The sequence below is a fragment of the Lottiidibacillus patelloidae genome (assembly GCF_002262935.1).
In the GTDB taxonomy this organism is placed as follows: domain Bacteria; phylum Bacillota; class Bacilli; order Bacillales; family SA5d-4; genus Lottiidibacillus; species Lottiidibacillus patelloidae.
The window spans coordinates 519,044-576,714 of sequence record NZ_NPIA01000001.1; the positions used below are offsets into that span (position 1 = coordinate 519,044).

The window sequence follows — 57,671 nt, forward strand, 5'->3', positions numbered from 1 at the left end:
AGTGTCATAAATGCAGCTCATGCGTTGAAACAACTAGGCGCAGAAGTTTTAGGTGTTGTTTCTATTTTTACATATGAACTAGAAATAGGTAAAAAGCGCCTAGCAGAAGAGCAACTTTCTTGGTATGCTTTAACTGATTTTGAAACTTTGCTTGCTGAAGCGAAATCTCAAAATGAAATTGACCAAGATGCATATGATTCTATGCTTTCATGGAAAAGAAACCCTGAAAGATGGGGTGTTTAAATATAGGGGGAAAATAAATTGCGCAAAATGGAAGGTAGCGAATTTGATGAGCTCGTTACATTTTTCGATAACATGGCACAAACAAATTGGCTAAGTAAGCTACATAATCGTTTAATTGAACTATCAGGAGACTGGACGAATAAAAATGTTCTAGATGTCGGTTCTGGTACAGGTAGATTATTGTTACGAGGAGTAGATAAAACAAAAACAGTAACAGGAATTGACTTATCAGAGGGTATGGTTCAAAAAAGTAAAAAGCTCTATTCAGAACGAAAATTAACTCATAAATCTAATTTCAAGGTTGGCGATGCTTGCCATTTACCATATGCAAATGAATTATTTGATATTTCATTATCAACATGTGTCATGTTTTTACTACCGAAGCCTGAAGAAGGATTAACGGAAATTTTAAGGGTTACAAAAACAGGTGGTAAATTAGCATTTTTAAACCCTTCTTTTTATATGAGTGTGGAAAATGCAGAAAAATATGCAACGAAACATGGATTAGAAGGATTTGAAAAAGAAACATTATTAAAATGGGCAAATGCAGCAAAAAAACGTCATCGTTATAAAAGTGACCAATTCCATGATCTTTTATTGAAATGTGGAGCATCTTCTGTAGAAAGTGAAGAGCATTTAGACGGCTTGGCATTAATTACTTACGCAAAGAAATAGAAAGATGAATAATTATATAGGAAGGGACTTTAAATTTGAGAAAAATATTAGCTGCCTTTATATTAATTATTATTTTATTTCTAGTATTTATTGGATTAAGATTTGGAAGTGCACTAGCTCAAGAAGGAAATCCCGTGCCCTATCTATTATCAATTACTAAATACGAATTAACCAATAGTGGTTATGAAGAGGTCTTTAGTACCGATTCTGTTATCAGGTATGTTTCTGCATATGAGTTGAAGTATCCCTACGGAATGGCGATAGAATTTATGAAAAATAAAGGCTGGGTTTACAAAGAGCAATTAGGGTCAGGATTTGTATTTGAAAAAAACAACAAAATTATTACTATTAGTACAAGACAATATTCCAAACACTATTTTATATGGGATGTTCCTAAAGAATTGGATAATTAGTTAAATAAAAAAGATAAGCTCAAAGTTGAGCTTATCTTTTTTATTAATAAGTGAATTAAATTGTTTATACTTTGGAGCTAATCAATAGTTATTCTACGTTTAAAAATGAATCTACTGTAAGTGTGCTAGAACCGATAGAGAATGTATGGAATTGTACACTATCGCCAACACTTACCTTGCCAGCTTCAACTTGCGCTTTTGCATCTTCAGATAAAGTAAATGTTGTAGACTCCCCATTAACATTAATTGTTACTGAATCTCCAGCGACCGCTTCAACTTTTCCGCTAACTAATGGAGACTGTTCTCCAGCTGGCATAGTTCCAGCTGCACCGCCGTCATTTTCGCCTGCTCCTAATTCCTGATTATCGTCATTTTGAGCTTTATTATCATCTGCACTACATCCAGAAATTACTGCCAATGCTAGAGCTGAACTAAAGAGAATAGTTAAAAACTTTTTCAATTAAGACACTCCTTTAATTTTTTTTATTTTTGAAAGCTTTCATAGTGATAGTCGTATTTCTTCAGTGGAAGTTACAGGAAATGCAGAAAAATTTCAATTTATCCACAAGTTTAGGCGTATTCCCGATAACGTTTTCAACATTTATAACCTACAGTCATCTCTTAGCATAGATTGATGTAAGAATGGAAAAGGGATGTAGGTAAAATGCTTGAAGAATATATAAAGTTAGCTGATATATGTATTAAAACGTATGTTCAGTATCATCGAGATGGATTATTTACTGTGCCAAAAGGTTATAAAAAAACTGCTGAATTTAAAGCAGAATGGTTTGGCAAGAAAGAGTGGTTTGGATTTATTTTAGAGAATGAGGAAGAGGTAATTATTTCATTTCGAGGGACAGTCTCTGAAACGGATTGGTTAGCTGACTCTTTAGCATTTCATATAGACTTTCCATATGGAGAAAATTGCGGGAAAGTTCACTTTGGATTTTTGGAAGTTTATAAATCATGTAGAAATGAACTATTTGCTGGTCTTAAAGAGATTGATAAGACAAAGAAGGTAATAATAACTGGTCACAGTTTAGGGGCAGCATTAGCAACAGTTTTTGCACTTGATCTTGCGAAGAATGCAGCATTTAAAAATATTAAACTTATAAACTATGCTAGTCCACGGGTAGGTAATCAGAAATTTTGCAATGCTGTTAATAAAGAAATAGCTGAAATTGTTCGGATTGTAAATGTTCATGATGTAGTTACATTACTACCTCCAATTACAATCCCTTTGCCATGTTCGAAAAACAAAGGTATCTTTCGTCATGTGAAAGGAAAGTTCAAAATTAGTGTACAAAAAAATTCGTTTGGTGGTAATCACAATATGGGGACGTATTTGAATGGGCTAAAAAAGTTAAGAAGTACAACATGAGGCTGAGACTAAAATATTATAAAAAAAGAAATAACCGAACTCATTCAGATTTACGACACAATCTGTATGGTTCGGTTGTTCCATTTTTAAAATGAATCTAATATTAGTGGACCTTCAAAATCCTTCGCTTTCCTCGGGCCCGGCCTCAGACTCCTAAGAAAGCTAGGAAACAAGCTTTCTCGGAGGCAACTGAAAAAGTCTCCTTTTAACAGCAAGTAGTAAAGTGAATTATTGATTTCCGATACAGGCACTCGCTTTCCGCGGGCAACGCTTCAGCCTCCTCGGAAAAAATGCACTTCCTGTGGGGTCTTCAGTTGTTGTTTTTCCCGCAGGAGTCTCGTGCCGTCGACTCCAATCAACTGAAAAAATTAATATTTTATATTATGCTTTAACGGAATTTTTTCAGTGGTCACCTTTCTTGCGTGGGCTTCGGACACGGCCTTCCCGTAAGAGTCTCTAAATTTTAACTTAGCCACTTCTATAATTTTCTCCAAAAGTAATGTTAGTCTTTTACAAGTACTTTTTTAGTTTTGTCCCATTCTCTTTAACACTTTATGTATCCTTTATCTCAAACAAAGTGCTCCAGAATTTATGGCGCTAAACGGTCGCTTCAGCTTTTTTTAGCTGATCCAGCTTCAGCAATCAACGTCTAGAAAACTTCACACTCTTCATTTCGATAAGTCTACATCGAATAGCTTCTCTATTCGTGTTTCCTTTATCTTAATCAGAGTGCTCCAGTTTTTACGCCGTTAACCGATTGCTTCAGCTTTTATTTATTTGATCTAGCTTCGACGCCTAGCGACTAGTTAACTTCATACTTCTCACTTGCGATAAGTCAACATCGGTTCGCTTAGCTCTCCGTGTTTTCTTTATCTCATTCGAAGTATTCCAGTTCATACGTCGCTGAACAGTCGTCTCAGCTTTTCTTTTTCAACCTTAAAACGAGGTCTTCACTTGGTGTTACATAGACAGTTTGTTGATTGTCATAAATGACATATCCAGGCTTAGCGCCACTTGGCTTCTTAACGTGGCGGATTTTCGTGAAATCTACTGGAACAGAGCTAGATTGCCTTGCCTTACTAAAAAAGGCTGCAATATTTGCTGCTTCTAAAATTGTTTGTTCAGTAATATCATTGCCTTTAATTACTACGTGTGAACCTGGTATATCTTTCGTGTGGAACCATAGATCATCTTGATTAGCCACTCGGTTCGTTAAGTAGTCATTTTGTATATTGTTTTTTCCAACGAGAATTTCAAAGCCATCAGTAGATAGGTATTTTTCTAATTGTGGTTTTGATTGCTTTGTTTTCTTTTTGGAAGCTTGTTTACTTTTCTTTAAGTAGCCACCTTCAATTAGCTCTTCCCTAATTTCTAAAATATCTTTTAATGATGCACTTTCAATTTGTTGCAATAATCCATCGAAATATGAGATTTCCTCATTTGTGAGAATAAGCTGTTTTTCCACTTCTAAAAGTGATGTTTTCGCTTTTTGATATTTTTTGAAATAGTTTTGTGCATTTTGAGAAGCAGTTTTTTGAGGATCTAATGTGATGGTCACAGCTTCTCCGGCCTCATCATAAAAATTTGATACGGTAATTTTTGAATCTCCTCGTTTTACCATATACATATGAGCTGTTAATAATTCGCCATGTAACTTATATTGCTCGGCTTTTTCTGCATCTTTTAGTGTTTGTTGCAGTTTTTTAATTTTACGTTTATTTTTATTCCATTCATTTTTTATAAAACGCTCTAGGTCAGAAGCTTGCTGTTTCACGCGGTCTCGTTCAGCTTTACCACCGTAAAAGCGATCAAGCATCTCACTGACTGAAGTGAAGGTTTTCTTTTCGCCTTTAATATGAGATAAAGACAAAACGTAGAAAAGTTCTTTTCCATTATCATTAAGTAAAATTTGTGGTTCATATTGTGCTTCTTTTATTTCATTCATCAATTCAACAAATGCTTTCGGCAATGAAGTTGCATTGGCCAGTCCTGCACGATGGACAATTTCATTTGCGACTAAAGGTGATAAACCTGCAAAGTTTTCCACGAGTTGCATTGCGAGCTTACCGCTATTAAAATCTACTTTTTTTAGAACATCTTCTTCAGTAGCTACAAATGGATCAAGTTTATTTTGTTTTGGCGGTTCGATATATTCTGAACCTGGCATGACTGTTCGATGTCGATTCAATGCAGGTGACAAATGCTTAATACTATCTATTATTTTGTTAGTATCGCGGTCAACAACGATAATATTACTATGTTTGTTCATGATTTCAACGATTAGTTTCTTATATGTAACATCACCAAGTTCATTTCTTGAGCGTATGTGAAAAACTAAAATTCGTTCAAATTCAACTTGCTCAACTTTTTCAACAATTCCTCCTTCTAGATGTTTGCGTAATAGCATACAAAACATCGGAGGTTCAAATGGCTTATCATATTCACCTTTCGTTAATTGAACGCGAGAATATGAAGGATGAGCAGAAAGTAATAAATGGCTATTTTTGCTGTTTCCTCGAATTGTAAATAGAAGTTCATATTGATTTAGTTGATAAATTTTTGATATTTTTCCTGATTCAATGGTATTACTTAATTCGTCTTTAATTGCATGCGTTAAAATGCCGTCAAATGACATTTTCTTCACCTCTCATTTGCAATAAGTATAGCATTTTTTTTCAATTACTTGAATATAGATGGCTTGTATAAAGGGACAAGAAGTAGAGAGGTGTCGTAATGAAATGGTATCAGCTATCGATTAAAGAAGTGGAAAAGAACACAAACACTGATTTAGCAAGCGGTTTATCGGAAAAACAAGCGAAAAAACGTCTGCAACAATATGGTCCTAACCAATTAGACGAAGGGGAAAAGAAATCTGCTCTTTTAATATTATTAGAGCAATTTAAAGATTTTATGGTCGTTGTTTTATTGGCAGCAACATTAATATCAGGTTTGTTAGGTGAGTATATGGATGCGATAGCAATTATCGCTATCGTAATAATCAATGGAATACTTGGTTTTTATCAAGAGCGTAAAGCAGAAAAATCACTTCAGGCACTGAAAGAATTATCAGCTCCATTAATGCAAGTAATGAGAGAAGGTAGTTGGGTTAATTTACTTGCAAAAGATGTTGTCCCTGGTGACATCGTTAAAATTAAAAGTGGTGACCGAATTGGTGCAGATTTAAGGATAATTAAAGCAAGTGGTCTTCATATTGAAGAGTCTGCTTTAACTGGAGAATCATTGCCTGTATTAAAGCAGGAAAACGTATTGACTGGTAAGTTAGAAGTTGGCGACCGAACAAATATGGCCTTCATGGGTACGATGGTTACACAAGGGAGTGGAATGGGGATTGTCACTGCGACAGGAATGGATACGGAGATGGGTAAAATTGCTCACCTTCTTCAATCAGCGCAAACATTAAGCACCCCATTACAAAGGAAACTTGAGCAACTAGGAAAAATTTTAATTATTACTGCCTTAATGTTAACCGTATTAGTCGTTATTTTAGGGGTTTATCAAGGTCATGATATGTATAAGATGTTCCTTGCAGGAGTATCATTAGCAGTTGCAGCAATTCCAGAGGGGCTACCTGCGATTGTGACTGTAGCTTTATCGCTAGGTGTTCAAAAGATGATCAGGAGAAATGCGATTGTCCGTAAGCTTCCTGCAGTAGAAACGTTAGGTTGTGCATCGGTGGTCTGTTCCGATAAAACAGGTACAATGACACAAAATAAAATGACGGTAACTCGCGTATGGACGGAAGGGAAATTGTACGAAGTAACTGGTACTGGGTATGAACCTACAGGTAAATTTTATTATCGAGATAACCAAGTTGACCTAAAGACGAATAAGACGCTAGTAGACTTGCTGGCTTTTGGGATGTTGTGTAACAATGCGGAGATTCGCTTTGATAAAAAGCACGACGAACAATATGTATTAGACGGCGATCCAACAGAGGGAGCATTAGTCGTATCTGCAGAAAAAGCAGGTTTAAAGAGAAATAAATTATTAGAAGATTATTCAATAGTTAAGGAGTTTCCTTTTGACTCAACTAGAAAGATGATGACGGTAATTGTAAAAGACCGGCATGGTGAATACTTTGCAATCTGTAAAGGTGCACCAGATGTATTAGTAGAACGTTGTCATAAAATAGTTTCTACCGGCTCTGCAAAAACGATGTCACAAATGGATGAGAAAAAGGTATTAAATACAATTTCAGAGTTAGCAAGTCAGGCCTTAAGGACGATTGCAATCGCATATAAACCATTACCTAAAGGCTTTTCATTTAAGCAAGAAGATGTTGAATGTGAGTTAACTCTAATGGGATTACAAGGAATGATTGATCCTCCAAGGCCGGAAGTGAAAAAAGCGATTGAAGATTGCCGTCAAGCTGGAATTAAAACAGTTATGATAACTGGTGACCATGTAATTACTGCTAAAGCAATCGCTAAACAGTTAAATTTATTACCTGAAGATGGGAAAGTCATGGATGGATATCAATTATCGCAAATGTCAGTTTCTGAGTTAGAAGATGAAGTAGAAGATATTTATGTGTTTGCTAGAGTTTCACCGGAGCATAAGTTAAAAATAGTTCAAGCATTACAACAAAGAGGACATATCGTAGCAATGACTGGTGATGGTGTAAATGATGCACCAGCAATTAAAGCAGCCAATATTGGAGTTGCTATGGGTATTAGTGGTACAGATGTAGCAAAAGAAGCTTCTTCGCTCGTTTTAGTTGATGACAACTTTGCAACAATCCGTGCAGCAATCGAAGAAGGAAGAAATATCTATGAAAATATAAGGAAGTTTATCCGCTATCTTTTAGCTTCCAATGTTGGTGAAATTTTAGTCATGTTGTTTGCTATGTTACTAGCTCTTCCGCTTCCATTGGTTCCTATCCAAATATTATGGGTAAACTTAGTAACAGACGGGTTACCAGCGATGGCCTTAGGTCTAGATCCAGCTGAGGAAAATGTGATGAAACGGAAGCCAAGAAGTCCTAATGAAGGCATATTTGCCAGAAGGCTAGGTTGGAAGATTGTTAGTAGAGGATTTTTAATAGGTATTGTAACGTTAATCGCATTTATGATTGCATTGCATGAGCAACCTGAAAATCTAGTTTACGCACAAACAATTGCTTTTTCAACGCTAGTTATGGCGCAACTTATTCATGTTTTTGATTGTCGTAGTGAAAGATCTGTTTTGCACAGAAATCCATTTAGTAATTTTGCATTAGTTCTGGCGGTTATTTCTTCAGTATTACTTTTATTAGGAGTAATTTATTATGAACCATTGCAACCAATTTTCCATACAACATTTTTACAAGCTCGTGATTGGTTACTAATTTTAGGAATGAGTGCTATCCCTACATTTGCCCTTGCTGGATTTCATTTATTCACTCGAAAAAAATAATAATCTTTTAAAGGTTGTTCCGTTATCTTGAGGAGCAACCTTTTTTAGAAAAGAAATAGTAATTTAGAAGTTCTTAACAAAAGCATTCTTCTTTTACATTTGTTCTGAAGATGGTAAAATTATAGGAAAATTAAATTATTGGAAGTGTGTGTAATGATCAACAGTATGACTGGGTATGGTCGTGCGATTAAAAAAGTTAATAACACAACATTTACCACTGAGGTAAAAACAGTAAATCATCGCTTTTGTGATGTTTCCGTTAAAATGCCTAAAGAGTTTTTATTTCTTGAAGAATTGATAAAAAAAACGGTGCAAGAAAAGTTACATAGAGGTCGAATTGAAGTATACATTACCATTGATAGCCAAGTTGGATGCGAAAAGCAAGTAAACTTAAATACATCTCTTTTAGAACAATACTTGCAACTTATAAAAAATGCAGCTAAAGAGAACGATCTTTCAGGTGAGCTAACAATTGACCAACTTTTACATATTCCAGATTTATTTTCTATCTCTGAAAAAGAAGAAGATATCACGCTTTATCAAGAAGCAATTCTTGATGCCATCACAAATGCAACATTAAGTTGTTTAGAAATGAGAATGGAAGAAGGAAAATCTTTAGAGAAAGATTTATCAAGCCGAATTCTTATTATTGAAGAAACTATTTCAACGATTCAACAATTTGCACCCGTAGTTATAGACCACTATCGTGAGCGTGTGAAACAAAAAATCATAGAATTCATTGGCAGCGATATGCAAGTGGACGAACACCGTCTACTAACTGAGGTTGCCATATTTGCTGAAAAAGCAGATGTCTCCGAAGAGTTAACAAGACTTAAAAGTCACTGTGAACAATTTATAAAAATTATCTCTGGAAGCGGAGTAGTAGGACGTAAACTTGATTTTCTGGTGCAAGAAATGAATCGTGAAGCAAATACGATTGGCTCGAAAGCAAATGATTATCGAATTAGCCAAAACGTCGTGTTATTAAAAAGTGAATTAGAAAAAATTAAAGAACAAGTACAAAATATTGAATAACCCCTTTATAAAACTACTGTATTAAGGCTAAAATATAGGAGGTACATATATATGAGCATAAAGCTTATTAATATCGGTTTTGGAAATGTTGTTTCTGCCAACCGAATTATTGCAATTGTTAGTCCAGAATCTGCACCGATTAAACGTGTCATCCAAGAAGCACGTGATCGTAGTATGTTAATAGATGCAACATATGGAAGAAGAACACGAGCAGTAATTATTTCTGATAGTGACCATGTTATACTATCAGCAGTGCAGCCAGAAACGGTCGGACAAAGGTTAACAAACGATATTGGCGACGAAAATTAGTTGGAGGTTTATATGAAGAAAGATAGAGGATTACTATTTGTCCTTTCAGGTCCTTCGGGTGTTGGAAAAGGCACAATAATGAAAGAAATAAGACAGCAAGAAACGAATTTGAAATATTCCATTTCAATGACAACAAGACAGCCACGTGAAGGTGAGATTGATGGAGTTCATTATCACTTTACAGAAAAAGAAAAATTTCAAGAGATGATTGAAAACAACAAATTGCTTGAATGGGCAGAGTTTGTTGGCAATTATTACGGAACGCCAATTGATTATGTAACAGAGACGTTAGATAAAGGTGACGATGTTATTTTAGAAATTGAAGTTCAAGGTGCATTGCAAGTAAAGAAAAATTATCCTGAAGCAATTTTTATTTTCTTAATGCCACCTAGTTTATCTGAACTTCGAAATCGTATTGTCGGACGAGGGACAGAACCAGAAGACATTATTAACAATCGCTTATCGATTGCACGTGAAGAAATAGAAATGATGAGTTTATATGATTATGTCGTAGAAAATGATAAAGTAGAGTTAGCGTGTGAAAGAATTAAAGCGATCAGCATTGCAGAGCACTGCCGTCGTGATCGTTTAGAAGACAAATACAAGCAATTATTGGAGGCCGAATAATATGTTATATCCATCAATTGATAATTTATTAGAAAAAGTAGATTCAAAGTACAAATTAGTTACGATTTCATCAAAAAGAGCTCGTGAAATTCTTCAACGTCCTGAAGGTGTAATGGTTGAGAAGCCAGTTTCACATAAATCAGTCGGGAAAGCACTTGAAGAAATTTATGAAGAGAAACTTACATTGGTTCAGAAGTAAAGCACAATGATAACAACCTATCAATTAGGTTGTTATTTTTTTAATGAAATGCTAGTGCGACAAGGGTATACGTCAAGAGCTAGGAAGGCGAAGAATTTCACGTTGCTCACAGGACGTGAGCGTTCTTAGTGAAATTAGGGATTGCTTCAGCTTTTCTTTATATGATCCAGCTTCAGCAATCAACGTCTAGAAAACTTCACACTCTTCATTTCGATAAGTCTACATCGAATAGCTTCACTATTCGTGTATCCTTTATCTTAATCAGAGTGCTCCAGTTTTACGCCGTTAAGCGATTGCTTCAGCTTTTCTTTTTTGGAGGGGATTTCATTATGTTAAATAAAAAAATTTTATTATGTGTAACCGGTGGAATTGCTGTGTTTAAAGCAGCAGCATTAACAAGTAAACTTACTCAACTTGGAGCGAGTGTCAAGGTAATCATGACCGATTCAGCTAAACAATTCGTTACTCCACTTACGTTTCAAGCGTTATCGAGAAACCCTGTTTATACTGATACATTTGATGAAAAAGATAGTGAGAAAATTGCTCACATCGACCTAGCTGATTGGGCTGACGTCGTGTTAGTCGCGCCAGCAACAGCCAACAGTATCGGTAAACTTGCGAACGGAATTGCTGATGATATGGTTTCAACGACGATTCTTGCAACTACTTCGGATGTTTGGATTGCTCCAGCGATGAATGTACATATGTATGCTCATCCTGCTGTGCAAAAGAATATGGATACATTAAAAGCTTTCGGTTATCGGTTTATCGAACCTGGTATCGGACAATTAGCATGTGGGTATGAGGGGAAAGGACGATTAGCTGAACCGGAAGATATTATTTCAATACTAGAGAATGAATATAACCAAACCAAGGTATTAAAAGACTTACATATTGTTGTAACGGCGGGACCAACAGAGGAAAAGATTGATCCAGTTCGCTATTTTACAAACCGCTCATCAGGAAAAATGGGCTATGCAGTTGCTGAAGAGGCTCGCAAGCTTGGTGCAAAAGTTACATTAATTAGTGGACCGACAAACATACAAAATCCATCAGGAGTAGAAGTCATTCATGTAAAGTCAGCACAAGAAATGTATGAGGCAGCAAATAGTGTCTTTAACGAATGTTCGATATATATTAGTGCAGCTGCAGTGGCAGACTATCGCCCGAAGACTACATCAGAGCAAAAAATCAAGAAACAGAATGGTGAATGGGCAATAGAAATGGAACGTACAACTGATATTTTAGCGACGCTCGGAAATAAGAAAGATAAGCAAACAGTTGTTGGATTCGCGGCGGAAAGTGAAAATGTGGAACAGTACGCTTTGAAAAAAATTGAAAAGAAGAATTTAGACATGATTGTAGCTAATAACATTACATCTGAAGGCGCTGGATTTGGAGTAGATACGAACATCGTTTCGATTTATAAAAAAGACGGATCGAAAGAAGATCTCCCTATGATGTCTAAGAATGAAGTAGCTAAAACAATTTTACACCATGCACATTCATTGCATGTTAGGAATGAACAAAAATGATTGCAAAAGTAATTGTAGATGTACCAACAAACCAAACGGACCGTCCTTTTGATTATGAGATTCCTGAAAAGTTTATTTCTATTATTGAACCTGGTATGCGAGTAATCGTCCCTTTTGGCCCTAGAAAAATACAAGGATTTATCGTTAGTGTAGAAGAACAGTCTGAACTGAAATCGTTAAAAAAAATCATCGATGTCCTCGATATAACGCCAGTCCTAAACGAAGAGCTAATAAACGTTGGTTTTTGGTTAACGGATAAAACACTTTGCTTTGCAATTTCAGCTTTTCAAGTAATGCTTCCCGCTGCTTTGAAAGTGAAAGTTCAAAAAGACATTGTAGTTAATGCTGGAAGGGAAAATGATCTTCCAGAGCAGATTGCAAATAAATTTTCATCAGGAAAGTCTTTACCTTGGGATGAACTGATGAACGATAAGGAAGACATAGCGTTAATCAAACAGTTGTTAAAAAAAGATATCGTTACAGTTCGCTACAATGTGAAAGACCGAAAACAAGAAAAAACAGTCATTTTTATAACGCCTGCTATTTCCTTAGAAAAATTAAGGGAAGAAGTAAAAAAGCTTGATCGAGCGAAAAAACAGCAAGAAATCTTACAATATTTTATTGAAGGCGGAGAAGAAACAACTGTAATACAGCTATGTGACCGTCTTGGAACAACTAGGTCGACCATTAAAGCGCTTGTTAACAAACAGCTATTAATAGAAAAAGAAGTGGAAGTGTACCGTGATCCATTTCAAGAACGAGAATTTACTAAATCTAATCCACTACCTTTAACTACTGAACAAGCAAAAGTGTTGGAGCCAATTTTGACTTCAATCGAAGATAAAAAGCATGAAACGTTTTTACTTCACGGTGTTACAGGGAGTGGAAAAACAGAAGTGTATCTTCAAGCAATTGACAAAGTCTTAAGAGATGGAAAAGAAGCCATCGTCTTAGTTCCTGAAATATCATTAACGCCACAAATGGTTTTACGATTTAAAGGTCGATTCGGCTCTAAAGTAGCTGTTTTTCATAGTGGTTTATCACAGGGAGAAAAGTATGATGAATGGCGAAAAATACACCGAGGGGAAGTGAAAGTTGTAGTCGGTGCTAGATCAGCAGTTTTTGCACCGTTTACGAATATCGGGATTATTATTATTGATGAAGAACATGAAAGTAGCTATAAGCAGGAAGATAATCCACGCTATCATGCACGAGATGTTGCTATCTTTAGAGGTGATATCCATCAATGTCCAGTTGTATTAGGAAGTGCAACACCTTCTCTCGAATCTTTTGCTCGAGCAAAAAAAGGGGTATATCATTTACTCTCAATTGCTGAGCGTGTGAACGAAACTGCTATGCCAGAAGTGGACATAGTAGATATGAGAGAAGAACTTCGCCAAGGAAACCGCTCGATGTTTTCGGAAGCATTACTAGAAAAATTAAAAGATAGAATTGCTAAAAAGCAGCAATCTGTTCTCTTTTTAAATAGACGAGGTTTTTCTACTTTTGTCATGTGCCGTGAGTGCGGCTTTGTGGTAGAATGCCCACATTGTGATTTATCGCTAACTTATCACCGGAAATCACATGCAATGAAATGTCATTATTGTAATTTTGAAGAACGTGTGTCAGACTTATGCCCTAGTTGTGAAAGTGAACACATTCGTTTCTTTGGAACAGGTACGCAAAAAGTGGAAGAAGAATTAGCGAAAGTTTTACCAGGGGCTCGCGTTTTACGAATGGATGTAGATACGACCAAACGTAAAGGAGCGCATGAGAAAATATTGCAGGCGTTTGGTGACCAAAATGCCGATATCTTACTTGGTACACAAATGATAGCAAAAGGTCTCGATTTTCCAAACGTAACGCTAGTCGGTATTTTAGCAGCCGATACGATGCTTCATTTACCAGATTTTCGTGCGGCGGAAAAGACTTTTCAATTGTTAACCCAAGTTAGTGGTCGGGCAGGGCGTCACAAATTGTTAGGAGAAGTCGTCATTCAATCGTATACACCAGAGCATTATAGTATTCAATATGCTAGTAAACACGATTACCTAGGATTTTATGATGCTGAGATGCAAATGCGCTATCGATTAGGCTACCCTCCTTATTATTTTGTAACACTGATTACAGTTTCACATCCAAATGTTGTAAAAGCGGCAAACGTGTGTGAGAAAATTGTTTCCTATTTAAACAATAACCTATCAGACAAAAGTATCTTGCTCGGACCAGTCGTCTCACCAATTGCGAGGATTAAAGATAGATATCGCTATCAATGCATGATAAAATACAAAGTTGAGTCAAACTTAGTAAGCAGCTTGCGAGAAATAGTAAAACATTATAATAAAGATATACATAATGACCGCCTGCAAATAAGTATAGATTTAAATCCATATATGCTTATGTAAAAAGATAGGCTGAAAGGACGTTTTTATGGCAGTAAAAAAAATTGTGTTTCATCCAGATCCTGTTTTAGAAAGGGAATGTGATGAAGTTAAAGTATTTGATAAAAAACTAAAAAAACTTATAGCGGACATGTTTGATACAATGTACGAGGCTGATGGTGTAGGACTTGCAGCACCTCAAATAGGCATACCCGTACAAGTAGCTGTTGTTGACACTGGTGATTCAGGGCAACTCGAACTTATTAACCCTAAAGTTATCGAACAAAGCGGAGAACAAACAGGTCCTGAAGGATGCTTAAGTTTTCCAGGGGTTTATGGAGAAGTATCACGTGCATTCAAAATTAAAATTGAAGCACAAGATAAAAAAGGACGTTTTTTCACACTTACAGCAGAGGACTTTCTAGCTCGGGCAATTTTGCATGAGATAGATCACTTACATGGCGTGTTATTCACAGAAAAAATAACACGATATTTTAAAGAAGAAGAGTTAATGGAGGAAGAATGAAATGATTAATATCGTTTTCATGGGAACACCAGATTTTTCGGTGCCAGTACTAAGACAATTAATAGACGATGGTTACAACGTAATCGGTGTCGTTACACAACCTGACAGACCTGTGGGGCGAAAACGTGAAATTACACCGCCACCTGTGAAAGTGGAAGCGTTGAAACATGACATTTCAACATACCAGCCTGAGAAGCTTCGTAAATCAGAAGAACTGCAACAAATTCTAGATTTGAAACCAGACTTAATTGTAACGGCAGCATACGGGCAAATTTTACCTAATGAACTATTAGAAGTACCCAAATTAGGTTGTATTAATGTCCACGCTTCTTTATTACCGGAATATCGTGGTGGTGCACCAATTCATTATTCAATTTTAGATGGAAAAAAAGAAACAGGAATAACAATCATGTATATGGTTGAGAAATTAGATGCAGGGGATATATTAACGCAAGTAACTGTTCCTATTCAAGATGATGATCATGTTGGAACGTTACATGATAAATTAAGTGTAGCTGGAGCAAAACTGCTCTCAGAAACGATTCCTTTATTAATTGAAGGAAATGTAACACCTAAAAAGCAGGACAATGAGAAAGTAACATATGCTTGGAATATTACTCGCGAACAAGAAAAAGTTGATTGGAATAAATCCGGGCAAGATATATATAATCACATTCGTGGTTTACATCCATGGCCAGTTGCTTATACAACATATAAGGAAAAGACAATGAAATTATGGTGGGCACAAAAAATTAACAGTAAAAAACAAGCCGAACCAGGAACGATTATTGAAATAAAAGAAGAAGGATTTGTTGTAGCAACAGGAGATGACACTGCTATTCTTATAACAGACTTGCAACCTGCAGGTAAAAAAAGAATGAGTGGGGAGCAATTCCTTCGCGGAGCTGGAGCAGCAATGGAACTTGGGGAAAAGTTAGGAGAATAGGATGAAAACAAAAAACGTTCGAGAACTTGCCCTTGATATATTATTGCAAATCGAAAAAAACCAAGCGTATAGTAACTTATTACTAAATCAAAAAGTAAATGAGGCTAACCTAAATAGAAAAGATATCGGTTTACTTACGGAAATCGTTTATGGAACGATCCAAAGAAAAAACACGCTTGATTTTTATTTAGAGCCGTTCATAAAAAAGCAGAAAAAAATTGAAACTTGGGTCATTGTTTTACTTCGACTATCATGTTATCAAATGGTATTCTTGGACAGAGTTCCTTCACATGCTGTTATCAATGAAGCTGTTGAAATTGCTAAAAAGCAAAGTCATAAAGGAATTTCTGGCATGGTAAATGGTGTCTTAAGGAATTTACAACGAAATGACCTTCGAAACCTTGATGAAGTTACAAATCAAGAAGAACGACTAGCTATTGAACTTAGTCATCCGACATGGCTAATTAAGCGTTGGTTAAACCAATTTGGTGAAGAAGTTACTCGTGAAATGTGCCAAGTTAATCTAAAGCCACCGCAAGTAACAGTTCGAGTAAATCAAATGAAGGCAAATGTTGATGAAATGTTAACGATTCTCTCAGAAGAAGGTCTTGAAGTGGAAAGAGGAGACTTATCTGAGGATGCGATTAAAGTAATCACAGGTAATGTACCGAACACGAAAAGCTTTCAAGATGGCTTCATTACAATCCAGGATGAGAGCTCGATGCTAGTTTCACGGGCGTTAGGGCCAAGGCCAAGTGAAATAGTGTTAGATAGTTGTGCTGCTCCTGGTGGTAAATCGACACATATTGCTGAAATGATGGAAGGTTCAGGAAACGTTGTAAGCATAGATTTACACGATCATAAAGTGAAATTAATCGGCAAAGCAGCAGAGCGATTAAAGTTAGAGAATATTGAAACAAAAGCAATTGATAGTCGGAAGTTGCATGAAATTTATGAAAAAGAGACATTTGATCGCATCTTAATTGATGCTCCTTGCTCAGGTTTTGGTGTAATTAGAAGAAAGCCTGATATAAAATGGGCGAAGAAAGAACAAGATATTAATAACTTAGCAAGTATACAGAGGAAGATTATTGATGCAGTAGCACCACTTCTAAAAAAAGGTGGGACACTTGTCTATAGTACGTGTACACTTGATAAGGAAGAAAATGAAAATATTGTTGAAGCATTTTTAAACAATAGTAATGAGTTTACGCTAGACGATACATTAATGGAACGGATGCCTGAAAAGCTTTCGGATATCGTTAAAAACAATAAAGGCATGATACAGTTACTTCCACATTATTTTCAAACGGATGGTTTTTTCATCGCTTGTTTAAAGAAGAAGTAACAATTGTAGGAAGGTGGAATTATGGAACAATTAAAAAAAGAACCGAAAACGAAAAAGGTGTTGGATAAACCGTCCATTTACTCTTTTACTTTATTAGAATTAGAAAAGTGGCTTAAAGAGCAAGGCGAGCCTAAATTCCGTTCAGGGCAAATTTTTGAATGGTTATATACAAAGCGAGTAACTACTTTTGAAGATATGACAAACTTGTCAAAAGAATTACGTGAAAAATTAGCGAACGAATTTCTTTTTACCACGTTGAAAGAAGTAGTAAAACAGACGTCACAAGATGGCACAATTAAGTTCTTATTTGAACTATATGATGGCAACTCAATTGAAACGGTTTTAATGCGACACGATTATGGAAATAGCATTTGTGTAACGTCACAATGTGGTTGTCGTCTTGGATGTACATTCTGTGCTTCAACACTTGGTGGTTTAAAACGTAATTTGGAAGCTGGAGAAATAGTTGAGCAAGTAGTACATGTTCAACGTGCTTTAGATGAAACAGATGAGCGAGTAAGTTCAATTGTAGTAATGGGAATTGGTGAACCGTTCGACAACTATGATGAACTAATGAACTTCCTGCGTATCGTTAATCATGATAAAGGCTTAAATATAGGCGCTAGACATATTACAGTTTCTACAAGTGGAATAGTACCAAAAATTTATGAGTTTGCTGACGAAGGTATGCAAATCAATTTTGCAGTATCCCTTCACGCACCTAATACAGAAATTAGAAGTCGCCTAATGCCAGTAAACAGAGCATTCCCATTACCGAAACTTATGGATTCAATTCGTTACTATATTAAGAAAACTGGACGTCGCGTCACATTTGAATATGGCTTATTTGGTGGGGTAAATGATCAAATTGAGCATGCGGTAGAGTTAGCAGAACTAATAAAAGATATAAAGTGTCATGTTAACTTAATTCCAGTTAACTATGTACCTGAGAGAGATTATGTTCGAACACCGCGTGAACAAATCTTTGCATTTGAAAAAGAACTTAAAGCTAGAGGTATAAATGTAACGATACGCCGTGAGCAAGGGCATGATATTGATGCAGCTTGTGGCCAGCTACGTGCAAAGGAGCGAAAAGAGGAGACGAGGTGACCGGAGATGGAAAGTGTTTTTATCACTGACCGGGGAAAAGTAAGAGAACTTAATGAAGATTGTGGTGGCATTTTCACAAATAAAACGAATGAAAAACTAGTAGTTATCGCAGACGGAATGGGTGGGCATCGTGCAGGCGATGTCGCAAGCAATATGACTGTCGATTTGTTCAAGCAATTGTGGGAACAGATAGAGAATATAGATTCCCCTGACCAAGCTGAAAACTGGTTTTCTGAAGTTGTTTTAGAAGTGAACAAACAAATATTAGCCCATTCCAAAAGTAATGAACATTGCGAAGGAATGGGAACAACAATTGTAGCTACTATTTTAACAAAAGATTTTGCTACAATTTGCCATATTGGAGATAGCCGCTGTTATATTGTCAATGATTCATCGGTTCAGTTATTGACTCAGGACCATTCCTTAGTAAATGAGTTATTAAAAAGTGGACAAATAACGGAACTAGAAGCTGATAACCATCCAAAACGGAATGTTTTAATCCGTGCATTAGGTACTGACGAAAATGTCGAAGCTTCAATTCAAACAATTGGTTGGGATGAAGGCGATACAATGTTACTTTGTTCTGATGGCCTTTCTGATAAATTGCAAACCATGGAAATGGAAAGCATTCTCCTAAACGGACAAAACGTAAAGCTAAGAGCCGAAAGATTAGTAGAACTTGCTAATGAAAATGGTGGAGAAGATAATATTTCGGTTGCTTTAGTAGAACATAAACCAGTTTGTTCAGAAGGTGGGTGTTAGCATTGATTGGGAAACGGTTAAATGCTCGATATCAACTTGATCAAGTAATTGGTGACGGCGGAATGGCCACGGTTTATAAAGCGAAAGATGTCATTTTAGATCGTGACGTTGCAGTTAAAGTACTTCGACCAGAACACGGAAATGATCCTGAGTTTATACGCCGCTTTCATCGTGAAGCGCAGGCCGCTACTAGTTTAGCTCATCCTAATGTTGTTAGTGTTTATGATGCTGGAGAAGATAAAGAACTTCATTACATTGTCATGGAACTTGTTGAAGGGCAAACGTTAAAAAAATATATTAATGAAAATAAACCACTATCACTAACAAAAGTAATTAATATTATGACCCAATTAACGGATGGTATTGCACATGCCCATGATAACAACATCATTCATCGTGATATTAAACCACAAAATATATTAATTGATAACGAAGGTACTATTAAAGTAACGGATTTCGGTATTGCCCTTGCGTCTAGCTCTTATACAATTACCCATACGATGTCAGTATTAGGCTCAGTTCACTATTTATCACCAGAGCAAGCTCGTGGTGGTCTAGTTAATGAAAAGTCTGATATTTACTCGCTGGGTATTGTTCTTTATGAGCTTGTAACTGGTCGTGTGCCATTTTCTGGTGATACTGCTGTTTCTGTTGCAATTAAGCATTTGCAAGGTGAAGTACCTTCGCCAAGAAAATGGAATCCAAATCTGCCACAAAGCTTTGAAAATGTCATATTAAAAGCAATGGCAAGGGATCCAAAGTACCGCTACAAGACAGTTAAAGATATGCAATTAGATATCGAAACAGCGTTGCTCGAGTCAAGAAGAGGAGAACGACGTTTTGTTATTCCTACAATTGACGAAGAACATACAAGAGCAATACCAAATATTACAACAGAAGCTCAACTTAAGAGAATGAAGAAGGAACAACAACCGATGAAACCAAACAATAAAAAAGCATTTATTTTTTTCTCGATCTTATTTTTTCTTATATTAAGTACAGTTTTCGCAAGTATCGTATTTCCTAAAATACTTTCTGTTAATGATGTTGACGTCCCAAATGTTGTTGGAATGAATGAGGCGCAGGCAAAAATTGTTTTAAACAAATATGATTTGCAACTAAAGACTCAGGAAGTTTACGATAATACTGTTCCTGTAGGGCAAATTATTGAACAAATCCCCAACGCCGATATAGCCGTAAAAGAAGGTAGTTCAATAAAGGTAAAAGTTAGTTTAGGTAAAAAGCCTATCATCTTAGACCGCTTCGTTGGGCAAACAAAAGAAAGTATTGAAGAAACATTATCACAATTAGGAATTACAAATTATGAATTTGTCGAAGAGGTAAACGAAAATTATCCTGAAAATATCGTCTTTGATCAAGAACCGGGATTTGGTGAAAGGTTTTCTTTAGAAACGGATGTGCTTACTCTCTATGTAAGTGTAAAGCAACCAACGTTTCCTATTGATAACTTAATTGGCTTATCACAAGAAGATGTTTATCGTTATATGAACGATAAAAACCTATCAATTATTCACCAAGAGCAATATTCTGATACAATTGAAAAGGGTTATGTCATTGCGCAAAATCCTGGATTTGGAACTGAAGTAGAGCGTGGAACGGAAATAGAAGTTGTATTTTCGAAAGGTCCGAATCCTAATCAACCAATTACAGTGTATAAAGAAATAAAAATTAACATTCCGAATCAATCGAATAATGAAACATATGATATTCAGATTTCCTATAGCGATGCAAACCATGAAAATAGTTTGTTTATAAGTGAAACAATATCAGAAACGACGACGTACACAGTTCCATTGACGATTAACCCTAATAGTACGGGATCTTACAAAGTTTATATAAATGGAAACATGAAAGATGAAAAAGTATTTCGTTATGAAGACGAAAAAAACAGATAAGATTGGAGGGCTAAAATGCCAGAGGGAAAGATTATAAAAGCGTTAAGTGGGTTTTACTATGTATTAAGTAATTCGGAAGTATACCAATGTCGAGGGAGAGGCGTATTTCGTAAGCGAAATATTTCTCCGCTTGTAGGTGATTATGTAACCTTTGAACCTGAAACGATGACAGAAGGAACAGTTGTTGAGATTGCTGAGCGTAAAAATGAATTAATTAGACCGCCTATAGCTAATGTTGATCAAGCAATTCTCGTATTTTCAGCGACTCAACCACAATTTAGCGATGTCCTTCTTGACCGTTTTTTAGTATTAGTAGAAGCTAAACATTTAAAGCCGATTATTTGCATTTCAAAAGTAGATTTATTGTCAGACGAAGAATTGAAAAATATTGTTCAATACAAAAATCTGTATGAAAGCATTGGTTATGATGTTTTACTTACTTCTACAGAAACGAAAGAAGGGATTGAACAACTGCGTCCATTTTTAGAAAAAGGTGTCAGTGTGTTCGCTGGTCAATCAGGTGTTGGTAAATCTTCGATGCTAAATGCATTAAATGAAGAGTTGAATTTGGAAACAAATGAAATTTCTAGCCACCTTGGTCGTGGAAAGCATACGACAAGGCATGTCGAGCTTATGCCAGTAGGGGATGGTTTTGTTGCTGATACTCCAGGCTTTAGTTCTTTAGACTTTGAGGAAATGGAACCCGAAGACTTAACGCTTTGCTTTCCTGAAATGCGCGAAGTAATGGATAATTGTAAGTTCAGAGGCTGCTTGCACCAATCTGAACCTAAATGTGCAGTGAAGGCTGCTGTTGAAGAAGGAACCATTTCGGCAGCGCGTTATAAACACTATGAGGCATTTTTAGCTGAAATAAAAGAGCAACGGAGGTATTAATATGGTCAAAATAGCACCTTCTATTCTTTCTGCTGATTTTGCAAAACTTGGCGCAGAAATTAAGGACGTGGAAAATGGCGGCGCAGATTATATACACGTTGATGTAATGGATGGTCATTTCGTCCCTAATATTACGATAGGACCATTAATTGTTGATGCGATTCGGCCGCATACTACCTTACCATTAGATGTGCATTTAATGATTGAAAATCCAGATCAATATATTGAGCAGTTTGCCAAAGCAGGTGCAGATATAATTTCAGTTCATGTTGAAGCTTGTAAACACTTGCACCGGACAGTTCATTTTATTAAAAGTCTCGGTGTCAAAGCTGGAGTTGTGATAAATCCTGCAACACCTGTAGCAATGATAGAAGATATTATTACCGATGTTGACCTTGTTTTACTTATGACAGTAAACCCTGGTTTTGGAGGGCAGAGCTTTATAAAAAGTGTCGTACCAAAAATTCGTCAAGTTGCAGATTTAACAAAGAAGCATAACCTTTCAATTGATATTGAAATTGATGGTGGTGTAAATCCAGAAACGGCTAAAATTTGCGTAGAGGCGGGAGCGAATGTTTTAGTGGCGGGGTCTGCTGTATTTAACTATGAAGACAGAAAAGCGGCTATTCAAGCAATTAAAAACAATATTTAACGATATACATAGTCCTTAAAATCTCCTTGCTTACGTAAGGGGTTTTTCTTTTTTCTGTGGAATAAAACAATTTGGAAAATAATACAAAATAACTATATTCATCATTTAATAAAAATGAGATGATTATAATTAAAAGGAAGAATTTCAAGTGATTTGAGGGGATAATCAATGTTCGAAGATAGCTCAACAGATTTTATGTTTACTTTTGGTCCAATCTTTATTGCAACAATCTTTTTTATAGTTATTTCGGTTTTTATCATAATTATTATTACAGGAATCATGCAATGGACAAAGAACAATAAAGCACCGAAGCTAAACGTTAATGCAAAAATAATTACAAAACGAACTGCTGTTAAAGGTGGAGGAGAAAGTCGCGCTTACACAAAGTATTATGTCACGTTTGAAATGGAAAGTGGCGACAGGATGGAATTGCAAGTGAAGGGGAATGATTTCGGCGTACTCGCTGAAGGGGATGAAGGAGAGTTATATTTTCAAGGTACGCGATATTTAGGTTTTGATCGAACAAGGATTAAAGAACTTTAATAGCAAGTAAATGGAGCTTTTCTTATTATTAAAAATAGGTATAGAAAGAAAGTAATGATGATCGTCTTTGACGATCTTTTTTTTATGTCTAAAATTAAATCTTTTCTATTGACAAAAAATTGTGCAGAAGATAAAGTTGCACTAAGGAAACTTTTTAAGTCTAATGCATAAAATATAGTTGAGTAAAATAATTTAAGTTACAGGAAACATGCACATGCTTTTTAAGGATTGCATAATATTGACTGTTGCCGAAAGTTTTGATTCAAACCAAAAATAAATTACTTATGAAAAAGGGGAAATCGAGATGAAGAAAATTAAAATGCTTTTTTTCTTATTATTATCATTAGGGATCATAGCTGGTTGTAATACGACAGAGAATAATTCAGATAAAATTCAAGTTACTACGACAATAGGTATGATAGCAGACATCGTAAAAAATGTAGGTGGAGATCTTGTTGAAGTAAATGGATTAATGGGACCTGGTGTAGATCCCCACTTATACAAAGCTTCACAGGGAGATATCGCTAAATTAGAAAATGCAGACATTATTTTTTATAACGGGCTAAATTTAGAAGGAAAAATGAATGATATATTCGTAAAAATGGCAAGAACGACACCAACGTATGCGGTGACGGAAAAAATAGACAAAAAGTACTTACTTGATGATCCTGAAAATCCTGACCACATAGACCCACACTTATGGTTTAACGTAGAGTTATGGATGAGTGCTGTTGAAGTTGTGCGTGATGCAATGATTGAGCAAGACCCTGAAAATAAAGACGACTACACAAAAAATGCAGAAGCTTATTTAAAAGAGTTAGCAGATTTACATGAATATGTTAAGGCGCAAGTTGCAACTGTTCCTGAAGAAAGTCGCGTCTTAGTTACAGCGCATGATGCATTCGGTTACTTTGGCAACGCATACGGATTTGAAGTAATGGGCTTACAAGGATTAAGTACAGACTCAGAGTTTGGTTTAAAAGATATTAAGCATTTAGTTGATGTATTGGAAAATCGTAATATAAAAGCGGTATTTATTGAAACTAGTATTTCAGATGAATCGATAAAAGCGCTCGTTGAAGGGGCGAAAAAACGAGATCATCAAGTATCAATTGGTGGGGAGCTATTCTCTGATGCAATGGGTGAACCAGGTACAGAAGAAGGTACGTATATTGGAATGGTAAAACATAATATCGATACAATAGTTTCTGCACTAAAGTAAAAGAAAGGTGTGGTTTGATGGAACCTGTTTCAGTCGAAAACTTAACAATTGCATACCACCAAAAGCCGGTTCTTCAGGAGGTTTCGTTTACTGCTCCAGAAGGGAAGTTAATAGGTATTATTGGACCAAATGGAGCAGGGAAGTCAACGTTAATTAAAGGAATTCTTGGTTTAATTCCTAAAGCATCTGGTGAAGTGCAAATTTACGGAAAATCTTATAAAAAACAACGAAAAACAATCGGATACGTACCACAACGTGGATCAGTAGATTGGGACTTTCCGACAAATGCGTTGGATGTCGTTTTAATGGGACGATACGGTCATATCGGTTTATTGAAATGGCCAAGTAAAAAAGATAAACAACTTGCGCTCGATTGTTTAGATAAAGTAGGAATGCTTCAGTTCGCTGACAGACAAATTAGTCAGCTTTCTGGAGGGCAACAACAACGTGTGTTTCTTGCAAGAGCTTTAGCGCAAGATGCAAGCATTTATTTTATGGATGAACCGTTTGTCGGTGTTGATGCTGCGACGGAACGGGCAATTGTCACATTGCTAAACGAATTAAAAATGCAAGGAAAGACGGTACTTGTTGTGCATCATGATTTGCAAACAGTTAAAGATTATTTTGATACAGTTTTATTATTAAATAAGCGAAAGATTGCGATGGGACCGACCGAAGAAGTATTTACGATTGAAAACTTGCAAAAAACATATGGTGGTCGTTTAGCATTTTTAGAAAATAATAATGGTACAGCAGTACTTCAAAAAGGGTGAGTGCCATGAATGAATTTCTTAGCTTGTTAAATGATGCTAATACACAATGGGTAATTATGAGTACATTTTTACTTGGACTAAGCAGTGGGGTGCTAGGGAGCTTTGCATTATTACGAAAGCAAAGCTTAATTGGAGACGCAATGGCTCATGCAGCACTCCCTGGTATTTGTGTCATGTTTTTAATCATAGGTTCTAAATCTATTGGACTATTTATGGTCGGGGCAGTAATTGCTGGTTTACTAGCTTCCTTTTGCATTTACTATATTACGAATAATTCGCGAATTAAAGAAGAAACGGCAATTGGGTTAATCCTATCTGTGTTCTTTGGTTTTGGAATAGTTTTATTAACTTATATTCAGCACAATGCCAATGCTAATCAAAGTGGGTTAGATGACTTCCTATTTGGGCAGGCAGCTTCTCTAGTTGGTGAAGATGTGAAAGTGATGGCTATTGTATCGACTATTTTACTAGTAATCACAGCACTGCTATTTAAAGAGTTTAAACTATTAAGTTTTGATCCTGAATTTGGCAAAGGGATCGGCCTTCCTGCAGGGTTTTTAAACTTTTTATTAATGGTCTTAATTGTTGGTGCAGTAGTAATTGGATTACAGGCGGTTGGGATTATTTTAATGGCAGCAATGTTAATTACACCTGCAATTGCAGCGAGATTTTGGGTAGAAAAGCTTAGCTCGATGGTGATTGTTGCAGGATTATTCGGAGGTATATCTGGTATTTTTGGAACGCTCATTAGTACGCTAGCGTTTTCGATGCCAACAGGTCCACTAATTGTTCTAGCAGCAACCATTTTATTTATAATTTCGATGTTATTTGCTCCTAAGCGCGGATTACTAATGAAGATGTATAACCATATTCGTTTAAAGAAAAAGTTACAACGCCATAAAATAGTGCTCTCGTTATATAGTGAATTAGAAACTTTATATAAAAGTCGCTTTAATAAACAGCTATTAGAAGGAATCCATTTAGAAAAAATATGTTCTAGAAGTGGCTTCTCTGAACGTTTAACATTAAAAACCTTATTAATGTTACAAAAAGAAAAGCTCGTAAGTAATATGGATGATAATTGGAGTTTGACTGATTTAGGGTTAAGTTATGCCTACGAAGGTACGTTAGATCAACGACTTTGGGAAATTTTCTTAATGTACGAAATGAAGTATGCTTCATCGAAAGGTGAATTTACTTCCATTCACTTTACAAAGCAGATGAATAAGCAGACCGTTGCTGAGTTAAAAGAATTATTACACTCGCATGGATTACATCCTGAATTAACAAATGATGCATATATTACAGTGAAAAACACAGTCCTAAGCAAACAAAAGTCCTTAAAAGCTAAAGGAGCGATGTCACATGAGTAGTGCAGCTTGGATAATGTTAACTGGTTCGCTCGTTGGAATTTCATGTGGTATTGTTGGCTGTTATTTAATTTTACGTAAAATGGCAATGCTTGCTGATGCAATAAGTCATACAGTTTTATTAGGAATAGTATTAGCATTTTTATTTACAGGTAGTTTAAGTAATGTATTTATGGTTATAGGTGCTGGAGTTATCGGTGTTTTCACAGCATTTCTTGTGCAACTTTTACATTCTAAAGGCATTCAATCAGATGCAGCAATTGGTGTTGTTTTCACTTCTATGTTTGCTTTTGGTGTAGTTCTCGTTTCATTATTTGCCAAGCAAGTGCATTTAGATGTAGAACACGTTTTGTACGGAGAAATCGCCTATGTGCCATGGAATACACTAACAATTGCTGGAATGGAACTTGGCCCACAAGCGGTATGGGTATTAAGTATCATCTTAGTTATCAATATTATTCTTATTTTGTTTTTCTATAAAGAATTTAAAATAAGTTCCTTTGATCCACAAATGGCAGCTGCAATTGGAGTTCCCGTTGTATTTATTCATTATTTATTAATGGGTATGACTTCACTTACTGCAGTTTCAGCTTTTGAAAGTGTAGGGGCAATATTAGTTGTTGCAATGTTAATTGTACCTGGAGCAGCTGCTTATTTATTAACTGACAAACTTCACATTATGCTAATTCTTTCAGCCATTATTGGGGTTTTATCCGCCATCGCAGGTTATCAAATTGCGTATATATTCAATGTTTCAATTGCAGGTGCAATGGCGTCCGCGGCAGGACTTATTTTCTTCATAGTCTTTATTGCATCACCGAAACATGGATTAATAGCTAAACGATTAGCGACTCGAAATGTATCAAAAGAACTATAGGTAAGGGACAAACGATTTTTTTTCGTTTGTCTTTTTCTTTTTTATAAGCAAAACGAAGTAAAACGAGTTGTTCCTAAATGTAGTAAAATAAGAATCAAAATCGTAGACATCAGTAATAACGAACATTTATTTTGACATCATTTTAATGCAACAATATAATGCAAGAAAACATCGAGGGTGATGTCACAGTGGGGTAATGAAATATGGCCTGTAACGCCAATTAGCAAGATTACATAGCGAAATGGGAAGGTGGATATGGAATGATAGTTATAGTAGCAGGAGGGCCGCAGCAAGCTCTCCCGGAGTTTTCTAAATTTGAAAGTAGTATTACTCGGTGGATTGGGGTAGACCGAGGATTGTATACATTAATTAAAAGTAACATTGTGCCTGAAATGGCATTTGGTGATTTCGACTCAATTACAACTGAGGAAAGAATAGAAGTAGAAAAAAGCGGTTGCCTTCTATATACATATCCGGCAGAAAAAGATGAAACAGATTTAGAATTAGCTTTAAATTGGGCAATAACGCAGGAAGATGAAAAAATTATATTACTTGGTTGTACTGGTGGTAGGCTAGATCATGAACTAATTAACATCCAAATGATTACAAAAACAATCGGAACAAAAAAAGAAATCATTATTTTCGATAATCAAAATAAAATTACTATGAGGGGGCCAGGTACTTATTCACTAGACAAAGATGAGTATTTTCCTTATATTTCTTTTCTGCCTCAATCATATGAGGTAAGTGGGTTATCACTTACTGGTTTCAAGTATCCACTACATGAGACAACGGTGCGATGGGGTGAAACATTATGCATTAGCAATGAATTAGAGAAGAAAAAAGGGACATATTCTTTTAAATCCGGCATATTAATGGTGGTAAAGAGTCGGGATGCCTAGGGAAATTTTTAGGTACTATTTTCTCTCCCGTGAATATATTAATAATGGAGTTAACATCTAGGCTTGCTTAAGGGGCAAACCACGCTTAGGAGGGGGATTATGAAATTTTATACCATTAAACTTCCGAGGTTTATTGGCGGCTTTATTCGTATCGTATTAGGAGCATTTAAGAAAGAGTAGTGAAAAAAGCACCGAATTCGGTGCTTTTTTCACGAAAGAAAACAAAAAAAGAGGCTCGTAAGAAAAATCCTACGAACCTCTTTTTTACTATTAAACGCGTTCTACTTTACCTGAACGTAAAGCACGAGCAGATACATAAACCTTTTTAGGCTTACCATCTACTAAGATACGAACTTTTTGTAAGTTAGCGCCCCATTTACGCTTAGTAGCGTTCATTGCATGAGATCGCTTGTTTCCAAAAGATGCTTTTTTTCCAGTAACAACACATTGACGTGCCATATTATAGTACCTCCCTAGATTTCAAAGAAAATATTTAAGATTTCATCCACATATTAAAAATACTTTCCTATATTATCACGTAAACTAGAATAATGCAACAGTACTTCAAAATGTTTATCAAGAAAAAAACCTTGACACCTAATTTGGACAAGGTATGATATTCCGTAAAAGTGCACTGTTTGCAATAGTTCTTTTAAAAATTGTCATCTTATAGTAAAATGACTGTAGCCAATAGTGACAAAATCCAAAGGAGGATCTTTTATGTCAATTGAAATGAGCACAAAGCTTGGTAAAATTGGAATTACAACTGAAGTTATTTCAGAGATTGCCGGTGGAGCAGCAATAGATTGTTATGGAATTGTCGGAATGGCATCACAGAAACAATTGAAAGATGGAATCTCAGAATTGTTAAAAAAAGAAAACTTTAGTAAAGGTGTAATTGTGCGCCAACAGGGAGAAGAAGTTCACATTGATATGTATATCATCGTTAGCTACGGCACAAAAATTTCAGAAGTAGCTCACAATGTTCAAAATAAAGTGAAATACACTTTAGATAAGATGCTTGGACTTTCAGTAGACTCTGTTAATATTTTTATACAAGGCGTAACGGTTACTAACCCGTAGTTTAAGGAGGAAACATCCAGTGGTACTCAATAATTTAGATGGAAAAATGCTATCCAAAATGGTTATTTTTGGTGCGCGTAACTTAACAAATAATGTGGAATATGTGGATGCACTTAATGTATTCCCTGTTCCGGATGGCGATACAGGAACTAATATGAACCTAACAATTACTTCAGGTCGCAAAGAAGTAGAATTATCAACTTCAAACCATGTTGGTGAAGTTGCTGGTATTTTTGCGAAAGGGTTACTGATGGGTGCACGAGGAAATTCTGGAGTTATTTTATCTCAACTATTCCGCGGGTTTTCAAGAGCCTTAGAAGGAAAAGCGACTGTAGATGCAAAGCAATTTGCTGCTGCTTTTGATGGTGGTGTAGTTACTGCTTATAAGGCAGTTATGAAACCAGTAGAAGGTACGATCTTAACTGTAGCAAAAGACTCTGCGAAAGTTGCTGTTGAAACTGCTGAAAAAACAGACGATATTATTGTTGTTATGGAAGCGGTTGTAAAAGAAGCTAAAGCATCGTTAGATCGCACACCAGACTTATTACCTGTTTTAAAAGAAGTAGGCGTAGTCGACAGTGGTGGTCAAGGACTTCTAACAGTATACGAAGGGTTCCTTGCTAAGTTAAAAGGTGAAGAGTTACCAGAAGGTGCTTCGGCGCTTTCAATGGAAGAGCTAGTAAGTGCAGAACATCATAAAAGTGTTCAAAGTCACATGTCAACAGAAGACATTGAATATGGTTATTGCACAGAGTTCATGGTTAAATTTGAGGAAGACAAATTAAATGAATCACCATTTAATGAAGAAGAATTCCGTAATACGTTAAGTAATCATGGTGACTCATTATTAGTAGTTGCTGATGATGAAATCGTTAAAGTACATATACATGCTGAACATCCTGGAGAAGTTCTAACGTATGCACAAAAGCATGGTAGTCTAATTAATATGAAAATCGAAAATATGCGTGAACAGCATACGACGATTTTAGAGTCAGATAAAAAGACTAAGGCAAAAAAACCTAAAGAAAAAGCAAACTATGGTGTTGTAACTGTTGCAATGGGCGATGGAATTGCTGATTTATTCAAGAGTCTTGGCGCTAATGAAGTAATTAAAGGCGGTCAGACGATGAATCCAAGCACAGAAGATATCGTAAAGTCGATTAAAGAGGCACATGCTGAAACGGTATTTATTTTACCTAATAACAGTAATATCGTAATGGCTGCTAAGCAAGCTGCTGAAGTTGCTGATGCCCGCGTTATCGTTATTCCAACGAAGACAGTACCTCAAGGGATGGCGGCATTATTGTCATTTAATCCTGCGCAATCACCGGAAGAGAATGAAGCTTCTATGCTGGACGGTATTGCTAATGTGAAAACTGGTCAGGTTACATTTGCAGTTCGTGATACTTCCATTGACGGTGTTGAAATTAAAGAGAATGACTTCATGGGAATTGCTGATGGAAAGATTGTTGTTTCTCATAGCGATATGGAAAAAGCAGCACAAGAACTTCTTTCAAACTTAATTGATGAAGACGATGAAATCGTTACAATCATTCAAGGTGAAGATGCTTCGGATAAAGATGTAGATGCTTTAGTTTCCTATGTAGAAGAAAAATTTGAAGATGTTGAAGTTGAAGTTCATAAAGGCGAACAACCACTTTATGCATATATTATCTCAGTTGAATAGACAGATGATGAAAGGGGCTATTTAGCCCCTTTCTCTACATTTAATTATGGGGGAAGAAGCATGAAATATAAAAGTGTTTTTGATATTATTGGCCCTGTGATGATTGGGCCATCAAGTTCACATACAGCTGGTGCTGCTCGAATAGGTCGAATTGCCCGATCATTATTTGGCCGTGAGCCGAAAAAAGCTGTGATCACTTTTTATGGTTCTTTTGCAAAAACGTATAAAGGTCATGGTACGGATGTAGCAATTGTTGGTGGTATATTAGATTTTGATACTTCTGATGAACGTATTATTAAAGCATTAGAATTTGCAAAAAATGATGGTATTGTTATTTCAATCAAAGAAGATGAGGCATTAACAGACCACCCTAACACAGCCCGAATTCACTTAAGTGATGAAAAGGGAGAAATGGAGCTAGTAGGAATTTCAATTGGCGGTGGAAAGGTAGAGATCGTTGAATTAAACGGTTATAAACTTCGCTTAACTGGAGTGAATCCTGCGCTACTAGTTGTTCATCAAGATACGTTTGGAGTTATTGCCAGTGTGACGAATGCATTAACTAAACATGAGGTAAATATAGGCTACATGGAAGTTTATAGACAAGATAAAGGTAAAGAAGCTTTAATGATTATTGAAGTTGATCAAAATTTATCTGAAAAAATAGTACAAGAAGTTTCGAAATTAGAGCATGTAATAAAAGTAATTGAGATTCACGACTAAGTTGAGAGGGGGATACAAATGTTCCGTAATGTTGCAGAGTTAGTAGAGCTTGCTGAATCAAAGAACATGTTAATCTCGGAAATAATGATCCAACAAGAAGTATCTGTAAAAGGAAGATCTCGAGAAGCAATTATCGAGCAAATGAGCCATAATTTAGAAGTGATGGAAAAGGCTGTTGAGCGTGGTATTAATGAAGAGGTTAAATCTCATTCTGGTTTAACTGGCGGAGATGCAGTTTTACTACAAAAATATATTAAATCAGGTAAATCTTTAGCTGGGGACTTACTTATGGACGCTGTAAGTAAAGCGGTTGCAACTAATGAAGTGAACGCAGCGATGGGTACTATTTGTGCTACTCCGACTGCTGGATCTGCTGGTGTAGTGCCGGGAACGTTATTTGCTTTAAAAAACAAGCTGAATCCAACTCGTGAGCAAATGGTCCGCTACTTGTTTACTTCAGGTGCCTTTGGATTTGTTGTAGCAAACAATGCCTCTATTTCCGGTGCTGCAGGTGGTTGCCAAGCTGAAGTCGGTTCAGCAACAGGAATGGCTGCGGCAGCTATTGTAGAGCTTGCAGGCGGTACGCCAAGTCAATCTGCCGAAGCGATGGCTATTGCTTTAAAGAATATGCTCGGTTTAGTCTGTGATCCAGTTGCTGGACTCGTTGAAGTTCCATGTGTGAAACGAAATGCGATGGGAGCAGCAAATGCAATTGTTGCAGCTGATATGGCACTTGCTGGAGTTACAAGCCGCATCCCATGTGATGAAGTAATTGATGCAATGTATAAAATTGGTCAATCTATGCCAACAGCATTGAAAGAAACAGCTTTAGGTGGATTAGCAGCAACCCCTACTGGGCGAGAACTTGAAGCGAAGATTTTCGGAGTGTCTCTCGATGAAGAAAAATAATTTAGTCACCGTACCTGTATCAGAAGTAATAGGTGTTGGTCCTGAAAAGGAAAAACAACTAAATGAACTGGGAATTGTGACTGTTGAACATTTATTAGAATATTTTCCAACACGTTATGAAGACTATCAGCTTAAGGATTTAGCTGAAGTTTCACACGATGAACGTGTCACTGTCGAGGGGAAGGTTCATAGCGAACCTTCTTTACGTTTTTATGGGAAGAAACGATCAAGAATGACAGTGAAAGTGCTCGTTGGCAGATATTTAATTTCTGCCGTATTTTTCAATCAACCGTTTGCCAAAAAGCAATTAACACTCGGAATGACAGTTACACTTACAGGTAAGTGGGACCAACACAAATCAACATTGACAGTTAATCAATATAAGTTAACGCCACACCAAGGTGAGCAAGAGTTGCAACCAATTTACTCAGTGAAAAGTTTAATGAAAATACATACGTTGCGAAAATTTATCGTTCAGGCATTCAAGCAGTATGCTGAATATCTTCCAGAAACTTTACCACGAACAGTATTGCAAAAATATAAACTATTGCCACGTAAAGATGCCTTGTATCGTCTGCATTTTCCTAACACTCAAGAAGAAGCACAGCATGCGCGTAGACGCTTTGTGTATGAGGAATTTTTACAGTTTCAATTAAAGGTACAAGCTTTTCGGAAGTTTGACAGAGAAAATGATAAAGGAATGAAGCAAGAGTTTTCCGAATCAGATGTCTCCTCATTTATTAAGTCTTTACCGTTTCCATTAACTAATGCACAAGACCGGGTGGTAAAAGAAGTGTTAAACGATATGCAAAGTGACTTCCGGATGAACCGCCTTTTACAAGGAGATGTTGGTTCAGGGAAGACAATTGTTGCTGCAATATGTTTATATGCCACAGTTAAATCTGGAAATCAAGGTGCGTTAATGGTTCCAACAGAGATTTTAGCTGAACAACATGTCGAGTCGCTAAAAGAGGTTTTCTCTGCGTATGGAATAACTGTTGAATTACTGACAAGTTCTATAAAAGGGAAAAAACGAAGAGAAATATTATCAAAGTTAGTGGATGGAAGTATTGATATTGCAGTAGGCACGCATGCGCTAATTCAAGACGAAATTATTTTTAAACAACTAGGATTAGTCATAACTGATGAACAACATCGCTTTGGTGTAAATCAGAGGAGGGTGTTAAAAGAAAAGGGTGAAAGTCCTGATGTTCTTTTTATGACTGCAACCCCTATACCTCGCACTCTTTCAATTACGGCATTTGGTGAAATGGATGTTTCAATTATTGATGAATACCCAGCGGGTCGAAAAGAAATAAAAACGTACTGGGCTAAACACGACATGATGGATCGCATCCTAGCATTTATTGATAAAGAGTTAAAGCAAGGAAGGCAAGCTTATGTTATTTGCCCTCTGATTGAAGAGTCAGAAAATCTTGATGTGCAAAATGCCCATGATATTCATGCGATGCTGCAACAGTATTTCGCACAATACCAAGTTGGGCTTATGCATGGTAGATTAGCTGCTGATGAAAAAGAAGCAATAATGCAAGAGTTTGGGGATAATAAAGTACAAGTTTTAGTCTCGACAACGGTCGTTGAAGTCGGTGTTAACGTACCTAATGCCACCGTTATGGTAATTTATGACGCGGAACGCTTTGGCCTGTCACAGCTTCATCAGCTGAGGGGCCGAGTTGGCCGCGGAAGTGCTCAATCGTATTGTATATTACTTGCCGACCCGAAAACTGAGGTCGGAAAGGAACGAATGCAAATAATGACGGAGACGAATGATGGCTTTGTCCTTGCGGAAAAGGACCTTGAACTCCGAGGACCTGGAGATTTTTTCGGAACAAAACAAAGTGGAGTGCCTGAATTCAAAGTTGCTGATATGATTCATGATTATCGTGCGTTAGAAATTGCACGGCAAGATGCAGAAAAATTAGTAGCAAGTACTTCCTTTTGGGAAGCGGATGAATGGGCACCAATGAGGGATAAGTTAGAAAAAACAGGTGTATTCTCGGGCGAAAAGCTTGATTAGTATTGCATAATTTACATAATGGTTATATACTAAGATAAGTTATTAGTACCTAGTCATAATAGTTCGGATGTGAAGATATGAAGCTATCAAAAAAAGAACGTCAGCATATGTTGCAATCAACGATAAAAGAAAACCCTTTTATTACAGATGAAGACTTAGCGAAAAAATATACTGTAAGTGTTCAAACAATTCGTTTAGATCGAATGGAATTATCTATTCCAGAACTTCGTGAGCGGATAAAGCATGTTGCAGAAAAACAATTTGATGAAGTAAAAGCACTGCCGATTGAAGAGGTAATTGGTGAGATTGTTGACTTGCAATTGGATGAAAGCGCAATTTCTTTATTAGAAATTAGAGCGGAGCATGTTTTCTCACGAAATAATATTGCGAGAGGACATCATTTATTCGCCCAAGCGAACTCTCTAGCTGTAGCCGTCACTAATGATGAACTAGCATTAACTGCAAAAGCTAGCATCCGCTTTGCAACCCAAGTGAAACTTGGAGATCGTGTTGTTGCAAAAGCAAAGGTTACCACTATAGATGAAGGCAAAGGTCGTTCAATTGTTGAAGTGAATAGCTTTGTCGGTCAAGAGTTTGTTTTCTCAGGGGAATTTACGATGTATCGCTCAGGAGAGAAGTCAAAGGAGTGAAAAACAACATGAGAATAGCTATTGATGCAATGGGTGGTGACAACGCACCAAAAGAAATCGTTTTAGGTGCAGTTGCTGCAATAGAAAAATACGATGATTTAGAAATTACTTTAGTAGGTAATGAAACGGAAATAAAAAAATACGCGACAAACCTAAATCGAATTACAATTTTACATACTGATGAAATGATATTAAGTACAGATGAACCAGTGCGAGCAGTTCGTCGAAAGAAAAACTCCTCGATGGTTCTGGCAGCTGTCGAAGTAAAAGAAGGACGCGCAGATGCTTGTATTTCAGCTGGAAATACTGGTGCGCTAATGACAGCAGGATTATTAAACGTCGGTCGTATTAAAGGGATTGAACGACCTGCCCTTTCTCCTACTTTGCCTACAAGGAATGGAGATGGCTTTGTCCTTCTCGATGTTGGAGCAAACGTTGATGCGAAACCGGAGCATTTATTACAAAATGCAATTATGGGTTCCATCTATGCAGAAAAAGCACGTGGCATAGCTAATCCTCGTGTAGGCTTACTGAACATTGGTACGGAAGAGATGAAAGGAAACGAACTAAGTAAACAATCGTTTGAGCTACTAAAAAATGCTCCTATTAATTTTGTTGGCAACGTTGAATCTCGCGACCTTTTAGAAGGAGTAGCTGATGTAGTTGTATGTGATGGTTTTTCTGGAAATTTAGTACTGAAATCATTAGAAGGTACAGCAATGTCTCTTTTTAGCTTGTTAAAAGAGGAGCTAACAAGTAATTTTACTAGTAAAATAGCGGCGCTTGTTCTGAAAAATAAGTTTAAGAAAATTAAAGATAAACTAGATTACTCTGAATATGGTGGAGCAGGATTGTTTGGTCTAAAAGCACCAGTAATTAAAGCGCATGGCTCGTCCAAAAGTCGTGCAGTAGTAAATGCCATTCGCCAAGCACGGAATATGGTCCAAGAAAATGTTGCTGGTACAATTTCTGAAACAATTGAAAAAGATAAAGTTCAATAGTTAGGAGTGGAGTCATATGGGGAAAATAGCATTTCTATTTCCTGGGCAAGGTTCACAGGAAGTTGGCATGGGGAAGCAGTTGGCTAATGATCAAAAAGCTGCGCTTGAAATATTTGAAAAAGCTAATCAACGCTTAGGGTTTTCGTTAACAAATCTAATCTTTAATGGTCCACAAGAAGAGTTAACATTAACGGAAAATACGCAACCAGCATTACTAACGACGAGTATAGCTATTTTAGAAACGTTGAAAGAACATGGAATTACGGCTGACTACACAGCAGGCCACAGTTTAGGAGAGTATTCGGCATTAGTCGCTGCTGGTAGTATTTCTTTTGAAGATGCTGTGTTTGCTGTGCGTCAGCGTGGACTATTTATGGAAGAAGCAGTACCAGCTGGCCTTGGAGCGATGGCAGCCGTTCTTGGGATGGAAAGAGATGCTTTAAAAGAAATAACAGATAGTGTTACTTCTGATGGAGAAACTGTCCAATTAGCTAACTTAAATTGCCCTGGGCAAATTGTTATTTCCGGAACTGCAAGGGGTGTAGAAATAGCTTCAAAACTTGCTAGTGAAAATGGTGCTAAACGAGTTATAGCCCTGCAAGTAAGTGGACCTTTCCATTCAGAGCTAATGAAGCCTGCGTCAGAAAAGCTAAGTAACGTTTTATCTGACATTACAATTAAGGATGCCACCGTTCCGGTCGTTGCAAATGTAACTGCACAAAAGATGACTTCCGCAAATGAAATAAGAGAGCGTCTTATTGAACAGCTGTATTCTCCAGTTTTATGGGAAGATACAATTAAATACTTACTAGATCATGACGTTGACACATTTATTGAAATTGGTCCAGGCAAAGTTTTGTCAGGACTAGTGAAAAAAGTCCATCGTCGTGCGAAAACTTATAGTATTAGTGACGGTGAAACATTAGAAGCCGTTGTTGCAAAAATAAAGGGGGAAGCTTAATATGTTAAGTGGAAAAGTTGCTCTAGTTACGGGTGCTTCTCGTGGTATTGGTCGCGCAGTTGCATTAGAGCTTGCAAAGAATGGTGCAAATGTTGTTGTCAATTATGCCGGTAGTGAAGCGAAGGCAAATGAAGTGGTAGACGAAATTAAAGCAATGGGTCGTGAAGCAATCGCAATTCAGGCAAATGTTGCAAGCGGCGATGAAGTTGCTGCAATGGTTAAAGAAACGGTTAGTCAATTAGGTTCGTTAGATATATTAGTAAATAATGCTGGAATTACGCGTGATAACCTAATTATGCGAATGAAAGAAGACGATTGGGATGCTGTCATTAATACAAACTTAAAAGGTGTATTTAACAGCACTAAAGCAGTATCACGCCAAATGATGAAACAACGAAATGGACGCATTATTAACATTGCTTCAGTTGTTGGAATTTGTGGTAATCCAGGCCAAGCGAATTATGTTGCTGCTAAAGCGGGTGTTATCGGATTAACAAAAACAACTGCAAAGGAATTTGCAGCAAGAAATATTACTGTAAATGCGATTGCTCCTGGCTTTATCGTTACAGATATGACTGATGAATTAACAGAAGAAGTAAAGCAAGAGATGTTAAAACAAATCCCCCTTACTCGCTTTGGAAAAGCAGAAGATATTGCTAATGCAGTAACGTTTTTAGCTTCAGATGCGAGTGGCTATATAACTGGCCAAACAATTCAAGTAGATGGTGGTATGGTAATGTAATATCTTATGATATTATATTAATAAATACGACTTTGAGAGGAGGTGAACGTAATGGCAGAAGTTTTGGATCGCGTAAAAAAGATTATCGTTGACCGTCTTGATGTAGATGCTGAGGAAGTAACTTTGGAGGCTTCTTTCAAAGATGACTTAGGTGCAGATTCTTTAGACGTAGTAGAACTTGTTATGGAGCTTGAGGATGAATTTGACATGGAAATTTCTGATGAAGATGCAGAAAAAATTTCTACTGTCGGAGACGCTGTAAACTACATAAACAGTCTTCAATAATAGAATTGTTTACTTTAGTCCCGTAATGAATGATGTTACGGGACTTTGCAATCTTTCATTTTAAATCGGAGGTACTTATGTATAAGTCGTCAAAAGGGAAAAAACAAAAAAAATGGAATGAATTGACTAAAGCGCAACAAGATATATTTGCTCAATTTCAAAAGAGTGTGGGGATCTTTTTTGAAAGTGAACAATTATTACAGCAAGCATTTACACATTCATCATATGTAAATGAGCATCGAGGGCTCCCGTATGAGGATAATGAACGGCTTGAATTTTTAGGGGACGCAGTCTTAGAACTGACAGTGTCAAAATATCTTTTCTTAAAACATCCGACATTAAGTGAAGGGCAATTAACAAAGATGAGAGCAGCAATAGTTTGTGAACCATCATTAGTTCAATTTGCAAATGAATTAGATTTCGGTAATTTAGTATTATTAGGTAAAGGGGAAGAACTTTCCGGAGGTAGAGAGCGTCCAGCCTTACTAGCGGATGTTTTTGAAGCATTTGTTGGTGCTCTATATTTAGATAAAGGTTTAGATGTAGTATTCTCATTTTTGAAAGAAGTCGTATTCCCTAAAATTGATGAAGGTGCTTTTTCCCATGTGATGGATTATAAAAGTCAACTTCAGGAAGTAGTCCAGCGAGATGGACACGGTAAGCTTGACTATGAAATTATTGAAGAGCGTGGACCTGCTCATAATCGCGAATTTATCTCTGTAGTTCTCTTAAATGATAAACGAGCTGGAAAAGGCTTTGGTCGTACAAAAAAAGAAGCTGAACAAAATGCTGCTAAAATGGCATTAGGAGCATTTGAACAAAAAAAATAACCCTCAAGGGTTATTTTTTTCGCATTTTACTTAACTCTGTTAAAATTGCTTCCTTTTCAGAAATACTTACAGTAGACTTCATCATAATCATCTTATGTATATCTTGCAGATCTTCTAAGCAACTTTCATTGAAATCTTCTGGATCAAATAATCCTCTATTAACAACTTGCAGCTTTTCACTAATTGCATTTACTAATACTTCAATACTTTCTTTTGTAGAACCCAAAAATGAGCACCCCTCTTTATTCATTAATATTAGACATTGTACCATAATAAAGGCTTTCAAGTCTTCTATGTAGTAGATGATGTATGGTAAAATGAATTAATTGAGTATTTTAGTAAAGGGGATTAGGGGATGTTCCTCAAAAAGTTAGATATCGTAGGATTCAAATCTTTTGCAAGTAGAGTAGCTATCGACTTTGTTCCAGGTGTTACTGCTGTCGTAGGGCCAAATGGTAGTGGTAAAAGTAACATAACGGATAGTATAAAATGGGTACTTGGTGAGCAGTCAGCAAAATCATTGCGTGGTTCTAAAATGGAAGATATCATTTTTGCCGGGAGTGATACTCGTAAACCATTAAACTTTGCTGAAGTAACGTTAACATTAGATAATGAAGATCAGCACATTAGCATGGATTACAATGAAGTTAGCGTAACGAGACGAGTGTATCGCTCTGGAGACAGTGAGTTTTACATTAATAAGCAATCATGTCGTCTAAAAGATATCGTTGACTTATTTATGGATTCTGGCCTAGGTAGAGAAGCCTATTCTATTATCGGACAAGGTAAAATTGAAGAAATATTAAGCAGTAAGGCAGAAGAAAGAAGAACGATTTTCGAAGAAGCTGCCGGGGTCTTGAAGTATAAACATCGAAAACGTAAAGCTGAACAAAAATTAGCAGAAACGAAAGATAATTTATACCGAGTTGATGATATTATTCATGAGCTTGAAGGACAAATTGAACCTCTTAAACAACAAGCTGATGTCGCTAAGGAATATTTAGAGAAACGTGACAAGTTAGAAAAAGTGGAAGTTGCATTAACGGCTTATGAAATTGACTCGTTACATAAACAGTGGGAAGAGCAAACAAAGTTAGTCGAAGAATTAAAAGATAACGAACTCGAAATCTCAACTAAAATGAAGGCTGAAGAAGCCCGTTTTGAAGGTGAGAGAGAACAGTTACAAAAACTAGATAACAACGTTGATGAGTTGCAGCAAAAGCTTTTAAAAGTAAGTGAAGAGCTAGAAAAACTAGAAGGTCAACGTGAAGTGCTTAAAGAAAGAAAAAAGAATTATGAACAAAATAGAAATAGTTTACAAGAGCGAATAAAGGAATATAAAGAAAAATCTCATACAATCGATCAGCAGAAATCCAACGAAGATTTATTGTTGAAGCAATTTGACAAAGATGTTTCTAAAGTGAAAGAACAACTTCGTACAGCTCAGCAGGAATTTGAATATATTGATCAAAATATTGGAGAGCAAATCGAGCAACTTAAAGGTGAATATATTGATCTTTTAAATAAAGAAGCTTCTATGCGCAATGAAGTACGTTATTTATCTGATCAATTAAAATTAATTGAAGGTAAATCATTACGCTTAGAACAAGATAATGCTAAATTTATTACTTCTCGTAATGACGTAAACGAAAATAAAAATGACCTTAATCGTAAATTAGAAAAGGCAACGATAAAGTTAAAAAAGTTGTTAAGTGACTATGAAGAAACAGATAGCAAAAGGAAAGAAAAGCAAAACATTTTGCAAAGTAGGGAAGCTAAGCTAAACGAAGGCTACCAATTAATGCAAAAGTTAAAATCAAGAAAAGATGTTCTTTCAGAAATGCAAGATGATTATGCTGGTTTTTTCCAAGGTGTAAAAGAAGTTTTAAAACAAAAAGATCAAAAGCTTCGTGGTATTGAAGGGGCGATTGCTGAATTAATACAAGTTCCAAAAGAATTTGAAACAGCGATAGAAATAACATTAGGGTCTTCGATGCAGCAAGTTGTTGTAGAAAATGAACAAGCAGCAAGAGAAGCTATTCAATTCTTAAAACAACAGCGTCATGGAAGAGCGACTTTTTTACCAATGACAACAATAAGACCGCGAACAGTGTCAGTTCAAGACTTACAGCTCGTTAAACAGCATCCATCATTCGTTGGACAAGCTTCCACATTAGTTACGTTTGATCGTCGCTATGAAAGTGTTATAAGTAACCTACTAGGGCACGTCATTATAACGAAAGATTTACAAGGTGCAAATGAATTGGCACGCAAGATCAATCATCGTTATCGAATCGTTACGTTAGAAGGTGACGTAGTAAACCCAGGTGGTTCAATGACCGGTGGTAGTACGAAGGGGCAAAAAAGTTCAATTTTTAGTCGCCAACGTGAACTTGAAACAATTACAGAAAACCTTGTTAAGATGGAAAGTAAGCTAACGGCTGAGAGCGATATTGTTAGAAAACAAAAAGAAGAGCTTGAAGCTTTGCAAGTAGAATTAGCGTCATTGCGCCAACAAGGGGAAGAATCACGATATGAGGAACAATCTTTACAAGGACAGTTGCGTGAATTAGCAATTGAAGAAAAGAATGTAAATGAGAGATTGTCCTTATATGACAATGAACAATCTCGTATGCTTGAAGAAAAAACTTCAGCTGAAAAGCGAATAAATGAATTAAATAATTATTTATCTGCTTCAAAGACAAAAGTGAAAGACCTTAGCGATACGATTGAAAGTTTAACAAAAACAAAAAATGAGCAACAATCTACGAAAGATTCGTTGCAAACAAATATTACTGAACTAAAAGTTCTCTACGCAGAAAAGCAACAAAAACTTTTCAATCAACAAAATACTGTTAGACGCTTACAAGAAGAATATGACTATTCTATTCAATTGTTAAAAGCTTCAGAAGAAGAGTTTTTCCAGCTAGAAGAAGAAATGAACAGTAATTCTTCAACGGAGACGTCACTGGATCAGTCGGTAACTAATAAGCGTCAGGAAAAAGAAGATACTATTACAGCCATTAGTGAGAGACGTTCGGAACGTTTGAAATTGCATAACTTAATTGCTGATATCGAACGAGAAACAAAAGAGTTAAAGAAACTTCAGAGAACTAAAGTCAATGCACTTCACAGTGAAGAGGTTAAATTAAATCGCCTTGATGTGTCATTAGATAACTTACTCACTCATTTACGTGAAGAATATAAACTATCGTTTGAAGCGGCGAGAATGCATTATCCATTAACGATTCCTGCAGATGAAGCAAAAGCTGAAGTGAAACAGTTAAAGCGTGAAATTGAGCGCTTAGGGACTGTTAACCTTGGAGCAATTGAAGAGTTTGAGCGAGTGGAAGAAAGGTATTCTTTCTTAACTAACCAAAAGGAAGACTTATTAAAAGCACAGGATACATTAAGGGAAGTAATTGGTGAAATGGATACGGAAATGGAAAAGCGTTTCGGTGCCACTTTCGCACAAATTAAAGAGGAATTCAGAGTTGTCTTCGTTGAATTATTTGGTGGAGGTAGAGCTGACTTAGTGTTAACTGAGCCTGACAATTTACTTACTACCGGAATTGATATTGTGGCACAACCGCCAGGTAAGAAACTTCAACAATTAGGTCTATTATCTGGAGGGGAACGTGCATTAACAGCAATTGCGCTACTGTTTGCGATATTAAAAGTAAGGCCTGTCCCTTTCGTTATTTTAGACGAAGTAGAAGCGGCACTTGATGAGGCAAATGTTGTGCGATATGCAAACTATTTAAAAATTTATAGCGGTGAAACGCAATTCATCGTTATTACACACCGAAAAGGTACAATGGAAAAGGCTGATGTTCTTTATGGTGTAACGATGCAAGAGTCAGGTGTATCCAACCTTGTCTCTGTTCGATTAGAAGATACGAAAGAGCTAATTCCGCAAAATTAGAACGGACAAACTAGGAGGAAAAGAATGAGCTTTTTTAAGAAACTAAAAGAGAAAGTTACAAAACAAACCGAATCAGTAACAGAAAAATTTAAAGATGGTCTAACGAAAACGAGAGATTCATTTTCTGGTAAAGTGAATGATTTAGTGAGTAGATTCAGAAAGGTCGATGAGGAGTTTTTCGAAGAATTAGAAGAAATTTTAATCTCTGCCGATGTCGGCGTAATGACCGTTATGGATTTAATTGACGACTTAAAAGACGAAGTGAGAAAACGTAATATTCAAGATACGAAAGATGTACGGCCAGTTATTTCGGAGAAACTAGCAGAGTTATTACAAGAAAAAGAAGAAGATAGTAACTTAAATCTTCAAAGTAATGCAATGACTGTCATGTTAGTTGTTGGGGTAAATGGCGTTGGGAAAACGACAACGATAGGGAAATTAGCTAATAAATTGAAAAATGATGGAAAATCTGTCCTTTTAGCAGCTGGTGATACATTCCGTGCTGGGGCAATCGATCAATTAGAAGTATGGGGCGAGCGTGTTGGCTGTGAAGTTGTAAAACAACAAGAAGGTTCAGATCCAGCGGCAGTTATTTTTGATGCTATCCAATCTGCAAAGTCCAAAAATGTGGATGTCCTAATTTGTGACACTGCAGGTCGTTTGCAAAACAAAGTAAACTTAATGAAAGAGCTTGAAAAAGTAAAGCGTGTCATCGAGCGTGAAATTCCAGGTGCTCCTCATGAAGTGTTACTTGTCTTAGACGCTACTACTGGACAAAACGCTCTTAGCCAAGCGAAGACATTTAGTGAAGCAACGAATGTTACAGGTATCGCGTTGACGAAGCTAGATGGAACAGCAAAAGGAGGAATTGTTCTAGCAATTCGTCATGAACTAGATATTCCAGTGAAGCTTATCGGCTTAGGAGAAGGAATTGACGATTTACAAGATTTTGACGCAGAACAATTTGTTTATGGGTTGTTCTCTGACCTAGTTGATAGAGAGACAGAAGAATAATAGGAAAAAGGTAAGTTACTTTCACGTGACTTGCCTTTATCTTTATCTTTATCTATAACCGTCCTATAAGCTTGGAAATAAGAAATAAAATAGCTTATGAAATGATAAAAAGGCCGGAAGTAATGGGGGAAATGATGAAGTTAATTGGAGATAAAGTGATTGTCAGAGAAATAAATGAAGAAGATATACCACTGTTATGGAATTTTATTTATGGGACACCTAACCCTGAATGGAAACTGTGGGATGCACCTTATTTTCCACTTGGTTATTTAAAGTTGGAAAAATATAAAGAAAATCTACAGAACATGTTGAAAGCGAATGAAGTTCCAAAGGTGGCTATTATTGAAAGAAACGGAGAAATTGTAGGTACTGTTTCATTTTATTGGGAACATGAACCTTCCAGGTGGCTTGAAGTAGGCGTAACTATTTTTCAGTCTAACAACTGGAGCGGTGGAATTGGAACAAATGCACTTAAGCTATGGATCGATTATTTATTTGCAAATTTAGAAATTGCAAGAGTCGGCCTAACGACATGGTCAGGAAATGAACGAATGATAAAGTGCGCTGAAAAGCTCGGAATGATGATGGAAGGAAGAATGAGAAAATGCCGATATTACAACGGTGAGTATTATGATTCCATCCGTATGGGAGTGCTTCGCGAAGAGTGGAATGCATGGAAAAAAGAACGTGAAAGTTACTGTTAAGAAAAAAACTTGACATTAAAAGTGAATGAGTGTATCATACCTATTTGTAAAGGCGTTTTACTTAACAAGGAGTTGAAGCCAATTGTTAGAAAAAACGACGCGCTTGAATTACCTCTTTGACTTTTATCAATCGCTATTGACAGAAAAACAAAGAAATTATATGGCGTTGTATTACTTGGATGATTACTCCCTAGGTGAAATTGCTGAAGAATTTCAAGTGAGCAGACAAGCGGTATATGATAACATCAAGCGGACAGAAGCAATGCTTGAGGATTACGAAGAAAAACTTCTGCTTTTTAGTAAATTTCAAGAGCGCACAACGGTGTTAACCGAATTACGAGCACAACTGAGTGATCAAACGCAAAACGATGTGCAAGTTATATTGGAAAAGCTCGAGAATATTGATTAGGAGGACGGCATTTAATGGCATTTGAAGGCTTAGCTGACCGACTGCAAAATACACTACAAAAAATCCGTGGAAAAGGCAAGGTTACGGAAGCTGATGTAAAGGAAATGATGCGCGAAGTGCGCCTCGCTTTATTAGAAGCTGATGTAAACTTTAAAGTTGTAAAAGACTTTATTAACCGTGTGAAAGAACGTGCGGTTGGCCAAGATGTAATGAAAAGCTTAACTCCAGGTCAACAAGTCATTAAGGTAGTAAATGAAGAGTTAACAGCCTTAATGGGAGGAGAACAAAGCAAAATCGCAGTTGCCAAGAAACCACCTACAGTTGTCATGATGGTTGGTTTACAAGGTGCTGGTAAAACGACAACAACAGGAAAATTAGCAAATCATTTACGTAAAAATCACAATAGAAAGCCATTCTTAGTAGCGGCAGACATCTATCGCCCAGCTGCAATTAAGCAGTTAGAAACATTAGGTAAACAACTAAGCTTACCAGTGTTCTCACTTGGTGATAAAGTAAACCCTGTTGAAATAGTAAAACAAGGTATTGCTAAAGCAAAAGAAGAGCATTGTGATTACGTCATTATCGATACAGCTGGTCGCCTTCATATTGATGAAGGGTTAATGGATGAGCTAAAAGATATGAAAGATGCCGCTAATCCTGATGAAGTATTACTAGTTGTCGATGCAATGACAGGTCAAGATGCTGTCAACGTGGCTGATAGCTTTAATAAACAACTTGATATCACTGGTGTTGTTTTAACAAAGCTAGATGGAGATACACGTGGTGGGGCTGCATTATCAGTAAAGGCGGTTACGAATACACCGATTAAATTTGCTGGTATGGGAGAAAAACTTGATCAGTTAGAAGCTTTCCATCCGGAAAGAATGGCATCTCGTATCTTAGGTATGGGTGATGTGCTAACATTAATTGAAAAAGCACAAGCCAATGTCGATGAAGAGAAAGCGAAAGAACTCCAGCAAAAGATGAAAACAATGAGTTTCACGCTAGATGATTTCCTTGATCAACTAAGACAAATCCGAAGTATGGGACCGCTCGAAGATTTGCTAGGGATGATTCCTGGAGCAAACAAAATGAAAGGATTGAAGGATGCTAAAGTTGATGAAAAGCAACTTGTCAAAATCGAAGCTGTTATACAGTCGATGACGATGAAAGAAAGAGAGCAACCTGCAATCATAAATGCAAGTCGTAGAAAAAGAATTGCGAATGGAAGCGGAACGACAGTACAAGACGTAAACCGTTTACTAAAGCAGTTCGAAGACATGAAGAAAATGATGAAACAAATGATGGGTACCGGCAAAAAGAAAAAAGGCGGTATGAAATTCCCATTCATGTAAAAGTTTATCAGTCCACTTAGTGGATTTTATGATAATATAATAAAGTTGTTTTTAAAAAATTCGGAGGTGCAAATATAATGGCAGTAAAAATTCGTTTAAAGCGTATGGGTTCAAAAAAATCACCATTTTATCGTTTAGTAGTAGCAGACTCACGTTCACCACGTGATGGTCGTTTCATCGAGGAAATTGGATACTATAATCCAGTAGCAACTCCTGTTGAAGTTAAAATTGACGAAGATGCAGCATTAAAATGGTTACAAGATGGTGCAAAACCTTCTGATACAGTACGTAACTTATTCTCTAAAGCTGGTATCTTAGAAAAGTTCCACAACTTAAAGTACCAAAAATAATTAATTTCTAAGTATTCGGAGGGATTTAAATGAAAGATTTAATCGAAACGATTGCCAGAGCTCTCGTTGACTACCCCGAAGAAGTGAAAGTCTTAGAAGAAACGAAGGGCGAAAAGCTCACATATCAATTAACTGTACACCCAGAAGATACGGGTAAAGTTATTGGTAAACAAGGCCGTGTTGCGAAATCACTTCGAACAGTCGTGAATGCAGCAGCAGCTGGTCAAAACAAATATGTTACGATTGTGATTAAATAATTGTTACATTTAAAAAAGGGTGGGGAATTTCCTCGCTCTTTTTTGTTCGTTTATAATAAGGTATATCATTGTCAATTTAAGAAAAAATGATAGTATGGAATTTCTTATGGAAGGAAAAGGGTATACATATGAGTAAATGGTTTAACGTTGGTAAAATTGTTAATACACAAGGAATTAAAGGGGAAGTTCGAGTAATTGCTTCAACTGACTTTCCAGAAGAACGATTTGCAAAAGGTAATGTCTTGTACATTGACCATGCTGAACTTCAAGAAAAGCTTGAGGTGAAAGTAGCTACGCACCGCAAACATAAGAACTTTGATTTAATTTCTTTTGTTGGTTACAGTTCGATTAATGATGTAGAAAGATTTAAAGGTGGAATCCTTCAAGTAAATGAAGATCAATTAATCGATTTAAGTGAACATGAAAATGAGTTTTATTACCATGAAATTATCGGTTGTTTAGTAAAGACAGTTGATGGTGAGCAATTAGGTGAAGTGAAAGAAATATTATCACCAGGAGCGAACGATGTTTGGGTTGTTAAACGTAAAGGGAAAAATGACTTATTACTTCCTTATATAGAAGACGTAGTGAAAGAAATTAATATCGAGGAAAAAGAAATTATCGTCGAACTACTTGAAGGATTAGAGTAATGATGAAAGTAGATGTTTTGTCACTGTTTCCTGAAATGTTTTCCGGTGTATTTAATCAATCAATATTAAAAAAAGCACAAGAAAAGGAAATCGTACAATTCGAAGTAACTGATTTTCGAAATTATACAACAAATAAACATAATAAAGTCGATGATTATCCTTATGGTGGTGGAGCCGGTATGGTATTGACGCCACAGCCAATTTTTGATGCAGTAGATGATTGCATTGCTAAAGCGAAGGGGACAACTCCTCGAGTTATTTTAATGTGTCCGCAAGGGGAACGGTTTACGCAACAAAAAGCTGAAGAGCTTGCTAAGGAAGAACATTTAATTTTTATTTGTGGACATTATGAAGGTTATGATGAACGAATAAGAGAGCACGTCGTAACTGACGAGCTGTCGATCGGTGATTATATATTGACCGGCGGTGAATTAGCAAGTATGGTCATCATTGATAGTGTAACAAGACTTTTGCCAAATGCTTTAGGAAAAGCAGAGTCACATCAACAAGATTCTTATAGTACAGGATTTTTAGAACATCCACATTATACAAGACCAGCTTCGTTTCGTGGTTTAGATGTCCCAGATGTATTATTATCAGGCAATCATGCCAATATTGAGGCATGGAGAAAAAAAGAATCACTTCGTCGAACATTTCAGCGTAGACCAGATTTATTAGATGAAAACAAGCTCACTGACCAAGAAAAAAAATGGCTGCGCGAAATTAAAGAAGAAAGCTAGAAAGTATTGCAAAACAGGCATTAATATGCTATTATAGCCATTGTGGCTTAGGCCAAGCGACTACGGTGTTCCGCTGTAATGATACAAAAAGCATTGCAAGAACATCTGTACGGAAGGAGGAAATTCCAAATGCAAAAATTATTACAAGATATCACTCAAGAACAAATTAGAACTGACCTTCCTACATTCCGTCCTGGAGATACTGTACGTGTACACGTTAAAGTCGTAGAGGGAACTCGCGAGCGTATCCAAGTATTCGAAGGTGTAGTAATTAAGCGTCGTGGTGGTGGAATCAGTGAAACATTTACAGTACGTAAGATCTCTTACGGTGTTGGTGTTGAACGTGCATTCCCATTAAACTCACCAAAGATTGCTAAATTAGAAGTTATCCGTCGTGGTAAAGTTCGTCGTGCGAAGCTTTATTACCTACGTGCATTACGTGGTAAGGCAGCTCGTATTAAAGAAGTACGATAATCAAAGAAAAAGGAGCTTGGAGACAAGCTCCTTTTTTATACAAAAAATAAAGCCTTTATTATACATAAATAGAGTTAATTAAAAATATTAGTGAATATGATTGAGGGCCTATCTTACTATTTTGGAGGAAAGACAATGCCACGAAAAAAAAATGAGTTGTGGGAATGGACAAAAGCTTTAATGATTGCTTTAGCATTAGCTGGGATTATTCGTTATCTTTTGTTTGCACCTATTGTAGTCGATGGTGATTCAATGCTTCCAACATTACAAGACAATAACAGGATGATCGTAAATAAGGTAGTATATTCGATATCAGATGTTAATCGATTTGATATTGTTGTATTTCATGCAACAGAAAATAAAGATTATATCAAAAGAGTAATTGCTCTTCCTGGTGAAACAATAAAATATGAAAACGATAAATTATATATAAATGGTGAATTGGTGGAAGAGCCATTTTTACAAGAAATTCGCCTTGAGAACCCAGAACGCTATACAACATATATTGAAGAAATGAAAGTTCCAGAAGGCCATGTTTATGTCCTTGGGGATAATCGAAATCATAGTCGAGATAGCCGTCATATAGGACCTATAAGTGTCGAGGAAATTATAGGTGAAGCAAATATTGTTTTCTGGCCATTCGCAGAGTTTCGTTATATTAAGTAGGTGAAGAAAAATGAGTAAACCAATACAGTGGTATCCTGGCCATATGGCTAAGGCTAAGCGAGAAGTTAGAGAAAAATTAAAGTTAATTGATGTAGTCATTGAATTAGTTGATGCGCGCATCCCATTATCTTCTCGAAATCCGATGATTGATGAAATTGTTGGGGACAAGCCGCGACTGTTATTATTAAATAAAATTGATATGGCAGATCAGACTGAAACAAAAAGATGGAAAAAGTTTTTTGAGGGCCCAGGTAAGATGGCTTTAGAAGTAGACTGTCAATCTGGTCAAGGATTAAATAAAATTGCTCCTGCATGTCGAGAGCTAATGAAAGAAAAGCATGACAAGTTAAAAGCTAAAGGAGTCAATCCAAGAGCGATCCGCGTCCTTATTTTAGGTATTCCAAACGTAGGCAAATCGACATTAATTAATCGTTTGGCTAAAAAAAATATTGCAGTAACAGGTGATAAGCCTGGTGTTACGAAAAAGCAGCAATGGATTAAAGTTGGGGATGAACTTGATTTATTAGATACACCTGGTATTCTTTGGCCAAAATTTGAAGATCAAGATGTCGGTTCTCGTTTAGCAGCAACTGGAGCGATAAAAGAAACGTTATTTGATTTTCAAGAAGTGGTTGTATTTATCCTTAAGTACATGAAAGACCGCTATCCTGAGCGATTAAAAGAGCGGTACAAGCTAGAAGAAATTCCAGATGATGTAATTGAACTTTTTGATGAAATTGGGCGTAAACGTGGGTGTTTAGTTGGAGGCGGTTATATTGATTATGATAAGGCTGCTGAACTAATTTTACGTGACTTACGTTCACTAAAATTAGGTGGAATTTCTTTTGAAACAGTTCAAGATGTGAATTAGGACACGCCCAAAGCGTGTCCTTCTTATTTTTCAGTCAATAATTAACGTAAGTGGGGAAAAGCATGGCGAAGACAATAAAAGAAATAGAAGAAATTTTATTTTCTAATAATCAATTAGCATCTAGTGAAGAGTTGAAAAATCTTGAGAATGATCAAAGAAAAGGTGTGCAAAACTTAATAAAACGATGGAAGGCTAAAATAGAGAGAGAAAGATTAGCCAAAGAAAAGTTTCTGCATATGTCAAGGTATGAAATGGAGTTGCGTGAAAACGGAATAAGCTTTATAGCTGGGGTAGATGAAGTAGGGCGTGGACCACTTGCAGGACCAGTTGTTGCTGCAAGTGTCATTTTACCCGAAGATTTTTATTTAGCTGGCTTAAATGATTCAAAGGCTGTTTCTGAATCTAACCGTGACTTCTTCTATGAAGAAATTACTAAGAATGCAGTTTCATTTGGAATTGGCATTGTAACTCCTGAGGAGATTGATAAAATTAACATTTATGAAGCTACAAAAGTTGCGATGACTAAGGCGATTAACGATATGAATAATGAAGCGGAACATTTGTTAATTGATGCGATGACTCTTCCAGTGCAAACTCCACAAACATCAATAATTAAAGGAGATGCCAATTCAGTATCTATCGCTGCAAGTTCAATTATCGCGAAAGTAACTCGGGACAGAATAATGGAGGAAATTCACGAAAAGTATCCTCAATACGGATTTAAAAATAATATGGGTTACGGAACGAAAGAGCATTTGGATGCACTAAAAACATATGGAGTTACTAGTGTACACCGCAAATCATTTGCTCCAGTTCGAAATCAATTAATGACATAATATTCGGTAAATTCTGTGTTTTTTGTAACTTACGGTTATTTCGTCGTCAAAGGTAGACAATATAGTAGTAGATTATATACAATGGTAAAGACTAAGGCCAATTTAGGTTTTAATTGATGATAGGAGGATGGAGAATGAATATCCATGAGTATCAAGGAAAAGAAGTCTTGAGAAAATACGGCGTAGCAGTTCCAAACGGAAAAGTTGCGTTTTCGGTGGATGAGGCTGTTGAAGCAGCTAAAGAACTAGGTACAGCAGTAACTGTTGTAAAAGCACAAATCCATGCTGGTGGAAGAGGAAAAGCTGGCGGGGTTAAAGTAGCGAAAAACTTAGATGAAGTTCGTACATATGCAAGTGAGATTTTAGGTAAAACGCTTGTAACTCATCAAACAGGACCTGAAGGTAAAGAAGTAAAACGTCTTCTTATTGAAGAAGGTTGCGATATTAAAAAAGAATACTACATCGGACTTGTTGTCGACCGTGCAACTGATGCGATTGTAATGATGGGTTCTGAAGAGGGCGGAACTGAGATTGAAGAAGTTGCAGAAAAAACGCCTGAAAAGATCTTTAAAGAAGTAATTGACCCAATCGTTGGATTGACTGGTTTCCAAGCTCGTCGTTTAGCGTTTAACATTAACATTCCAAAAGAACTAGTAGGGAAAGCAGCTAAGTTCATGATGGCACTTTATAAAGCATTCTCTGATAAAGATTGCTCAATTGCTGAAATTAACCCTCTAGTAGTAACTGGAGACGGAAATGTAATGGCATTAGATGCGAAGTTAAACTTTGATGCTAACGCATTATATCGTCACCCTGATATCGTTGAATACCGTGATTTAGAAGAAGAAGATGCAAAAGAAATCGAAGCTTCTAAATATGACTTAAACTACATTTCTTTAGATGGAAACATCGGATGTATGGTTAACGGTGCTGGTTTAGCGATGGCTACAATGGACATTATTAAGCATTACGGCGGAGACCCTGCTAACTTCCTTGACGTTGGGGGCGGTGCTACTGCTGAGAAAGTAACAGAAGCTTTCAAAATCATCCTTTCTGATCAAAACGTAAAAGGTATTTTCGTTAATATCTTCGGTGGAATCATGAAGTGTGACATTATTGCTGAAGGTGTAATTGAAGCTACGAAGCAAGTAGGACTTGAATTACCACTTGTTGTACGTTTAGAAGGTACAAATGTAGAAATCGGTAAAAAGTTACTTAACGAGTCTGGTTTAAATATCGTTGCAGCTGAATCAATGGCTGACGGCGCACAAAAAATTGTATCACTAGTTAAATAGGAAGGCGGGGCAAAGAATGAGCGTATTTATTAATAAAGATACTAAAGTTATTGTTCAAGGTATCACTGGTTCAACAGCTTTATTCCATACGAAGCAAATGATCGAATATGGAACTAAAATTGTTGGTGGTGTAACTCCTGGTAAAGGTGGAACTGAAGTTGAAGGTGTACCAGTATTTAACACAGTTTCCGATGCAGTTGCAGCTACAGGCGCTAACGCTTCTGTTGTTTATGTTCCTGCTCCATTTGCAGCGGATGCAATTTTAGAAGCTGTTGATGCAGAATTAGATATGGTTATTTGTATTACTGAGCACATTCCAGTATTAGACATGGTTAAAGTTAAGCGTTACATGCAAGGCAAGAAAACTCGCCTTGTTGGACCTAACTGCCCAGGTGTTATTACTCCTGACGAGTGTAAGATTGGTATTATGCCAGGATACATCCATAAAAAAGGTCACGTAGGTATCGTTTCTCGTTCTGGAACGTTAACTTATGAAGCTGTACATCAACTTTCAACAGAAGGTATCGGTCAATCAACAGCTGTTGGAATCGGTGGAGACCCTGTTAACGGAACAGACTTCATCGACGCTTTAAAAGCATTCAACGAAGATGATGATACGTATGCTGTAATCATGATTGGTGAAATTGGTGGTACTGCTGAAGAAGAAGCTGCTGAATGGGTGAAAGCTAACATGAAAAAACCTGTAGCTGGATTCATCGGTGGTCAAACTGCACCTCCAGGAAAGCGTATGGGCCACGCTGGTGCGATTATTTCTGGTGGTAAAGGTACTGCTGCAGAAAAAATTAAAGTTATGAGAGAGTGTGGAATCGCAGTTGCTGATACTCCATCAGTAATGGGTGAAACATTAATTAAAGTTCTTCATGAAACTGGTTTATACGAAAAGTGTTTAACACACAAATAAACAGTAAGAAAGCTCCCTATTTGGGGGCTTTTTTCTTTTAGGATAGTTTAGTTTGAAGTGGTATAAGGTTATACGGCGCTAAGCGGTCGCTTCATCTTTTTTATATGATCCAGCTTTAGCTCTAGAAACCTATAAACTTCTCACTTTCGATAAGTCAACATGGATTCGCAAAGCTCATCGTGCGTTTTTCCTTTATCTTAGATCAAAGTGATATAAGGTTTTACGTCGTTAGGCGTTCGCCTAGCTTTTCTTATTCAAAAGAATAAATAAAATTTTCTGATAATATATTGACATTTATTACTATAACAGGTATTGTTTCTTATAAATATAGCATTTTTCTTTTATGGCGATAAATTTACGTTATATATTTATAACTTAATGAATTGCTTTTTTTCACATCAAAAATGTAAGCGCTTTATTTAATGGAAACGAGGGGGATATATTTATGATTTTACATAGTATTGAAACATCATCTAGAAATGAAATAGAAGATTTACAGTCTGAGAGATTAAGAGAGACTGTCAAAAGAGTATATGAGAATGTTCCTTTTTACAAAGAAAAATTTAAAGAAATGAACGTAACTATTGAAGATATAAAGGACTTACATGATATTCAAAAATTACCTTTCACAGTAAAAAAAGACTTAAGAGATCACTATCCTTTTGGCCTTTTTGCAGCTGACCAAAAGGAGATTGTTCGTATTCATGCATCGTCTGGAACGAGTGGGAAACCAACGGTAGTAGGTTATACGAGAAAAGATATTGATTCATGGGCTGAAATTGTGGCTCGAGCTATTGCAATTGCTGGGGGTAACCCTGGGGAAGTTTTACATAATGCGTATGGATACGGTTTATTTACAGGTGGATTAGGGCTTCATTATGGTAGTGAAGCGTTAGGGATGGCGACGGTGCCTATCTCAGGCGGTAATACTGAAAGACAAATTACATTAATAGAAGACTTTAAACCAACAGTAATTTGTGGTACTCCTTCATATGTTTTAAATATAGTAGAAACGATGGAAGAAATGGGCAAAAACCCAACTGAAACATCATTGAAATATGGTATTTTCGGTGCAGAGCCATGGTCAGAAGAAATGCGTCGAACATTAGAAGGTAAATTAGGAATTAAAGCATGTGATATTTATGGGCTCAGTGAAGTGATTGGACCAGGTGTTTCAATGGAATGTCATGAAGCACAAGATGGACTACATGTTGCTGAGGACCATTTTTATGTGGAAGTTATTGACCCAAAAACATTGCTTCCGGTAGAAGAAGGGGAAGAAGGAGAACTTGTTTTTACTAGTTTGACGAAGGAAGCATTCCCTGTTATTCGTTACCGCACGGGTGATATTGCCAGCATTACGAAAGAAAGATGTGCATGTGGACGAACTACAGTCCGAATGTCCCGTGTGAAAGGACGTATCGATGATATGTTAATTATTCGTGGCGTAAATGTTTTTCCTTCAGAAATTGAACATTTCCTTTTAACTTTGCATGATTTAGTGCCACACTATCAATTACATTTACTAAAAAAGGGCAGCTTAGATACAGTTCAACTACATGTGGAAGTAAGTGAAGAGTTCTATAACAACATTAAAGGTAATATGGAAGATGAAAAAGTAAACTTATTAGCAAGAGAGGTTCAGCATTTAATGAAGAGCAGTTGTCTTGTTTCAATGGATGTTAAAGTGCTAGAGCCAAAGTCGATTCCTAGATCTCAAGGTAAGGCGGTCAGAGTCGTTGACCGTAGAAATGAAGAAGTAATAGTTTGATAAATGACTATAAGGTTAGAGGGCCTTTTACAGGCCTTCTCTCGTTTGCATAACTAAGAAGTAGCTTCCTTGTTCGTTCTCCAAAGATCGGTTATGTAAAAATAAATTAAAATGAGGTAACCAATATGGAAATGAACACAAGGTCTATGATCTTCACACTTTATGGTGATTATGTCCGCCATTATGGGAATAAAATATGGATCGGTAGTTTAATTAAGCTATTAAAGGAATTTGGTCATAATGACCAGTCAATTCGTTCGGCAATTTCGAGGATGGGTAAGCAAGGCTGGGTCGAAGCGGAAAAAAGAGGAAATAAAAGCTATTATTATTTATCTGAACGTGGAGTAAAGCGAATTGAAGAAGCAGCAATACGAATATTCAAGCTGAAGACAGAAAATTGGGATGGTAAGTGGCGTATTTTAATGTACTCTATTCCAGAAGAGAAACGTAATCTACGAGATGAATTTCGCAAAGAATTGGTTTGGAGTGGCTTTGGTACATTCTCAAATAGTGTATGGATATCACCAAACAACTTGGAAAAGCAAGTGTATGATTTAATTGCTAAATATAACATAGAAAAATATGTAAGCTTTTTTATATCAGAAAATGCTGGTCCATTAACTGATGAAGAGTTGATAGAAAAGTGTTGGGATTTAGATGAAATAAATGGGAAATACAATGAGTTTATATCAACTTATAGCCAAAAGTTTGTGATTGATAAAAATAAAATTCAACAAAAGCAAATGACGGATGCTGAATGTTTTGTTGAGCGTACGAAGCTAGTCCACGAGTATAGGAAATTCCTGTTCGTTGACCCTGGTTTACCTGAGCCTCTTCTTCCAGAGAAGTGGCTAGGAGGTCACGCCGCCAATTTGTTTACTGAATATTATAAACAATTAGCAAAACCAGCTAGTAGGTTTTTTGAGACTGTTTTTGAAAAGGGAAATGAACTCTCGTACAAAGACGAGTGTTACGATGTTTTAGATCATCCATTAATTATAGAATAAAAAGTATAGCAGCGGATAAATGCCGCTGTTTTTTTTATCCATAATTAGAAAAAATTTTCAGAATATTATTGACAGTAAGATTATGAAAGCGTTATCATTTCTATATAACTAAAAGAACTTGTCGTAAATTAAACGACATAGAAAATGCTGTACACACATCAAAGGAGTGAGAACATGGGAGAATTAATGCAATATTTAATTACAGGTTTAACGATTGGAAGTATGTATGCAATCGTTGCATTAGGTTTTGTCACAATTTACAGTGTTACAAAAGTCATCAACTTAGCACAAGGTGAATTTGTCATGCTAGGTGGAATGATTATGTTTTCATTTACAAAAGCAGGAGTGCCTTATATATTTTCTTTTTTTCTTACAATATTAACTGTTATAATCATCGGTTTTCTCATTGAAGCAACGATTATTCGTAAAGCAAAAAATGCAGACCCTCTTAGCTTGATTATTTTAACTATCGGAGCTGCGATTTTTATAAGAGGTATAGCAAGTATGTTTTGGGGAAAAGACCCTGTGAAGATTGCGCCATTTCTTGCAAATAATGAACCGATTTCGATCTTTGGTGCATCCATTACGCCACAAAGCATTTGGGTGATGGTTTTCATGTTAGCAATCGTTGCAATATTATACATACTTATGGAAAAGACAATGATTGGAAAGGCATTTCGAGCATGTTCAGCAAACCCGTTAGCTGCAAGGTTAATGGCAATAAGCCCAAAAAAGATGTCGGCATTCTCATTTGCATTTAGTGCAGGATTAGGAGCTATCGCAGGATTAGTCATCGCACCAATCCTTTTCCCAGCCTATGATATGGGGATTATGTTAGGGATTAAAGGTTTTTCTGCAAGTATTTTAGGTGGTCTTGGTAGTGCGCCTGGAGCGGTTATTGGAGGTATATTACTAGGCTTAATTGAGTCATTTGGAGCTGGTTATATCAGTTCAGGTATGAAGGATGCCATTGCTTTCGGTGCAGTACTTTTACTTTTATTAATTCGCCCTTTCGGAATTTTAGGAGAAAAGAATGTTGGAAAGGGAGGATTGTAATATGAAAAGACAAGGTGTTCAACGAGTGAATTGGATTGGTGTTTTAGTATTTGCTCTTTTTATATGTGTGCTTCCATTTTTATTCTCTAAATCATTCTATATTACGAAAGCTACCTTCGCAGGTCTTTATACAATTGTAGCTGTTGGTTTAGGTTTATTGATGGGGTTCGCAGGACAAATTTCACTTGGACAAGCAGCATTTTACGGGGTGGGAGCTTATTCTACTGCGGTATTGTCAACGACATATGGTATAAACCCTTGGTTAAGTTTATTAGTCTCTCTATTAGTGCCTGCTCTTGTTGCCTATATTATGGGGCAAACGATGGCAAGGTTGCACGGATACTACTTGGCGATGGCAACTTTAGCATTTGGAATTGTTATTCACGTACTACTCGTTGAATGGAAA

60 protein-coding genes (2 of these 60 running past the window's edge) are annotated in these 57,671 nt (G+C 36.5%); 56 read left to right on the top strand and 4 right to left on the bottom strand.

All coding sequences use genetic code 11. The features are described 5' to 3' along the window. The 3 genes in view from pyrE to CIB95_RS02915 are tightly spaced (at most 35 nt apart) and all read left to right on the top strand, a layout consistent with a single transcriptional unit that may run on beyond the window. Positions 1-243 carry the final stretch of an orotate phosphoribosyltransferase gene (gene pyrE, locus CIB95_RS02905; protein ID WP_094921555.1) on the top strand. Its footprint begins 381 nt before the window's first position, so 243 of the gene's 624 nt are visible here — the last part of the coding sequence; its start codon lies beyond the left edge, outside the window; its stop codon occupies positions 241-243. Positions 244-270: 27 nt separating this feature from the next. After that, on the top strand, positions 271-918 hold the full coding sequence (locus CIB95_RS02910) for a class I SAM-dependent methyltransferase (RefSeq protein ID WP_233143892.1): 648 nt from the start codon (positions 271-273) through the stop codon (positions 916-918). A 35-nt stretch (positions 919-953) separates the two neighbouring features. Beyond that, positions 954-1,331 (top strand): hypothetical protein, encoded by a 378-nt coding sequence (locus CIB95_RS02915; RefSeq protein ID WP_094921560.1) that lies wholly within the window; start codon positions 954-956, stop codon positions 1,329-1,331. 88 nt (positions 1,332-1,419) lie between these two features. Here the strand turns inward: CIB95_RS02915 and CIB95_RS02920 are convergent, their stop codons facing one another. Continuing rightward, on the bottom strand, positions 1,420-1,791 hold the full coding sequence (locus CIB95_RS02920; protein ID WP_094921562.1) for a hypothetical protein: 372 nt from the start codon (positions 1,789-1,791) through the stop codon (positions 1,420-1,422). Positions 1,792-1,995: 204 nt separating this feature from the next. Between CIB95_RS02920 and CIB95_RS02925 the strand changes: the two genes are divergently transcribed. Continuing rightward, positions 1,996-2,712, top strand: a complete 717-nt coding sequence (locus CIB95_RS02925) for a lipase family protein (protein ID WP_094921565.1) — start codon at positions 1,996-1,998, stop codon at positions 2,710-2,712. Between the two features lie 916 nt (positions 2,713-3,628). Here the strand turns inward: CIB95_RS02925 and CIB95_RS02930 are convergent. Then, positions 3,629-5,347: an Rqc2 family fibronectin-binding protein gene (locus tag CIB95_RS02930; protein ID WP_094921568.1), complete on the bottom strand. Its 1,719-nt coding sequence runs from the start codon at positions 5,345-5,347 to the stop codon at positions 3,629-3,631. A 98-nt stretch (positions 5,348-5,445) separates the two neighbouring features. Here CIB95_RS02930 and CIB95_RS02935 point away from each other — a divergent pair, with 98 nt between their 5' ends. The 22 genes from CIB95_RS02935 to spoVM all read left to right on the top strand — a co-directional run bounded on the left by CIB95_RS02935 (position 5,446) and on the right by spoVM (position 28,234). Further along, the gene (locus CIB95_RS02935) at positions 5,446-8,127 is read left to right on the top strand and encodes a calcium-translocating P-type ATPase, SERCA-type (protein ID WP_094921571.1); all 2,682 of its coding nucleotides are present in this window, start codon (positions 5,446-5,448) and stop codon (positions 8,125-8,127) included. A gap of 153 nt (positions 8,128-8,280) precedes the next feature. Further along, on the top strand, positions 8,281-9,162 hold the full coding sequence (locus CIB95_RS02940) for a YicC/YloC family endoribonuclease (RefSeq protein WP_094921574.1): 882 nt from the start codon (positions 8,281-8,283) through the stop codon (positions 9,160-9,162). 51 nt (positions 9,163-9,213) lie between these two features. Further along, positions 9,214-9,471, top strand: a complete 258-nt coding sequence (remA, locus tag CIB95_RS02945; protein WP_094921576.1) for an extracellular matrix/biofilm regulator RemA — start codon at positions 9,214-9,216, stop codon at positions 9,469-9,471. Positions 9,472-9,483: 12 nt separating this feature from the next. Then, a complete protein-coding gene (gene gmk, locus CIB95_RS02950; protein ID WP_094921579.1) occupies positions 9,484-10,098 on the top strand; it encodes a guanylate kinase in 615 nt (204 codons plus the stop codon). 1 nt (position 10,099) lies between these two features. Further along, on the top strand, positions 10,100-10,297 hold the full coding sequence (gene rpoZ, locus CIB95_RS02955) for a DNA-directed RNA polymerase subunit omega (RefSeq protein ID WP_094921581.1): 198 nt from the start codon (positions 10,100-10,102) through the stop codon (positions 10,295-10,297). Between the two features lie 326 nt (positions 10,298-10,623). Further along, positions 10,624-11,832 (top strand): bifunctional phosphopantothenoylcysteine decarboxylase/phosphopantothenate--cysteine ligase CoaBC, encoded by a 1,209-nt coding sequence (gene coaBC / locus CIB95_RS02960; protein ID WP_094922154.1) that lies wholly within the window; start codon positions 10,624-10,626, stop codon positions 11,830-11,832. Beyond that, positions 11,829-14,237, top strand: coding sequence for a primosomal protein N' (priA, locus tag CIB95_RS02965; protein WP_094921584.1), 2,409 nt, complete (start codon positions 11,829-11,831; stop codon positions 14,235-14,237). The genes coaBC and priA overlap by 4 nt, the downstream gene beginning before the upstream one ends. Before the next feature lie 25 nt (positions 14,238-14,262). Further along, positions 14,263-14,739: a peptide deformylase gene (gene def, locus CIB95_RS02970; RefSeq protein ID WP_094921587.1), complete on the top strand. Its 477-nt coding sequence runs from the start codon at positions 14,263-14,265 to the stop codon at positions 14,737-14,739. A 1-nt stretch (position 14,740) separates the two neighbouring features. Further along, complete coding sequence (fmt, locus tag CIB95_RS02975) at positions 14,741-15,685, top strand: methionyl-tRNA formyltransferase (RefSeq protein WP_094921590.1); 945 nt, start codon at positions 14,741-14,743, stop codon at positions 15,683-15,685. Position 15,686: 1 nt separating this feature from the next. Continuing rightward, complete coding sequence (rsmB, locus tag CIB95_RS02980) at positions 15,687-17,033, top strand: 16S rRNA (cytosine(967)-C(5))-methyltransferase RsmB (RefSeq protein WP_094921593.1); 1,347 nt, start codon at positions 15,687-15,689, stop codon at positions 17,031-17,033. 21 nt (positions 17,034-17,054) lie between these two features. Next, positions 17,055-18,143, top strand: a complete 1,089-nt coding sequence (rlmN, locus tag CIB95_RS02985; protein WP_094921596.1) for a 23S rRNA (adenine(2503)-C(2))-methyltransferase RlmN — start codon at positions 17,055-17,057, stop codon at positions 18,141-18,143. A gap of 6 nt (positions 18,144-18,149) precedes the next feature. Then, positions 18,150-18,905: a Stp1/IreP family PP2C-type Ser/Thr phosphatase gene (locus CIB95_RS02990; RefSeq protein ID WP_094921599.1), complete on the top strand. Its 756-nt coding sequence runs from the start codon at positions 18,150-18,152 to the stop codon at positions 18,903-18,905. Between the two features lie 2 nt (positions 18,906-18,907). Next, complete coding sequence (gene pknB, locus CIB95_RS02995) at positions 18,908-20,821, top strand: Stk1 family PASTA domain-containing Ser/Thr kinase (RefSeq protein WP_094921602.1); 1,914 nt, start codon at positions 18,908-18,910, stop codon at positions 20,819-20,821. 15 nt (positions 20,822-20,836) lie between these two features. Continuing rightward, entirely contained in the window at positions 20,837-21,715 is an 879-nt protein-coding gene (gene rsgA, locus CIB95_RS03000; RefSeq protein ID WP_094921605.1) for a ribosome small subunit-dependent GTPase A, read from the top strand. 1 nt (position 21,716) lies between these two features. Further along, positions 21,717-22,367, top strand: coding sequence for a ribulose-phosphate 3-epimerase (gene rpe / locus CIB95_RS03005; protein ID WP_094921608.1), 651 nt, complete (start codon positions 21,717-21,719; stop codon positions 22,365-22,367). A gap of 168 nt (positions 22,368-22,535) precedes the next feature. Next, on the top strand, positions 22,536-22,910 hold the full coding sequence (locus CIB95_RS03010) for a DUF2500 domain-containing protein (protein WP_094921610.1): 375 nt from the start codon (positions 22,536-22,538) through the stop codon (positions 22,908-22,910). A gap of 304 nt (positions 22,911-23,214) precedes the next feature. Then, positions 23,215-24,132 carry a metal ABC transporter solute-binding protein, Zn/Mn family gene (locus tag CIB95_RS03015; RefSeq protein WP_198949151.1) on the top strand — a complete coding sequence of 306 codons (918 nt, stop codon included), beginning with the start codon at positions 23,215-23,217 and terminating at the stop codon, positions 24,130-24,132. Between the two features lie 17 nt (positions 24,133-24,149). Continuing rightward, positions 24,150-24,905 carry a metal ABC transporter ATP-binding protein gene (locus CIB95_RS03020; protein WP_094921616.1) on the top strand — a complete coding sequence of 252 codons (756 nt, stop codon included), beginning with the start codon at positions 24,150-24,152 and terminating at the stop codon, positions 24,903-24,905. Positions 24,906-24,910: 5 nt separating this feature from the next. Next, complete coding sequence (locus CIB95_RS03025; protein WP_094921619.1) at positions 24,911-26,278, top strand: metal ABC transporter permease; 1,368 nt, start codon at positions 24,911-24,913, stop codon at positions 26,276-26,278. Continuing rightward, positions 26,271-27,152 carry a metal ABC transporter permease gene (locus tag CIB95_RS03030; RefSeq protein WP_094921622.1) on the top strand — a complete coding sequence of 294 codons (882 nt, stop codon included), beginning with the start codon at positions 26,271-26,273 and terminating at the stop codon, positions 27,150-27,152. The genes CIB95_RS03025 and CIB95_RS03030 overlap by 8 nt, the downstream gene beginning before the upstream one ends. Positions 27,153-27,412: 260 nt before the next feature. Continuing rightward, positions 27,413-28,054 (top strand): thiamine diphosphokinase, encoded by a 642-nt coding sequence (locus CIB95_RS03035; RefSeq protein WP_094921625.1) that lies wholly within the window; start codon positions 27,413-27,415, stop codon positions 28,052-28,054. Between the two features lie 99 nt (positions 28,055-28,153). Further along, on the top strand, positions 28,154-28,234 hold the full coding sequence (gene spoVM, locus CIB95_RS03040) for a stage V sporulation protein SpoVM (RefSeq protein WP_094921628.1): 81 nt from the start codon (positions 28,154-28,156) through the stop codon (positions 28,232-28,234). A 90-nt stretch (positions 28,235-28,324) separates the two neighbouring features. On the opposite strand, the gene rpmB is transcribed toward spoVM, so the two are convergent. After that, positions 28,325-28,513, bottom strand: coding sequence for a 50S ribosomal protein L28 (rpmB, locus tag CIB95_RS03045; RefSeq protein ID WP_094921630.1), 189 nt, complete (start codon positions 28,511-28,513; stop codon positions 28,325-28,327). 261 nt (positions 28,514-28,774) lie between these two features. On the opposite strand from rpmB, the gene CIB95_RS03050 reads away from it, so the two are divergent. The 11 genes from CIB95_RS03050 (at position 28,775) to rnc (ending at position 38,963) form a co-directional block, all read left to right on the top strand. Beyond that, the gene (locus CIB95_RS03050; RefSeq protein ID WP_094921633.1) at positions 28,775-29,137 is read left to right on the top strand and encodes an Asp23/Gls24 family envelope stress response protein; all 363 of its coding nucleotides are present in this window, start codon (positions 28,775-28,777) and stop codon (positions 29,135-29,137) included. A gap of 19 nt (positions 29,138-29,156) precedes the next feature. Then, positions 29,157-30,824 (top strand): DAK2 domain-containing protein, encoded by a 1,668-nt coding sequence (locus CIB95_RS03055; RefSeq protein WP_094921636.1) that lies wholly within the window; start codon positions 29,157-29,159, stop codon positions 30,822-30,824. A gap of 60 nt (positions 30,825-30,884) precedes the next feature. Beyond that, a complete protein-coding gene (sdaAB, locus tag CIB95_RS03060) occupies positions 30,885-31,547 on the top strand; it encodes an L-serine ammonia-lyase, iron-sulfur-dependent subunit beta (protein WP_094921639.1) in 663 nt (220 codons plus the stop codon). A gap of 18 nt (positions 31,548-31,565) precedes the next feature. Then, complete coding sequence (sdaAA, locus tag CIB95_RS03065; protein ID WP_094921642.1) at positions 31,566-32,456, top strand: L-serine ammonia-lyase, iron-sulfur-dependent, subunit alpha; 891 nt, start codon at positions 31,566-31,568, stop codon at positions 32,454-32,456. Continuing rightward, entirely contained in the window at positions 32,443-34,494 is a 2,052-nt protein-coding gene (gene recG / locus CIB95_RS03070) for an ATP-dependent DNA helicase RecG (protein WP_094921645.1), read from the top strand. The genes sdaAA and recG overlap by 14 nt, the downstream gene beginning before the upstream one ends. Before the next feature lie 77 nt (positions 34,495-34,571). Then, complete coding sequence (fapR, locus tag CIB95_RS03075) at positions 34,572-35,144, top strand: transcription factor FapR (protein ID WP_094921648.1); 573 nt, start codon at positions 34,572-34,574, stop codon at positions 35,142-35,144. An 8-nt stretch (positions 35,145-35,152) separates the two neighbouring features. Next, positions 35,153-36,145 (top strand): phosphate acyltransferase PlsX, encoded by a 993-nt coding sequence (gene plsX, locus CIB95_RS03080; RefSeq protein ID WP_094921651.1) that lies wholly within the window; start codon positions 35,153-35,155, stop codon positions 36,143-36,145. 16 nt (positions 36,146-36,161) lie between these two features. Continuing rightward, a complete protein-coding gene (gene fabD / locus CIB95_RS03085; RefSeq protein WP_094921654.1) occupies positions 36,162-37,106 on the top strand; it encodes an ACP S-malonyltransferase in 945 nt (314 codons plus the stop codon). 1 nt (position 37,107) lies between these two features. Beyond that, positions 37,108-37,848, top strand: coding sequence for a 3-oxoacyl-[acyl-carrier-protein] reductase (gene fabG / locus CIB95_RS03090; protein ID WP_094921656.1), 741 nt, complete (start codon positions 37,108-37,110; stop codon positions 37,846-37,848). Between the two features lie 51 nt (positions 37,849-37,899). Next, positions 37,900-38,133 (top strand): acyl carrier protein, encoded by a 234-nt coding sequence (locus CIB95_RS03095; RefSeq protein ID WP_094921659.1) that lies wholly within the window; start codon positions 37,900-37,902, stop codon positions 38,131-38,133. A 77-nt stretch (positions 38,134-38,210) separates the two neighbouring features. Further along, on the top strand, positions 38,211-38,963 hold the full coding sequence (gene rnc, locus CIB95_RS03100; protein WP_094921662.1) for a ribonuclease III: 753 nt from the start codon (positions 38,211-38,213) through the stop codon (positions 38,961-38,963). 10 nt (positions 38,964-38,973) lie between these two features. Here rnc and CIB95_RS03105 read toward each other — a convergent pair whose 3' ends face one another. Continuing rightward, positions 38,974-39,189, bottom strand: coding sequence for a DUF1128 family protein (locus tag CIB95_RS03105; protein ID WP_158217550.1), 216 nt, complete (start codon positions 39,187-39,189; stop codon positions 38,974-38,976). 129 nt (positions 39,190-39,318) lie between these two features. Here CIB95_RS03105 and smc point away from each other — a divergent pair, with 129 nt between their 5' ends. The 19 genes from smc to CIB95_RS03200 form a co-directional block, all read left to right on the top strand. Beyond that, complete coding sequence (smc, locus tag CIB95_RS03110; protein WP_094921668.1) at positions 39,319-42,888, top strand: chromosome segregation protein SMC; 3,570 nt, start codon at positions 39,319-39,321, stop codon at positions 42,886-42,888. 24 nt (positions 42,889-42,912) lie between these two features. Then, positions 42,913-43,902, top strand: coding sequence for a signal recognition particle-docking protein FtsY (ftsY, locus tag CIB95_RS03115; protein ID WP_094921669.1), 990 nt, complete (start codon positions 42,913-42,915; stop codon positions 43,900-43,902). A 131-nt stretch (positions 43,903-44,033) separates the two neighbouring features. Further along, complete coding sequence (locus tag CIB95_RS03120) at positions 44,034-44,606, top strand: GNAT family N-acetyltransferase (protein WP_408607172.1); 573 nt, start codon at positions 44,034-44,036, stop codon at positions 44,604-44,606. A gap of 82 nt (positions 44,607-44,688) precedes the next feature. Further along, positions 44,689-45,015: a putative DNA-binding protein gene (locus CIB95_RS03125; RefSeq protein ID WP_094921671.1), complete on the top strand. Its 327-nt coding sequence runs from the start codon at positions 44,689-44,691 to the stop codon at positions 45,013-45,015. Between the two features lie 14 nt (positions 45,016-45,029). Beyond that, positions 45,030-46,370 (top strand): signal recognition particle protein, encoded by a 1,341-nt coding sequence (gene ffh / locus CIB95_RS03130; protein ID WP_094921672.1) that lies wholly within the window; start codon positions 45,030-45,032, stop codon positions 46,368-46,370. A gap of 77 nt (positions 46,371-46,447) precedes the next feature. Beyond that, complete coding sequence (gene rpsP / locus CIB95_RS03135; protein WP_094921673.1) at positions 46,448-46,720, top strand: 30S ribosomal protein S16; 273 nt, start codon at positions 46,448-46,450, stop codon at positions 46,718-46,720. Between the two features lie 29 nt (positions 46,721-46,749). Beyond that, positions 46,750-46,977, top strand: coding sequence for a KH domain-containing protein (locus CIB95_RS03140; protein WP_094921674.1), 228 nt, complete (start codon positions 46,750-46,752; stop codon positions 46,975-46,977). A gap of 128 nt (positions 46,978-47,105) precedes the next feature. Then, complete coding sequence (gene rimM / locus CIB95_RS03145; protein ID WP_094921676.1) at positions 47,106-47,627, top strand: ribosome maturation factor RimM; 522 nt, start codon at positions 47,106-47,108, stop codon at positions 47,625-47,627. 2 nt (positions 47,628-47,629) lie between these two features. Next, positions 47,630-48,367: a tRNA (guanosine(37)-N1)-methyltransferase TrmD gene (trmD, locus tag CIB95_RS03150; protein WP_094922157.1), complete on the top strand. Its 738-nt coding sequence runs from the start codon at positions 47,630-47,632 to the stop codon at positions 48,365-48,367. 129 nt (positions 48,368-48,496) lie between these two features. Beyond that, positions 48,497-48,841 (top strand): 50S ribosomal protein L19, encoded by a 345-nt coding sequence (rplS, locus tag CIB95_RS03155; protein ID WP_094921678.1) that lies wholly within the window; start codon positions 48,497-48,499, stop codon positions 48,839-48,841. A gap of 135 nt (positions 48,842-48,976) precedes the next feature. Then, positions 48,977-49,507 carry a signal peptidase I gene (lepB, locus tag CIB95_RS03160; RefSeq protein ID WP_094921680.1) on the top strand — a complete coding sequence of 177 codons (531 nt, stop codon included), beginning with the start codon at positions 48,977-48,979 and terminating at the stop codon, positions 49,505-49,507. A 10-nt stretch (positions 49,508-49,517) separates the two neighbouring features. Continuing rightward, positions 49,518-50,378 (top strand): ribosome biogenesis GTPase YlqF, encoded by an 861-nt coding sequence (gene ylqF, locus CIB95_RS03165; protein ID WP_094921681.1) that lies wholly within the window; start codon positions 49,518-49,520, stop codon positions 50,376-50,378. Positions 50,379-50,440: 62 nt separating this feature from the next. Further along, entirely contained in the window at positions 50,441-51,214 is a 774-nt protein-coding gene (locus tag CIB95_RS03170; RefSeq protein WP_094921682.1) for a ribonuclease HII, read from the top strand. Positions 51,215-51,348: 134 nt separating this feature from the next. After that, the gene (gene sucC, locus CIB95_RS03175; RefSeq protein WP_094921684.1) at positions 51,349-52,509 is read left to right on the top strand and encodes an ADP-forming succinate--CoA ligase subunit beta; all 1,161 of its coding nucleotides are present in this window, start codon (positions 51,349-51,351) and stop codon (positions 52,507-52,509) included. A gap of 16 nt (positions 52,510-52,525) precedes the next feature. After that, positions 52,526-53,431: a succinate--CoA ligase subunit alpha gene (gene sucD, locus CIB95_RS03180; RefSeq protein ID WP_094921686.1), complete on the top strand. Its 906-nt coding sequence runs from the start codon at positions 52,526-52,528 to the stop codon at positions 53,429-53,431. Between the two features lie 445 nt (positions 53,432-53,876). Then, a complete protein-coding gene (paaK, locus tag CIB95_RS03185) occupies positions 53,877-55,202 on the top strand; it encodes a phenylacetate--CoA ligase PaaK (RefSeq protein ID WP_094921688.1) in 1,326 nt (441 codons plus the stop codon). A 131-nt stretch (positions 55,203-55,333) separates the two neighbouring features. After that, positions 55,334-56,209, top strand: coding sequence for a phenylacetic acid degradation operon negative regulatory protein PaaX (gene paaX / locus CIB95_RS03190; protein ID WP_094922160.1), 876 nt, complete (start codon positions 55,334-55,336; stop codon positions 56,207-56,209). 174 nt (positions 56,210-56,383) lie between these two features. Then, positions 56,384-57,265, top strand: a complete 882-nt coding sequence (locus CIB95_RS03195) for a branched-chain amino acid ABC transporter permease (RefSeq protein WP_094921691.1) — start codon at positions 56,384-56,386, stop codon at positions 57,263-57,265. Between the two features lies 1 nt (position 57,266). Continuing rightward, a protein-coding gene (locus CIB95_RS03200; protein ID WP_094921694.1) for a branched-chain amino acid ABC transporter permease crosses the window boundary here: on the top strand, positions 57,267-57,671 show its 5' portion. The gene runs 633 nt beyond the window's last position; 405 of the gene's 1,038 nt are visible here — the first part of the coding sequence; the start codon lies at positions 57,267-57,269; its stop codon lies off the right edge, out of view.

Bases quoted from the DNA above. Each gene is read 5' to 3' on its own strand.
- CIB95_RS02910 (WP_233143892.1), top strand. From the start codon at position 271: ATGGAAGGTAGCGAATTTGATGAGCTCGTTACATTTTTCGATAACATG.
- CIB95_RS02925 (WP_094921565.1), top strand. From the start codon at position 1,996: ATGCTTGAAGAATATATAAAGTTAGCTGATATATGTATTAAAACGTAT.
- CIB95_RS02930 (WP_094921568.1), bottom strand. From the start codon at position 5,347: ATGTCATTTGACGGCATTTTAACGCATGCAATTAAAGACGAATTAAGT.
- CIB95_RS02935 (WP_094921571.1), top strand. From the start codon at position 5,446: ATGAAATGGTATCAGCTATCGATTAAAGAAGTGGAAAAGAACACAAAC.
- CIB95_RS02940 (WP_094921574.1), top strand. From the start codon at position 8,281: ATGATCAACAGTATGACTGGGTATGGTCGTGCGATTAAAAAAGTTAAT.
- remA (WP_094921576.1), top strand. From the start codon at position 9,214: ATGAGCATAAAGCTTATTAATATCGGTTTTGGAAATGTTGTTTCTGCC.
- gmk (WP_094921579.1), top strand. From the start codon at position 9,484: ATGAAGAAAGATAGAGGATTACTATTTGTCCTTTCAGGTCCTTCGGGT.
- rpoZ (WP_094921581.1), top strand. From the start codon at position 10,100: ATGTTATATCCATCAATTGATAATTTATTAGAAAAAGTAGATTCAAAG.
- priA (WP_094921584.1), top strand. From the start codon at position 11,829: ATGATTGCAAAAGTAATTGTAGATGTACCAACAAACCAAACGGACCGT.
- def (WP_094921587.1), top strand. From the start codon at position 14,263: ATGGCAGTAAAAAAAATTGTGTTTCATCCAGATCCTGTTTTAGAAAGG.
- fmt (WP_094921590.1), top strand. From the start codon at position 14,741: ATGATTAATATCGTTTTCATGGGAACACCAGATTTTTCGGTGCCAGTA.
- rsmB (WP_094921593.1), top strand. From the start codon at position 15,687: ATGAAAACAAAAAACGTTCGAGAACTTGCCCTTGATATATTATTGCAA.
- rlmN (WP_094921596.1), top strand. From the start codon at position 17,055: ATGGAACAATTAAAAAAAGAACCGAAAACGAAAAAGGTGTTGGATAAA.
- CIB95_RS02990 (WP_094921599.1), top strand. From the start codon at position 18,150: ATGGAAAGTGTTTTTATCACTGACCGGGGAAAAGTAAGAGAACTTAAT.
- rsgA (WP_094921605.1), top strand. From the start codon at position 20,837: ATGCCAGAGGGAAAGATTATAAAAGCGTTAAGTGGGTTTTACTATGTA.
- rpe (WP_094921608.1), top strand. From the start codon at position 21,717: ATGGTCAAAATAGCACCTTCTATTCTTTCTGCTGATTTTGCAAAACTT.
- CIB95_RS03010 (WP_094921610.1), top strand. From the start codon at position 22,536: ATGTTCGAAGATAGCTCAACAGATTTTATGTTTACTTTTGGTCCAATC.
- CIB95_RS03015 (WP_198949151.1), top strand. From the start codon at position 23,215: ATGAAGAAAATTAAAATGCTTTTTTTCTTATTATTATCATTAGGGATC.
- CIB95_RS03020 (WP_094921616.1), top strand. From the start codon at position 24,150: ATGGAACCTGTTTCAGTCGAAAACTTAACAATTGCATACCACCAAAAG.
- CIB95_RS03025 (WP_094921619.1), top strand. From the start codon at position 24,911: ATGAATGAATTTCTTAGCTTGTTAAATGATGCTAATACACAATGGGTA.
- CIB95_RS03030 (WP_094921622.1), top strand. From the start codon at position 26,271: ATGAGTAGTGCAGCTTGGATAATGTTAACTGGTTCGCTCGTTGGAATT.
- CIB95_RS03035 (WP_094921625.1), top strand. From the start codon at position 27,413: ATGATAGTTATAGTAGCAGGAGGGCCGCAGCAAGCTCTCCCGGAGTTT.
- spoVM (WP_094921628.1), top strand. From the start codon at position 28,154: ATGAAATTTTATACCATTAAACTTCCGAGGTTTATTGGCGGCTTTATT.
- rpmB (WP_094921630.1), bottom strand. From the start codon at position 28,513: ATGGCACGTCAATGTGTTGTTACTGGAAAAAAAGCATCTTTTGGAAAC.
- CIB95_RS03050 (WP_094921633.1), top strand. From the start codon at position 28,775: ATGTCAATTGAAATGAGCACAAAGCTTGGTAAAATTGGAATTACAACT.
- sdaAB (WP_094921639.1), top strand. From the start codon at position 30,885: ATGAAATATAAAAGTGTTTTTGATATTATTGGCCCTGTGATGATTGGG.
- sdaAA (WP_094921642.1), top strand. From the start codon at position 31,566: ATGTTCCGTAATGTTGCAGAGTTAGTAGAGCTTGCTGAATCAAAGAAC.
- recG (WP_094921645.1), top strand. From the start codon at position 32,443: ATGAAGAAAAATAATTTAGTCACCGTACCTGTATCAGAAGTAATAGGT.
- fapR (WP_094921648.1), top strand. From the start codon at position 34,572: ATGAAGCTATCAAAAAAAGAACGTCAGCATATGTTGCAATCAACGATA.
- plsX (WP_094921651.1), top strand. From the start codon at position 35,153: ATGAGAATAGCTATTGATGCAATGGGTGGTGACAACGCACCAAAAGAA.
- fabD (WP_094921654.1), top strand. From the start codon at position 36,162: ATGGGGAAAATAGCATTTCTATTTCCTGGGCAAGGTTCACAGGAAGTT.
- fabG (WP_094921656.1), top strand. From the start codon at position 37,108: ATGTTAAGTGGAAAAGTTGCTCTAGTTACGGGTGCTTCTCGTGGTATT.
- CIB95_RS03095 (WP_094921659.1), top strand. From the start codon at position 37,900: ATGGCAGAAGTTTTGGATCGCGTAAAAAAGATTATCGTTGACCGTCTT.
- rnc (WP_094921662.1), top strand. From the start codon at position 38,211: ATGTATAAGTCGTCAAAAGGGAAAAAACAAAAAAAATGGAATGAATTG.
- smc (WP_094921668.1), top strand. From the start codon at position 39,319: ATGTTCCTCAAAAAGTTAGATATCGTAGGATTCAAATCTTTTGCAAGT.
- ftsY (WP_094921669.1), top strand. From the start codon at position 42,913: ATGAGCTTTTTTAAGAAACTAAAAGAGAAAGTTACAAAACAAACCGAA.
- CIB95_RS03120 (WP_408607172.1), top strand. From the start codon at position 44,034: ATGATGAAGTTAATTGGAGATAAAGTGATTGTCAGAGAAATAAATGAA.
- ffh (WP_094921672.1), top strand. From the start codon at position 45,030: ATGGCATTTGAAGGCTTAGCTGACCGACTGCAAAATACACTACAAAAA.
- rpsP (WP_094921673.1), top strand. From the start codon at position 46,448: ATGGCAGTAAAAATTCGTTTAAAGCGTATGGGTTCAAAAAAATCACCA.
- CIB95_RS03140 (WP_094921674.1), top strand. From the start codon at position 46,750: ATGAAAGATTTAATCGAAACGATTGCCAGAGCTCTCGTTGACTACCCC.
- rimM (WP_094921676.1), top strand. From the start codon at position 47,106: ATGAGTAAATGGTTTAACGTTGGTAAAATTGTTAATACACAAGGAATT.
- trmD (WP_094922157.1), top strand. From the start codon at position 47,630: ATGAAAGTAGATGTTTTGTCACTGTTTCCTGAAATGTTTTCCGGTGTA.
- rplS (WP_094921678.1), top strand. From the start codon at position 48,497: ATGCAAAAATTATTACAAGATATCACTCAAGAACAAATTAGAACTGAC.
- lepB (WP_094921680.1), top strand. From the start codon at position 48,977: ATGCCACGAAAAAAAAATGAGTTGTGGGAATGGACAAAAGCTTTAATG.
- ylqF (WP_094921681.1), top strand. From the start codon at position 49,518: ATGAGTAAACCAATACAGTGGTATCCTGGCCATATGGCTAAGGCTAAG.
- CIB95_RS03170 (WP_094921682.1), top strand. From the start codon at position 50,441: ATGGCGAAGACAATAAAAGAAATAGAAGAAATTTTATTTTCTAATAAT.
- sucC (WP_094921684.1), top strand. From the start codon at position 51,349: ATGAATATCCATGAGTATCAAGGAAAAGAAGTCTTGAGAAAATACGGC.
- sucD (WP_094921686.1), top strand. From the start codon at position 52,526: ATGAGCGTATTTATTAATAAAGATACTAAAGTTATTGTTCAAGGTATC.
- paaK (WP_094921688.1), top strand. From the start codon at position 53,877: ATGATTTTACATAGTATTGAAACATCATCTAGAAATGAAATAGAAGAT.
- paaX (WP_094922160.1), top strand. From the start codon at position 55,334: ATGAACACAAGGTCTATGATCTTCACACTTTATGGTGATTATGTCCGC.
- CIB95_RS03195 (WP_094921691.1), top strand. From the start codon at position 56,384: ATGGGAGAATTAATGCAATATTTAATTACAGGTTTAACGATTGGAAGT.